This window comes from Caballeronia arationis (genome assembly GCF_001544975.2).
Taxonomy (GTDB): Bacteria; Pseudomonadota; Gammaproteobacteria; order Burkholderiales; family Burkholderiaceae; genus Caballeronia; species Caballeronia arationis.
On the sequence record NZ_FCOG02000002.1, the window covers coordinates 115,344 to 171,999 of the forward strand.

General features: G+C 63.7%; 51 protein-coding genes and 2 pseudogenes (2 of these 53 only partly in view). 25 read left to right on the forward strand and 28 right to left on the reverse strand.

Annotation, left to right across the window (positions count from 1 at the left end; genetic code table 11):
• From AWB81_RS01700 to AWB81_RS01720, 5 genes are all read right to left on the reverse strand, one after another.
• Positions 1–960, reverse strand: the 5' portion of a protein-coding gene (locus AWB81_RS01700) for a PQQ-dependent sugar dehydrogenase (protein ID WP_062632266.1). It extends 312 nt beyond the left edge of the window; 960 of the gene's 1,272 nt are visible here — the first part of the coding sequence; the start codon lies at positions 958–960; its stop codon lies beyond the left edge, outside the window.
• Positions 961–1,066: 106 nt separating this feature from the next.
• The gene (locus tag AWB81_RS01705; RefSeq protein ID WP_062632168.1) at positions 1,067–1,852 is read right to left on the reverse strand and encodes a hypothetical protein; all 786 of its coding nucleotides are present in this window, start codon (positions 1,850–1,852) and stop codon (positions 1,067–1,069) included.
• A gap of 463 nt (positions 1,853–2,315) precedes the next feature.
• On the reverse strand, positions 2,316–3,515 hold the full coding sequence (locus tag AWB81_RS01710) for a T6SS phospholipase effector Tle1-like catalytic domain-containing protein (protein WP_062632169.1): 1,200 nt from the start codon (positions 3,513–3,515) through the stop codon (positions 2,316–2,318).
• Between the two features lie 212 nt (positions 3,516–3,727).
• Complete coding sequence (locus AWB81_RS01715) at positions 3,728–4,093, reverse strand: hypothetical protein (protein ID WP_062632267.1); 366 nt, start codon at positions 4,091–4,093, stop codon at positions 3,728–3,730.
• A 144-nt stretch (positions 4,094–4,237) separates the two neighbouring features.
• Positions 4,238–4,459 carry a hypothetical protein gene (locus AWB81_RS01720; RefSeq protein WP_062632170.1) on the reverse strand — a complete coding sequence of 74 codons (222 nt, stop codon included), beginning with the start codon at positions 4,457–4,459 and terminating at the stop codon, positions 4,238–4,240.
• Positions 4,460–4,568: 109 nt separating this feature from the next.
• On the opposite strand from AWB81_RS01720, the gene AWB81_RS01725 reads away from it, so the two are divergent.
• Complete coding sequence (locus tag AWB81_RS01725) at positions 4,569–5,804, forward strand: polysaccharide pyruvyl transferase family protein (protein ID WP_062632171.1); 1,236 nt, start codon at positions 4,569–4,571, stop codon at positions 5,802–5,804.
• Here the strand turns inward: AWB81_RS01725 and AWB81_RS01730 are convergent.
• The 3 genes from AWB81_RS01730 to AWB81_RS01740 all read right to left on the reverse strand — a co-directional run bounded on the left by AWB81_RS01730 (position 5,780) and on the right by AWB81_RS01740 (position 8,655).
• Positions 5,780–6,202, reverse strand: a complete 423-nt coding sequence (locus AWB81_RS01730; RefSeq protein ID WP_062632172.1) for a hypothetical protein — start codon at positions 6,200–6,202, stop codon at positions 5,780–5,782. The genes AWB81_RS01725 and AWB81_RS01730 overlap by 25 nt on opposite strands.
• Positions 6,203–6,275: 73 nt before the next feature.
• Entirely contained in the window at positions 6,276–7,403 is a 1,128-nt protein-coding gene (locus tag AWB81_RS01735) for an HAD family hydrolase (RefSeq protein WP_062632173.1), read from the reverse strand.
• Between the two features lie 172 nt (positions 7,404–7,575).
• A complete protein-coding gene (locus tag AWB81_RS01740) occupies positions 7,576–8,655 on the reverse strand; it encodes a formylglycine-generating enzyme family protein (RefSeq protein ID WP_087134760.1) in 1,080 nt (359 codons plus the stop codon).
• 500 nt (positions 8,656–9,155) lie between these two features.
• Here AWB81_RS01740 and AWB81_RS01745 point away from each other — a divergent pair.
• From AWB81_RS01745 to AWB81_RS01770, 6 genes and pseudogenes are all read left to right on the forward strand, one after another.
• Positions 9,156–10,104 (forward strand): annotated as a pseudogene (locus AWB81_RS01745) (AAA family ATPase).
• Between the two features lie 26 nt (positions 10,105–10,130).
• A complete protein-coding gene (locus AWB81_RS01750; protein WP_062632174.1) occupies positions 10,131–11,126 on the forward strand; it encodes a DUF58 domain-containing protein in 996 nt (331 codons plus the stop codon).
• A complete protein-coding gene (locus AWB81_RS01755; RefSeq protein WP_062632175.1) occupies positions 11,123–11,659 on the forward strand; it encodes a DUF4381 domain-containing protein in 537 nt (178 codons plus the stop codon). The genes AWB81_RS01750 and AWB81_RS01755 overlap by 4 nt, the downstream gene beginning before the upstream one ends.
• A complete protein-coding gene (locus tag AWB81_RS01760) occupies positions 11,646–12,674 on the forward strand; it encodes a vWA domain-containing protein (protein WP_062632176.1) in 1,029 nt (342 codons plus the stop codon). Before AWB81_RS01755 ends, AWB81_RS01760 begins: the two co-directional genes overlap by 14 nt.
• Positions 12,664–14,241: a vWA domain-containing protein gene (locus AWB81_RS01765; RefSeq protein ID WP_062632177.1), complete on the forward strand. Its 1,578-nt coding sequence runs from the start codon at positions 12,664–12,666 to the stop codon at positions 14,239–14,241. Before AWB81_RS01760 ends, AWB81_RS01765 begins: the two co-directional genes overlap by 11 nt.
• Complete coding sequence (locus tag AWB81_RS01770; protein ID WP_062632178.1) at positions 14,238–15,590, forward strand: BatD family protein; 1,353 nt, start codon at positions 14,238–14,240, stop codon at positions 15,588–15,590. Before AWB81_RS01765 ends, AWB81_RS01770 begins: the two co-directional genes overlap by 4 nt.
• Positions 15,591–15,596: 6 nt before the next feature.
• Here the strand turns inward: AWB81_RS01770 and AWB81_RS01775 are convergent, their stop codons facing one another.
• Positions 15,597–16,469, reverse strand: a complete 873-nt coding sequence (locus AWB81_RS01775) for an endonuclease/exonuclease/phosphatase family protein (RefSeq protein ID WP_062632179.1) — start codon at positions 16,467–16,469, stop codon at positions 15,597–15,599.
• A 175-nt stretch (positions 16,470–16,644) separates the two neighbouring features.
• Here AWB81_RS01775 and AWB81_RS01780 point away from each other — a divergent pair, with 175 nt between their 5' ends.
• Positions 16,645–17,634 (forward strand): sulfonate ABC transporter substrate-binding protein, encoded by a 990-nt coding sequence (locus AWB81_RS01780; protein WP_062632180.1) that lies wholly within the window; start codon positions 16,645–16,647, stop codon positions 17,632–17,634.
• A 75-nt stretch (positions 17,635–17,709) separates the two neighbouring features.
• Complete coding sequence (xth, locus tag AWB81_RS01785; RefSeq protein ID WP_062632181.1) at positions 17,710–18,612, forward strand: exodeoxyribonuclease III; 903 nt, start codon at positions 17,710–17,712, stop codon at positions 18,610–18,612.
• A gap of 6 nt (positions 18,613–18,618) precedes the next feature.
• Here the strand turns inward: xth and AWB81_RS01790 are convergent, their stop codons facing one another.
• From AWB81_RS01790 to AWB81_RS01800, 3 genes and pseudogenes are all read right to left on the reverse strand, one after another.
• Entirely contained in the window at positions 18,619–18,927 is a 309-nt protein-coding gene (locus tag AWB81_RS01790) for a high-potential iron-sulfur protein (protein WP_062632269.1), read from the reverse strand.
• Positions 18,928–19,400: 473 nt separating this feature from the next.
• On the reverse strand, positions 19,401–19,535 hold the full coding sequence (locus tag AWB81_RS01795; protein ID WP_062632182.1) for an MFS transporter small subunit: 135 nt from the start codon (positions 19,533–19,535) through the stop codon (positions 19,401–19,403).
• A gap of 14 nt (positions 19,536–19,549) precedes the next feature.
• Positions 19,550–20,947 (reverse strand): annotated as a pseudogene (locus AWB81_RS01800) (L-lactate MFS transporter).
• Positions 20,948–21,285: 338 nt separating this feature from the next.
• Between AWB81_RS01800 and cls the strand changes: the two are divergent.
• The gene (gene cls, locus AWB81_RS01805; RefSeq protein WP_062632183.1) at positions 21,286–22,563 is read left to right on the forward strand and encodes a cardiolipin synthase; all 1,278 of its coding nucleotides are present in this window, start codon (positions 21,286–21,288) and stop codon (positions 22,561–22,563) included.
• Positions 22,564–22,666: 103 nt separating this feature from the next.
• Positions 22,667–24,034 carry an Nramp family divalent metal transporter gene (locus AWB81_RS01810; protein WP_062632184.1) on the forward strand — a complete coding sequence of 456 codons (1,368 nt, stop codon included), beginning with the start codon at positions 22,667–22,669 and terminating at the stop codon, positions 24,032–24,034.
• A gap of 114 nt (positions 24,035–24,148) precedes the next feature.
• Here the strand turns inward: AWB81_RS01810 and AWB81_RS01815 are convergent, their stop codons facing one another.
• From AWB81_RS01815 to AWB81_RS01825, 3 genes are all read right to left on the reverse strand, one after another.
• On the reverse strand, positions 24,149–27,811 hold the full coding sequence (locus AWB81_RS01815) for a WD40 repeat domain-containing protein (RefSeq protein WP_062632185.1): 3,663 nt from the start codon (positions 27,809–27,811) through the stop codon (positions 24,149–24,151).
• Positions 27,808–29,205, reverse strand: coding sequence for a toll/interleukin-1 receptor domain-containing protein (locus AWB81_RS01820; RefSeq protein ID WP_062632186.1), 1,398 nt, complete (start codon positions 29,203–29,205; stop codon positions 27,808–27,810). Before AWB81_RS01820 ends, AWB81_RS01815 begins: the two co-directional genes overlap by 4 nt.
• A 382-nt stretch (positions 29,206–29,587) precedes the next feature.
• Positions 29,588–30,553 carry a GlxA family transcriptional regulator gene (locus AWB81_RS01825; RefSeq protein ID WP_062632270.1) on the reverse strand — a complete coding sequence of 322 codons (966 nt, stop codon included), beginning with the start codon at positions 30,551–30,553 and terminating at the stop codon, positions 29,588–29,590.
• A 110-nt stretch (positions 30,554–30,663) separates the two neighbouring features.
• Between AWB81_RS01825 and AWB81_RS01830 the strand changes: the two genes are divergently transcribed.
• Positions 30,664–30,960, forward strand: coding sequence for a muconolactone Delta-isomerase family protein (locus AWB81_RS01830; RefSeq protein ID WP_062632187.1), 297 nt, complete (start codon positions 30,664–30,666; stop codon positions 30,958–30,960).
• Positions 30,961–31,012: 52 nt separating this feature from the next.
• Here the strand turns inward: AWB81_RS01830 and AWB81_RS01835 are convergent, their stop codons facing one another.
• A complete protein-coding gene (locus tag AWB81_RS01835; RefSeq protein ID WP_062632188.1) occupies positions 31,013–31,195 on the reverse strand; it encodes a hypothetical protein in 183 nt (60 codons plus the stop codon).
• A gap of 316 nt (positions 31,196–31,511) precedes the next feature.
• On the opposite strand from AWB81_RS01835, the gene AWB81_RS01840 reads away from it, so the two are divergent.
• Positions 31,512–32,636, forward strand: coding sequence for a porin (locus tag AWB81_RS01840; protein WP_062632189.1), 1,125 nt, complete (start codon positions 31,512–31,514; stop codon positions 32,634–32,636).
• 90 nt (positions 32,637–32,726) lie between these two features.
• Positions 32,727–34,022 carry an MFS transporter gene (locus tag AWB81_RS01845; protein ID WP_374730466.1) on the forward strand — a complete coding sequence of 432 codons (1,296 nt, stop codon included), beginning with the start codon at positions 32,727–32,729 and terminating at the stop codon, positions 34,020–34,022.
• A gap of 291 nt (positions 34,023–34,313) precedes the next feature.
• Here the strand turns inward: AWB81_RS01845 and lhgD are convergent, their stop codons facing one another.
• Complete coding sequence (lhgD, locus tag AWB81_RS01850; RefSeq protein WP_062632191.1) at positions 34,314–35,594, reverse strand: L-2-hydroxyglutarate dehydrogenase; 1,281 nt, start codon at positions 35,592–35,594, stop codon at positions 34,314–34,316.
• Positions 35,591–36,526 carry a glutarate dioxygenase GlaH gene (gene glaH, locus AWB81_RS01855; RefSeq protein WP_062632192.1) on the reverse strand — a complete coding sequence of 312 codons (936 nt, stop codon included), beginning with the start codon at positions 36,524–36,526 and terminating at the stop codon, positions 35,591–35,593. The genes lhgD and glaH overlap by 4 nt, the downstream gene beginning before the upstream one ends.
• A gap of 99 nt (positions 36,527–36,625) precedes the next feature.
• On the opposite strand from glaH, the gene AWB81_RS01860 reads away from it, so the two are divergent.
• Positions 36,626–37,546: a LysR substrate-binding domain-containing protein gene (locus AWB81_RS01860; RefSeq protein WP_062632193.1), complete on the forward strand. Its 921-nt coding sequence runs from the start codon at positions 36,626–36,628 to the stop codon at positions 37,544–37,546.
• A gap of 226 nt (positions 37,547–37,772) precedes the next feature.
• Complete coding sequence (locus AWB81_RS01865; RefSeq protein ID WP_235025694.1) at positions 37,773–38,501, forward strand: GntR family transcriptional regulator; 729 nt, start codon at positions 37,773–37,775, stop codon at positions 38,499–38,501.
• A 62-nt stretch (positions 38,502–38,563) separates the two neighbouring features.
• Here the strand turns inward: AWB81_RS01865 and AWB81_RS01870 are convergent, their stop codons facing one another.
• Positions 38,564–39,607: an AraC family transcriptional regulator gene (locus AWB81_RS01870; protein ID WP_062632195.1), complete on the reverse strand. Its 1,044-nt coding sequence runs from the start codon at positions 39,605–39,607 to the stop codon at positions 38,564–38,566.
• Between the two features lie 236 nt (positions 39,608–39,843).
• Here AWB81_RS01870 and AWB81_RS01875 point away from each other — a divergent pair, with 236 nt between their 5' ends.
• The 7 genes from AWB81_RS01875 to AWB81_RS01905 all read left to right on the forward strand — a co-directional run bounded on the left by AWB81_RS01875 (position 39,844) and on the right by AWB81_RS01905 (position 47,171).
• A complete protein-coding gene (locus tag AWB81_RS01875; RefSeq protein WP_062632196.1) occupies positions 39,844–40,755 on the forward strand; it encodes a TauD/TfdA dioxygenase family protein in 912 nt (303 codons plus the stop codon).
• A 9-nt stretch (positions 40,756–40,764) separates the two neighbouring features.
• Complete coding sequence (locus tag AWB81_RS01880) at positions 40,765–41,367, forward strand: RBBP9/YdeN family alpha/beta hydrolase (protein WP_062632271.1); 603 nt, start codon at positions 40,765–40,767, stop codon at positions 41,365–41,367.
• 465 nt (positions 41,368–41,832) lie between these two features.
• Positions 41,833–42,885 (forward strand): beta-keto acid cleavage family enzyme, encoded by a 1,053-nt coding sequence (locus AWB81_RS01885; RefSeq protein WP_062632197.1) that lies wholly within the window; start codon positions 41,833–41,835, stop codon positions 42,883–42,885.
• Between the two features lie 225 nt (positions 42,886–43,110).
• The gene (locus tag AWB81_RS01890; RefSeq protein WP_062632198.1) at positions 43,111–44,091 is read left to right on the forward strand and encodes a quinone oxidoreductase family protein; all 981 of its coding nucleotides are present in this window, start codon (positions 43,111–43,113) and stop codon (positions 44,089–44,091) included.
• Between the two features lie 281 nt (positions 44,092–44,372).
• Complete coding sequence (locus tag AWB81_RS01895; protein ID WP_062632199.1) at positions 44,373–45,179, forward strand: FkbM family methyltransferase; 807 nt, start codon at positions 44,373–44,375, stop codon at positions 45,177–45,179.
• Positions 45,180–45,451: 272 nt separating this feature from the next.
• Entirely contained in the window at positions 45,452–45,748 is a 297-nt protein-coding gene (locus AWB81_RS01900) for a DUF4148 domain-containing protein (RefSeq protein ID WP_062632200.1), read from the forward strand.
• Positions 45,749–46,346: 598 nt separating this feature from the next.
• Complete coding sequence (locus AWB81_RS01905) at positions 46,347–47,171, forward strand: undecaprenyl-diphosphate phosphatase (RefSeq protein WP_062632201.1); 825 nt, start codon at positions 46,347–46,349, stop codon at positions 47,169–47,171.
• A gap of 303 nt (positions 47,172–47,474) precedes the next feature.
• On the opposite strand, the gene hpaC is transcribed toward AWB81_RS01905, so the two are convergent.
• The 6 genes from hpaC to AWB81_RS01935 form a co-directional block, all read right to left on the reverse strand.
• Positions 47,475–48,014 carry a 4-hydroxyphenylacetate 3-monooxygenase, reductase component gene (hpaC, locus tag AWB81_RS01910; RefSeq protein ID WP_062632202.1) on the reverse strand — a complete coding sequence of 180 codons (540 nt, stop codon included), beginning with the start codon at positions 48,012–48,014 and terminating at the stop codon, positions 47,475–47,477.
• Between the two features lie 98 nt (positions 48,015–48,112).
• Positions 48,113–48,856 carry an SDR family NAD(P)-dependent oxidoreductase gene (locus AWB81_RS01915; protein ID WP_062632203.1) on the reverse strand — a complete coding sequence of 248 codons (744 nt, stop codon included), beginning with the start codon at positions 48,854–48,856 and terminating at the stop codon, positions 48,113–48,115.
• Positions 48,857–48,874: 18 nt separating this feature from the next.
• On the reverse strand, positions 48,875–50,023 hold the full coding sequence (locus AWB81_RS01920; protein WP_062632204.1) for an amidase: 1,149 nt from the start codon (positions 50,021–50,023) through the stop codon (positions 48,875–48,877).
• Complete coding sequence (locus AWB81_RS01925) at positions 50,020–50,538, reverse strand: nuclear transport factor 2 family protein (protein WP_062632205.1); 519 nt, start codon at positions 50,536–50,538, stop codon at positions 50,020–50,022. Before AWB81_RS01925 ends, AWB81_RS01920 begins: the two co-directional genes overlap by 4 nt.
• 4 nt (positions 50,539–50,542) lie before the next feature.
• Positions 50,543–50,920, reverse strand: coding sequence for a hypothetical protein (locus AWB81_RS01930; RefSeq protein WP_062632206.1), 378 nt, complete (start codon positions 50,918–50,920; stop codon positions 50,543–50,545).
• A gap of 38 nt (positions 50,921–50,958) precedes the next feature.
• Positions 50,959–52,128, reverse strand: a complete 1,170-nt coding sequence (locus tag AWB81_RS01935; RefSeq protein ID WP_062632207.1) for an acyl-CoA dehydrogenase family protein — start codon at positions 52,126–52,128, stop codon at positions 50,959–50,961.
• Between the two features lie 236 nt (positions 52,129–52,364).
• On the opposite strand from AWB81_RS01935, the gene AWB81_RS01940 reads away from it, so the two are divergent.
• Positions 52,365–53,840 carry a PAS domain-containing sensor histidine kinase gene (locus AWB81_RS01940; RefSeq protein ID WP_062632208.1) on the forward strand — a complete coding sequence of 492 codons (1,476 nt, stop codon included), beginning with the start codon at positions 52,365–52,367 and terminating at the stop codon, positions 53,838–53,840.
• A 13-nt stretch (positions 53,841–53,853) separates the two neighbouring features.
• On the opposite strand, the gene AWB81_RS01945 is transcribed toward AWB81_RS01940, so the two are convergent.
• The 3 genes from AWB81_RS01945 to AWB81_RS01955 all read right to left on the reverse strand — a co-directional run bounded on the left by AWB81_RS01945 (position 53,854) and on the right by AWB81_RS01955 (position 56,072).
• Complete coding sequence (locus AWB81_RS01945) at positions 53,854–54,228, reverse strand: tautomerase family protein (RefSeq protein ID WP_062632209.1); 375 nt, start codon at positions 54,226–54,228, stop codon at positions 53,854–53,856.
• 63 nt (positions 54,229–54,291) lie between these two features.
• Positions 54,292–54,792, reverse strand: a complete 501-nt coding sequence (locus AWB81_RS01950; protein ID WP_062632210.1) for an aromatic-ring-hydroxylating dioxygenase subunit beta — start codon at positions 54,790–54,792, stop codon at positions 54,292–54,294.
• Positions 54,789–56,072 (reverse strand): aromatic ring-hydroxylating oxygenase subunit alpha, encoded by a 1,284-nt coding sequence (locus tag AWB81_RS01955; protein WP_062632272.1) that lies wholly within the window; start codon positions 56,070–56,072, stop codon positions 54,789–54,791. The genes AWB81_RS01950 and AWB81_RS01955 overlap by 4 nt, the downstream gene beginning before the upstream one ends.
• 158 nt (positions 56,073–56,230) lie before the next feature.
• Between AWB81_RS01955 and AWB81_RS01960 the strand changes: the two genes are divergently transcribed.
• Positions 56,231–56,656, forward strand: partial view of a LysR family transcriptional regulator gene (locus tag AWB81_RS01960; RefSeq protein ID WP_062632211.1) — the beginning only. Its footprint extends 495 nt past the window's final position; the window shows 426 of its 921 coding nt (coding positions 1–426); it begins with the start codon at positions 56,231–56,233; its stop codon lies beyond the right edge, outside the window.

A 56,656-nucleotide genomic window follows, 5' to 3' on the forward strand; every position in this document is an offset into this window, starting at 1 on the left:
CGGCGCCATTTCGACCTGCGGGAACACGACACCCGCCGGCGGCGTGGCATCCTTGTAGTCGGCCGTGCGTACCTTGCCCCCGCCGTACCACGGGAAACCGAAGTTCTCGCCCGCTTTGGTCGCGCGGTTGAGTTCGCCGGGGGGAGTGTCGTCGCCCATGCCGTCGACCTGGTTGTCGGTGAACCAGAGCGTCTTGTCCTTCGGATTGAAGTCGAGCCCGACCGAATTGCGCACGCCGTGCGCATACACCTCGCGGTTCTTGCCGTCCTGATCCAGCCGGATGATCCCGGCGAGGCCGTTCTTGTCGAGCTCGGCGAGCTTGTCCTTCGGCGGCACGTTCCACGGCTGGCCGAGCGCGATGTAGAGCTTCTTGTCCGGCCCGATGCGGCACGCGCGCGCGCCGTGGTTGAAGCTTTCGAACTGCGTCGGAATCAGCTTGCCCTGTGGCACGACGACTGCCGCCGCGACGTCCGAACCGCCTTCGCCGAAGAACTGCGCTGCGGGAAAGCCGAGCACGCGGTTCTGCTCGACCACGTAAAGCACGCCGTCGGGGGAGAAGCAAACGCCATTTGGCACCTTGAATGCCACCGACGACGCGAACTGCACGACATCGCTCGCAACCCGCTGATGGGTGCGATCGGTGACCTGCCACACGCGGTTCTTGCGCGTGCCGACAAACACCACGCCGGTCGACGGTTCGATCGCCATGTGGCGCGCCTCCGGCACCACGGCATACAACTCGATCTTGAAGCCCGGCGGCAGCTTGATCTGCTTGAGATTGTTGCGCAGGGCCTCGGCATTCTGGCCGGCTTGCGGAATGGTCTCGGCGGGCACGTTGTTGCCCGTCTGCTTGAAGTTGGACAGCGTGCCCACGTTGTCCTGCGCCGCGTAGGCGCAGGAGAGCGCGGCGAGCATCACGCTCCCGGCGGCGAGCGGTACGGCCCTGAGCGCTGCATTCATCTTCGCTTTCATCTGTTTCGTCTCCTTGGATACGTCGTTTTTGAAGACTGCAACTGCGGATAAAGCCTGAAGTGCGACGGCCATTTACGGCCGTCACTTGCTGAGATTATTTGCTGCCGTCGAATACGAACGCGTCCGAGCGGTCGGCGCTCGGCAGCACGGCCAGAAGGCGCGCGCCGTCGAGGACCGCGTTGCCCGGGACGGTCGTGCCCGCCTGCGGACACGGCGCGGGTCCGAACGTGATCGAAACGTCGTAGGCGTTCACGCCGGTATGCGGCGCGACCGTGCCTTTGAATACACAGCCGATGCCCGTCGTGCCAGCGAGAAAGCCGTCGTCGGTGATGGTGAGCCTGGCGGACGTGTTGCCGCGCATCGAGCCGCCGCGGCCGCTGTAGAGGCCTGCGACGGTCGCGCGCGCCGGTCCCGCGCCGAGCATCTGGTCGGACGCGCCGGAGAATGTGAGGGTCGCGGCGCCATAGCCCTTGTCGGCGACGCTGCCCGTCACGGCCGGCGCACGCGCGAAGTCGGCATCGAACGTGACGGGCGATGTCGTGCGCGTGCGCAGGCTGTAGTTTTGGGCGCTGAGGCTGGTGAACTGTCCGCTTGCGGACTGCGAACCATTGTTCGCGACGACCACGCCGCCCAGTCCGCCTTTGCCTGCGGACGCGGGCGCGTCGCCGTAGAACAGATAGGCGGTGCCGTCGAACAGCATCAGGAGGATGGCGTCACCGCGGGCGGACACGCTGCCCTTGTAGACGCCGCCGGACGGCAGTGTCGTGGTGCCTGCGGCGGTGGCCGGCTGAAGCGGATGGCTGGCGGTGCAGGAAGCGAGAAGGAGACAGCATACGAACGAAGCGAACAGCGCGCTGCACGACGTAGCGGTCTTTTTCATTGCGGCCTCGCGGTGCGTTCGATTCCTGTGGCTTGGCAGTCCGGATCTCTTTTTCAAACGCCGGCCGTCGCGCGAGGTTTCAGCATTCGAAGCCGCGCGCCCGGGCCGCGTGCAGTTCCGAAGGAATAGCACGAGTGTCTGGTATAGACGGTCGAGCGGGGCAGGTCAAGGGTACGCTTAACTAACTGGCCAATCGGGGAAGGTCAGCGGGGCAATTCGTGCGGGGCGAGCCGCACTTCGTCGATCACGGATTGCCATCGTCCGAGTTCTTGCCGACGGAAATGGCGCATCGAGGGATACCAGGGACCGTCGGGTCGGTCGGGCATCCAGCGCGAGTCGCTGCAGGTCGGCACGAGCGCCCAGACCGGGCAGCGTCGATCGTGATAACGAGATCGAGCGCCGGGAAAATCGCGAGCGTATCGGATTCCAGATATACGAGTAGTCCGAAAGCCCCCGCGCCCGCTCAACTGACCCAGACCGTGTTGGTCCCGAGCTGCTCCGCGAGGGCTGTCGGCAGATACTTCAGCGACACCGCGACGGTCTGTCCGCTGGCGGGATCGATCCCCATCCGGTGCGCGATCGAAATGTGCGCGCCGACGTCCTGCGGAAACGGAATCGGCGTGCGCGGTCCCTTCGGCAGCAGGGAAAACGGCGGCATCGCCCACGGTTCGTGCGACGCGCCGAAGAAGTCGGGTTTGAACGGCCACGGCTCCGGTTTCAGATGCAGTCCGACGGCGGGATCGGAGAGCCGCCGCAGCATCCAGTCGCAGGCGATGTCCGAAAGCCCCGATTCCGCGATCGGATAGCCGCCGCCGACATCCGAATGCGCGCCGACGAAGAGCGCCTGCGTGATGCCGTCGCGCTTGTTCCAGAAGGTCGGCGTGAAGTCGGCGCGCTGCTCGTCGAGGCTGATCGCGTGGATACCGAACTGCACCTTGTTGTTGAGCGCGGTATCGGCGAAACGGAACACGTCGATGTCCGAACCGTTCGCGCCGAGATAGATCGGGATGCCGAGCGAGCCGACCGTGTCCCACACGCCGATTGCCCGGATCATGTCGACGGGGAGCGTTTCGTTCGGCTGGGGCGGATCGGATGCGAAAAGCGGCAGGTGCCTCACCAGACTGCTGAAGAGACCCGCGAGACCGCCCGCGTTCTGGCGCGCCGCGATGCGCGTCTCGCGATGCCTGCGCCACTGCTTGATGCCGAGTTCGTAAGCCTGCTCCTTGTTGTCGGGATCGTAGTTTGCCCGGTTGAGCACGCCGACGTCGGCGATCATGCCGCCGAGCGCGCGCGCAGTGTACGCGCCGCGCGAAAAGCCGATCAGGAAGATCGCGTCGCCCGGTTCATAGTTGCGCGAGATGTACGTGTAGCCGCGGACGATGCGCGCGATCAGCCCGTCGCCGAAGACGCCACCGAGCAGCTTGATCGCGATGTTGCGCGAATCGCCGACGCCATGCAGGTATTTCGCCACCTGGCCGTTTGGACCGGGCTCCTCGATTTCCTGCTCCGACGCGAGCAGCACGGAATCCTGCTTCGGATTGCCGGCGAGCGTGCAGAAGAGCTTCCAGACGTTGGTCGTGTCGGGAATGCCGTCGTTGTCGTCGTCCTTGGAATTCGGGCCGTTCCAGGTGCCGTCCGCGCAGAAAACGATGTTCTTGGCCATGTCGTCTCCACCGTTGCGATGTGGTTTCGCCGCGGCGCCCGGCGGAGTGCGTACCGATTCTGCGGCAGGGTGCCGGCGCCAAATGTCTTATCTATCGTAGACGCTGCGGGCGCGGCGGGCACCGCAATGCGTGCGCTCGCGTACACACGCGAGCTCAATTCGCGGGCGTTGGCACGACTGACTATCGATTCGGAACGAAGCGGGAGGGCCGCTCAGTCGGCGAGCCGCTTGTCGGCCAGCGCACGCCGGCAGTCGTCGAACACGCGCACGACGAGCGCCGATTCGTAGTTGAGGTCGTCGCTTTCGAGAATTTCTTCGACGGCGTCGAGGGCCCAGTCGGCGTTGACGTATCCGACGTTCTGCATCGCGAGGCGCTGGGCGATGGCCGTGAGCCTGGCAACGGTGAGCCAGTCGGCCTGGCGTTTGTGGCGGTCGAGCCACTTGCGCGACGCCTGCACGAAGAACACGGGTGCGGGCCACGACTCGTTCAGGTAGTAATTGCCGAGGCTGCCGCAAGTGAGCCAGCAGAGCAATTCAACGCGGTCGCGCGGGCTGAGTTGGTGACGTACATCATTCATGGCGGCGCTCACGAAGACGATTGACGTTGCCGATAACATCGTTTCCCCTCGGGAAAACAATATCAGATCATTTTGCATCGCGGTATATGCAATTGCGTCAAAACGTACGGGCGCACGCGGTGCAACGCGTTGGCTCGCGTGGAACTACGCCGCTGCTTCGTCGCACCATTCGATCGCCCATGCGCGCGCGCAATGGAGCGCGTCGGATTCATCGGCGAAGGCGTCGAGTTCGCCCGAGTGGTGCGTCTCGCCATGCGCGCTGCGCTCGTCGGGCCCGCGCGTGATCGTGGCGTGGGCGTAGAACTGGCCGTCTTCGTCATGCCGCGCGCGGCAGTGGATGTGATAGGCCTTGTAGTCGAATCGCATGTCGGGTGTCTCCGTGGATCAGCAAAAATCCTAGCACGCGATGGCGAATGCCGACGCGGCCTGAACCCGCTAACCTTCGACAAGCACACGCAATCCACGGACGCTTCCAGTGACCGACGAACCGACCACGATCATCTTCGGCGCCTTTGACCGCCACAATTTCGGCGATCTCCTGTTTGCGCACATCGTCGCGCGGATGTCGAGCCATGAGGACGCGCTGTTTGCGGGCGTCGCCGGGCGCGACTTGCGGATGTACGGCGGGCATCGGGTGCGGGCGCCGACGGAGCTCGCGCAAAACCTGGGCGGGCGCGCGGTGAATCTGATCCACGCAGGTGGAGAGATCCTGACCTGCAGCGCGTGGGAAGCCGCAGCAATGACGCTGTCCGGCGACGAATGGCACCAGACCGTCGCACACCTCGACAAGAGGCCGCTGGATCGAACGGTATGGGCGCAGTCCGTGCTGCAAACGCGCGCGCTCGCGCCCTACGCGGCTTCGCGCGAGATGTTTCCTCATGAGGCCTGGGTATCGTTCAACGCGGTCGGAGGTGTCGATCTCGATACGGTCGACGCGCGCTTGCGTGCCGAAGTCCTGCTGAACGTCGCCGCCGCCGATGACATCAGCGTGCGCGACGCGCACACGCAAACGCTGCTCGCCGCAGCCGGAGTGAAAGCGCGGCTGATCCCCGACCCGGCCGTGATGGTGGCGCAGCTTTACGGCGCGCGCATCGACGAACGCGCGCAACAGGGCGAACTCGCGCGTACGCTCGCTGCGTTCCCGAACGGCTACATCGCGGTGCAGTTCAGCGCCGATTTCGGCGATGACGCCACGCTCGCGCGGATCGCCGGGCAACTGGAGCGCGTAGCGAATGCGAGCGGTCACGGCCTGGTGTTCTTTCGTGCCGGCGCGGCGCCGTGGCACGACGACGCGGCATGCTACGAACGCACGGCGGCGCGCATGCGGACGAAGCCGCTGGCGGTATTCCGCTCGCTTGACGTATGGGATATCTGCGCGCTGATCGCCCGCAGCCGCGGCTTTATCGGCAGCAGCCTGCATGGGCGGATCGTCGCGACGGCGTTCGCCTTGCCGCGCGTGAGCGTGCGCCATCCGGCGTTCGGGCTTCGCGTCACGAAGCAGGCCGCGTTCGCCGCCACATGGGACGACACGGACACCACGGCGTCAGTCGAAATCGACGAGATCGCGCGCGCCACCATCGATGCGCTCGCCACAGACCCCGCACGGCGCGTACGCAAGGCACGGGAACTCGAAGAGGCGTATCGCGCAGGATTCGAGCCGGTCGCGCGCCGCTTGAGCCGCGGCGTTCACTCGCCGATCACCCAGCGGTAGTACGGATTGTCGGGATCAGCGTCCATCACGCGCCGGAGATTCGCCGCCCAAGCATCGCGATCGCCCCGATAGGCGTCGAGCCCAGCGCCGTAGAACGCATGCAGCGTGTCGCGCTCGGCGCGCAACTGGGCGCGAAAGGCATCGTCGGCGCGGATGAGCGGCGGCTCCGTCTGCAACGCGAGAAGCCGCGCCAGCACCGCCGGAAACGCGGCGCGCCGCACCCAGGGCGCGTATTCGATGCGCGGCGCGTCGTCGGTGACGGGCGGCGTATCGGCGACGTAATAGGCAAGTCCCGCGCGGTCGGTCACCCAGGTCGCCAGCAGCGCAGCCGGCGACGCGATGCCCACTTCCCGCAGCGCGTGCGTTAAATGCTTCTGCCCGATGCGCCTCGCGGGCACAACGGACTTCCTCGGGCGGACGCGGTTGCCCGGCCCGCCTTTACCTCTTGACCGTCGTTCCGGCTTGCAGCCCCTAGCGCGCCGGCCCCGGAAAGATCGTGTTCCAGTCGTTTTTCATGCTGACGACGACCCAGCCGTCCGTGACGGCCTCGTCCCACGCCTTGTCGAGCCGGCCGATCTTCGATTGCCGGTCGTAGGCGAACTCGCGCTCGGCGTCGTCGTGATGCACGAGGAGCGCGAGGTGCGGGTCGGTGTTCGCCGCGGTGTACTGGAGCATTTGCTGGTCGCCGTCCGAATTGCCGAACGCGAGGATCGGACGCCGCCCGATATAGCGATAGATGCCGACGGGCTTGCCCGGTCCGTCGTCGACGAAATCGAGCTTGGGCTGACGCGTGAGCGTCGGTTTGCCGTCGCGCAGTTCGTACTTGACGAGCTGACTGGAGCCGATCACCTGCTCCGGCGGAACGCCATAGGCCTTCTCGACCCACGGCCGCATGAACTCGATCGTCCCGCCCGACACGATGTAGGTCTTGAAGCCGTTCGCGCGCAGATACGCGAGCAGTTCGACCTGCGGCTGATAGACGAGCTCGGTGTAAGGCCGGTTGAACTTCGGATGGCGGGCCTTCGCGAGCCACGCGCGGATCGTCTGGTCGTAGGCATCGACGCTCATGCCGCTGTTCGCAACTGCGACGAGCTGCATCAGCTGTTTCTGCTGCGCGGCGAGCGCCGCCTGGTCGCGAGCCATCAGTGCCTTGAAGGCGGGATTGCTCTTCCACTCGGGATGGGCCGGCGCGGCCGCCTTCACCTGATCGAGCAGGAAGGCGAACTGGACGTAGATCGGCTGCTCGGTCCAGAGCGTGCCGTCGTTGTCGAATACGGCGATGCGCTGCGCCGGTTCCACGTAGGTCATCGTGCCTTCGCGCGTCACATCGCCGACGAATTTCACGATCGCGCGCTTCGCGGGGCCGTCGCGCCATGAGGGCAGCGCGGTTTCCGCGCTGCGGGCGCTTTCGGGCGAAGCGTCGGGCGACGCGGCATTGCGGTTCTGCCCGGCGCATCCGGCAAGCGTCAGCGCGAACAGCGCCGCAACGATGCAAGCCGAGACGCGACTCACGGCGTTGCCGAACGAGCGATCCGGTCGTGAGCCGGAGGCGTTGACGGACACGTATCCCGGCGCGGTGCGGCGGCTCAAGCTCTGCATCCGATTCTCCTCGTCGACCAGCGTTAGCGCTTTGGCGCTTCCTCTGGTCCCATTCAAGTTGCGGTCGACAGCCCTTACTCTGGTCCCGTGCAAGATGGTTGCCCTGGTCGTCGAGGTTCGATGGCCAGCAGCGGGAGAAGCAAGTGAAGCGAAATCACGTGAATCGAAGGTGCTAGCGAGCTGGCACATCTACGCGGGCGAGCTGCGAGCGGCCATGCGACTTGTCCCAGCTGTCCTTGTCCATCACGAGCCGGAAGCCGAGATGCGACATGCTGTTGTACGGATCGGTGCCGCGCCGTGCGCTTGGCCGGTAGCTGAGGCAATAGTCCTCGTTACAGAGGAACGAGCCGCCGCGCGTCACGCGCTTGGGCGCCGCGACCGGGACGCCGGGGTCGGCCGGGTCCCACGCATCCGACGGGCCGGCCGGGTTGTTGATCACGCTCGTTGTCGATGCCTCGCGCCGGAACTGGTCCGCGCGATACCAGTCGGCGACCCACTGCCACGCGTTGCCGGTCATGTCGGAGAGGCCGTAGGCGTTGGCGGGAAAGCTGCCGACGCGGCTCGTGCCCACCGCGCCGCCCGCCTTGGCGCTCATCACCGGGAATGGGTGCGCTTGCTGGCCTTGCCAGACGTTCGCCATCTGCTTGCCGTCCGGCACGAACTTGTCGCCCCACGCGTAGGTGGCTTGCGTGAGCCCGCCGCGCGCGGCGAACTCCCATTCGGCCTCGGTCGGCAGGCGCTTGCCGGCCCATTTCGCGTAGGCTTCTGCGTCCTCGTACGACACCTGCACGACCGGATGATCGTCCTTGCCGGCGATGCTGCTGCGCGGCCCCGTCGGATGCCGCCAGTCCGCGCCCGGCACATAGCGCCACCAGCGCGAGTAGTCTTCGAGCGACACCGGCTGGTCAGTGCCGACGAACACCATCGCGCCCGCGACCATCGCGCTCTCTGGCGGACGCGGCGTGCCCGGCGGCAATTGCACCTTGAGCGTTTCCCAGTCGGGCTTCTTCTCAGCCGTCGTGACGTAGCCGGTCGCTTCGACGAACTTGCGGAACTCGGCGTTCGTCACGTGATGCTCGTCCATCCAGAAGCCGTGCACGCGCACCTTGTGCGCGGGGCGCTCGTTGGCTTGTGCCATCTTCGCGTCGCTGCCCATCAGGAACTCGCCGCCCGGCACCCAGGCCATGCCTTGCGGCCCGCGCACGCCGTCGCCGAGAACGGCCTGCACTGCGGGTTTTGCGCGCGCGTTCATCGCCCCGCTCACCGCGAAGCCGATCAGGGCCGGACACGCGAAAAGCAGCGTCGCCCAGAGGAGCAGCCTGCGCGAGCGGCCCAGATGGCCGACGGGGCCGCTCGCCGCGCTGCTTGCGCGGGGCGCGGCGGTCGTCGCGGGCTTGCGTTTCGCCATGCTCGTTCTCCGTCTGCGTCGACGTGCATATCGCGCGCCGACTTCGAAAAAGCCTTCTGTTTCAGCAGCGTCAATCAATCGCTTGTGCCTACCAATATCTGAAGCGCTCGATGAATTCAATCTCTTTCGTGCAGGCCGCGCGCAACAAGTGGACAAAATTGCGTCGATTCCACGCGAGCGGATTCGAAAAATCCTGTCGCGACTTTCATCGTGATATTTAAAAAGCACTTCGATACTTTGACGAATCGATTTCCCTCCAGTACCTTTTGCGGGATTGCGATTCGACATCCGGCATCGGAACACGAAATCGAAACCGAAGCTGAAACCATCCGGCGGGCGAGACCATGCGCGATACCATCCTGCGCTTCGAGGCGAGCATCGGCGAAGCGGTCGTGGGGCAAGAAGCGGTCGTGCGGCAGATCCTCATCGCGTTGCTCGCGGACGGGCACGTCCTGCTGGAAAGCCTGCCGGGGCTGGCCAAGACGCGCACGGTGAAGGCCATCGCGACGCGCCTCGCCGCGACCATGAAGCGCATCCAGTTCACTCCCGACCTGCTGCCGTCCGACATCACCGGCGGCGAGACGCTGCTGCAATCCGGCACCGAGCGCTCGCTCGTTTTCCAGCCGGGTCCGATATTCGGCAATCTGATTCTCGCCGACGAAATCAATCGCGCGCCCGCGAAAGTGCAATCGGCATTACTGGAAGCGATGGAAGAGCGGCAGATATCGGTGGCTGGAGAAACGCATGCGATGCCCGATCTTTTTCTGGTGATGGCGACACAAAATCCGATCGAGCAGGAAGGGACTTATCCGCTTCCCGAAGCGCAAATGGACCGGTTTTTGTTCAAAGTGCTGATCGGTTATCCGTCGCCGGAAAGCGAGCGCGAAATGTTGCGCATGTTGAGGCGTGAAAGCGTCGGCGAGCACGCGGACGTAACTGCCGACACGCTCTCGCAGGACGATATTTTCGCCGTGCGGCGCGAAGTGGAACGCGTCGAAGTCGCGCCCGCGATCGACGAGTACATCGTCTCGCTCGTGAACGCGACGCGCCACGGCGGCGATCTGGACGCGGATCTCGGCAAGTGGATCGAGATCGGCGCGAGCCCGCGCGGCGCGATCGGCCTCGACCGTGCGAGCCGTGTCGAAGCGTGGCTTCACGCCTGACGACGTGCGCGCGGTGATCCATCCGGTGTTGAGGCACCGGCTGATTCTTTCCTACGATGCCAATGCCGATGGCATCGGCGCGGACCAGGTGATCGACCGGCTGATCGAAAAGGTGGCGGTGCCGGCCTGATCTTCCGAAGCGACGGGAGCTTTCCGATGGCAAACGAAGCGACGGGCAACCCTGCGGACAACCCGGACAACCCGGACAACCCGATAGGCAGCGTCTACGTCGATGCTGCGCATCTCGCGAAACTCGAGTTCCGCGCGCGCGGCCTTTCGTTCGTCGCGCCGCATCCTTTGACGAGCATCCTGTCGGGCAAGCACGCGTCGCGGCTGCGCGGCCGGGGCCTGAACTTCGAGGAAATCCGCGGCTACCTGCCCGGCGACGACATCCGCCACCTCGACTGGAAAGTGTCGATGCGCCTCGGCAAGCCGCACGTGCGCGTCTACACGGAGGAGCGCGACCGGCCGCTCCTTGTCGTCGTCGATCAGCGCATGAGCATGTTCTTCGGCTCGCGCCGCGCGTTCAAGTCGGTCGTCGCCGCCGAAGCGGCCGCGCTTGCGGTGTGGATGGCGTTCGGCGCGGGCGACCGCGTCGGCGGCGTGATCTTCGACGACCGTTCCGTCGTGCGTGTCGCGCCGCTGCGCAGCCGCAGCCGGGTCCGGTTGCTGTTCGGCGCGATCGCGCGGATGAACGCCGCGCTCGACGCCGAAAGCGATGTGCGCACCGACTACGGCCAGCTGAACGCGGCGCTCGAAGGCGTGCTGCAACTGGCGGCGCACGATTACCTGATCTTCGTCGTCAGCGACTTCGCCGGTGCGAACGAGCGCACGCGGCAGCTCCTGCGCGAAATGTCGACGCATAACGACGTGGTTGCGTCGATGGTCTTCGATCCGCTCTGGCAGCAGATGCCCGAGCATCGCGCGCTCGTCGTGAGCGAGGGGCGCCTGCAGGTCGAATTGCGCATTGAGCATGAGCGCGTGCGCGCGCCGCTCGCGAGCCTTTTCCGTGGCAGGACCGCCGAAGTGGCCGAGCTGCTGCGCGCGAGCGGCGTGCCGCTGATGGCGCTGTCCACAGCCGAGCCGACCGTCGACCAGGTCCGCCGGCTGTTCGGCGAGCGTCCGCGCGCGGGCACGGAGAGCGGACTGTGAGCACAAACGCGGCCACGACTCGCGCGACGCCAGCGGCCGCCGGCACGCCCGCCGAACTCGCGACGCTGCACGAGTTGCCGCCGCCGCCGGCGGTCTCGTACGCGCCGCAGACGGCCGGCTGGGCCGTGCTCGCAATCGTGCTCGCCGCGTGTGCGCTGTGGGGCGCATGGGCCGGGTGGCGTCGGCATCGGAAGGAGCGATACCGGCGCGTCGCGCTCGCGGAACTGGAGCGCATCGAGGCGCGGCTCGCGCAAGCCGACCAGCGCGGCGCCGCGCTAACCGCGATTGCGCCGCTTCTCAAGCGCACGGCGCTCGCGGTTGCGCCGCGCGAGCGCGTGGCGTCGCTCACGGGCGACGCGTGGCTCGCGTTCCTGCGCGAGACGCACGGCCGCTTCGGCGCCCAGAGCGGCGCGCTCCTCGCCGTGGTGAGCTACGCCCCGGCGGAGCGGATCGCCGCGATTTCGCGCGAAGAAGCCGCAGCACTCGTCGACGAGGCGCGCGACTGGATCGCGCATCATCATGTGGAAGTTTGATTTCCCGTGGATGTTCCTGCTTCTGCCGCTGCCCGCGCTCGTGTGGTGGCTCGCTCCCGGCTACCGCACGACGTCGAAGGCGGTGCGCATGCCGTTCTTCCAGGAAATGGCCGACGCAGCCGGCGAAAAGCCCGCGCCTGGTGGCGTGCGCCTGCGCCGCAACGGGCTGCAGCGCATCCTGATGCCGCTCCTGTGGGCGCTCCTCGTGGCCGCGGCGGCGAAGCCGGTCTACGTGGAAGCGCCGATCACGCGCGAGGAACCCGCACGCGACCTGATGCTCGCGATCGACCTGTCGCAATCGATGAGCGCGCGCGATTTCGTCAGCGCCGCGACCGGCGAGCGCATGGACCGGCTGACGGCGGTCAGGCGCGTGGTGGCGGATTTCATCGCGAAACGCAAGAGCGACCGCATCGGCCTGATCGTGTTCGGCGATGCCGCGTATCCGCAGGCGCCTCTCACGCTCGATCACGACAGCGTCCTGATCCTGCTCGACCAGATGCAGATCGGCATGGCGGGGCCGCGCACGGCGATCGGCGATGCGGTCGGTCTCTCGGTCAAGCTGATGGACAAGACGCCCGCGCCCGAAAAAGTGCTGATCCTGCTCACCGACGGCAACGACACGGCAAGCGCGATTCCGCCGCAACGCGCCGCCGAGATCGCGAAGGATCACCGGATCGTCGTGCATACCATCGGCATCGGCGATCCGGAGACGACCGGCGAGGACAAGGTCGATCTGGATGCGCTCAAGCGCATCTCGGATGCGACGGGCGGCCGGTCGTTCCACGCGCTCGGGCGGCAGGAAGACCTCGCCGCCGTCTACACGACGCTCGACCGGATCACGCCCGACAAGGTGAAGCGCGAGGTCTACCGGCCGCAGCGCGACTACTTCTGGATACCGCTCGCGCTGGCACTGTCGCTCCTGACTGCGTATCACGTCGTCGCGTGGCTCATTGCGATGCTGCGCGCGCCACGTCGCGGGCGGGCGAACTTCGGCGAGGCCACGCATGGAAATTGACCTCACCGCGTTTCATTTCCTGCGTCCCGCGTGGCTGTGGCTGTTGCTTGCGGCGGTGCTGCTGCCGTTCGTCTGGCTGCGCCGAAACGACGTCCGCGCGCACTGGCGCAACCTCATTGCGCCGCATCTGCTCGACCATCTGATCGTCGGCGACAAGGCGCGGCGCAGCCTTCAGCCCATCCACACGCTTGCGCTGCTGATCGCGCTCGGCGCCGTCGCCGCCGCCGGCCCGACGTGGCAGCAGGAGCGGCCGCCGTTCGATCAGGACAAGGCGCCGCTCGTCGTCGTACTGGAGCTCGCGCGCTCGATGGACGCGACCGATGTCGCGCCCACGCGCATCGAGCGTGCGAAGCAGAAGGTGCTCGACCTCGCGGCCGCGCGCAAGGGCGCCCGCACGGGACTCGTCGTGTTCGCTTCGAGCGCGCATCTCGTTGTGCCGCCCACCGAGGATCCCGCGATGCTCGACCTCTACGTGCCGGCGCTCGCGCCGTCGCTGATGCCGCGCGATGGAAGGAACGCAGCGGCCGGACTGGGAATCGCCGAGCGCGTGCTTGCCAACGACCCGGCCGGCACGATCGTCTTCATGAGCGACGGCTTCGACGAGAGCCAGTCGGATGCGTTCGTTCGCCGCGCGAAGCAGTCGCGCCACCAGCTTTTGTGGCTCGCGGTCGGGACCGAGGACGGCGGCCCGATTCGCGGTGCGGACGGCGCTATCGCGATGGATGCCGAAGGCCATCCGCTGACCGGCAGCTTCGATGCGGCCGCGATCCGCAAGATCACGGGCGCGGCGGGCATCCCGCTCGCCAGCATGCGCGCGGACGACGACGATGTGACCTGGGTCACGCGGCGCGCGCAGACGTTCCTCGCGCACGCCGAGGATTCGAAGATCGTGCCGCGCTGGAAGGAAGCCGGGTACTGGCTCGTATGGCCGCTCGTCGCGATTGCGTTGTGGTGTTTCCGGCGCGGATGGACGGTCAAATGGCTGCCGCTGCTGCTGATCTCGCTTGCATTGAGCGCCGCGCCGGGCGAAGCGCGGGCGGCGTCGTGGAACTGGATCGACCTCTTCGCCACGCACGATCAGCAGGGCCGCTGGAGTTTCGAGCACGGCGACTACAAGTCGGCGGCGCAGCGTTTCGACGACCCGGTGTGGAAGGGCCGCGCGCAGTATCTCGCGGGCGATTACCGGGCCGCGCTGGAGAGCTTCTCGCGGCTCAGGACGCCAGAGGCGTATTTCTACATCGGCAATACGCTCGCGCATCTGAAGGACTATGCGGGCGCGGTGCTCGCCTACGACAACGCGCTCAGGGAACAGCCCGCATTTGCCGACGCCGCGTCGAACCGCGATCTGATGAAGCAGTTGCTCGCGCGGGAAAAAACGCAGCCCGAGGACGACGAAGACGCGCAACAGCCCGACCGGACCAAAACCGGCAAGAAGAGCGACAAAGGGCAGAGGGTGATGGTCCATGAGGCGCGACCGGCCGAGGACGTCTGGATGCGCAACCTCAACACCTCGCCGGCCGCATTCCTGCATCAGCGGTTCCAGCAGGAAGCGGGAGGCACGCCATGACGTCGCGCTGGTTCGCACGCGTATTCCTCGTCACGATACTGCTCGTCTCGCGGCACGCGTTCGCCGCCGATGTGCCGCAGACGATGGTCCGCGCGCATCTCGAACCGTCCGGACCGGTGGTAGCAGGGACGGAGGTCAGGCTCGTCGTCGATGCATTGACGACGACATGGTTCACCGCTGCGCCCGACTGGCCGCTGTTCACCGTGCCCGATGCAATCGTCGCGCTGCCGGACGAGCAGGCGGTGAACCTCTCGGAGACGATCGGCGGAGTGAGGTGGTTCGGCGTGAGCCGCGCGTACCGGATCGTGCCGCGTGCGGCGAAGACGTTCGACATCGCGCCGTTCGAACTGACGGTTTTTCCCGGCGGCGGGGCGGACGTTCCCGTCAAGTTGAAGACGCCGTCGTTGAAGCTGACCGCCACCTTGCCGCCGGGCGCCGAGGGCATGTCGTCGTTTTTCCCGCTGACCAAGCTCACGGCGACGCAAAAGATCGAGCCTGCGCAAACACGCTTCAAAGTGGGCGATACGATCACCCGCACGATGACGCAGACCGCGAGCGGCACCGAGTCGATGCTGATTCCGCCCGTTGGATTCGCGGATATCGAAGGGCTGCGTCGCTACCCGAAGACGCCACAGACACGCAATATCGTGCAGGATCGGGCGGGGCTGCTCGCGGGCGAGCGGACCGATTCGACTGCTTACGTGGTCAATCGAAGCGGGCATTACAGGCTGCCGCCCGTCACGATCGAATGGTGGAATACAGCAACGAACAAACGCGAAACCATCGTGCTGCCGGCGGTGAGCCTGTCGGCCACGCCCGCGAAGGAGAAGCCGCTCTTCGAGATTCCCGTCGATGCGATGTCGAAGGCCGCGAGCCATATGGTGATTTACATCGACGGCGCGCGGGTCGCATATGGCGTCGCGTTGATCGCGGGCGTGTTCGCACTCGTCTGGGGTTATCCGCGGCTCGCGCGAGTGGGCGCCGCGGTGCGCGGGCGCATCCGTGAAGCGCGGCGCCGCCATGCGCAAGGCGACGCGCCCGCGTGGCGCGCATTGCGCGCGGCTGGCCGCACGGGCGCCGTGCGCCGCATCGTCCCGGCGCTCTACCGATGGCTCGACAAGCGCCCGGAATTCGGCCGGCCGGCTCGCGTGCAGAACATCGCAAACGCGAACGCAAGCACGCACGATACGGCGCTTGCGCGACTCGCCGCGAGCGTCGCTGACGACTACGCCGGCAAGTCCGATGCGACGCTCGAATGGAGCGAAGTCGAGCGCGAACTGAAGCGGGCAGCGAAACGCACGCGACAACGCGACGCAAAACCGGCGCTTGCGCCGCTCAACGAGCGCTGAGCGCGTTCAGTGCAATTCGAGCCACATCGGCTGATGATCGGATGACTGGCTCGCCTGATCGACCTCGCAAGCCGCGACGCGCGCGCTCAGATCCTCCGTTACGAACACGAAATCGCAGGCGAACGGGCCGTCGGGCCATTGCTCGCGGTCGTACAGGCCCACCGTCGCGGCGCGCGGCGTGTCCGGATGCGCGATGCCCCACGCATCGACGAACGCTGGGGCATCGCCGAACGGCTCGATCATCCGCCGATACGCCGGCGACTCGAACGCGCTGTTGAAGTCGCCGCACAGGATCGCGCTCATCGGCCGGCCGGTGTCAGCGAACGGGCTGTTCAGGCTTTCCGATTTCGCCGGGCGGCGCGCGTGACCGCAGGCCTCGCCGTGCAGGCCGCGCAGGCGCTCGACCTGCGCGAGCCGCTGCATCTCCGAGTAGAACTCCAGATGCGTGCTGATGACGCGCAACGGTCCGACATCCGTTTCGACGACCGCTTCGAGCGCGACGCGCAGCATCGACGGCTTCGCGGGATCGGCGGGCCACGGCAGCGAATGGCGCAGCACCTGCCGCACCGGCAGGCGGCTCACGATCGCGTTGCCGAACTGCCGCCGTCCGAGCCCGGCGCCGCTCGGCGGCAGGTCGGAGCCGAGCGCATCGAGGACGTTCGCGCCGGGCAGCAGTCCGGCCAGTTCGGCGAACTGATCGGCGCCTGGGCCGCCCGGAAGGCCACCCGACATCTCGCCCTGATCGAAACCGCGCGTGACTTCCTGCAGGCACAGGACATCGAAGTCGCACAGCGCTTTTGCCTCGCTGACGATGCGCGCGAGATCGACGCGGCCATCCACGCCGCGCCCCCACTGAATGTTCCAGTCGACGAGTCGCATGACGTTCTCCTCTGACCCATGCACGCGACGAGTTTAGCGCCGCCGCCAGAGACGCGCCGACGGTCGCGCCAAATCGCGCATCGCCAGAAGCAAAGCTGAAAAACTTGGTTCCTGAAGCGGGCATTGCGTTCATAGAATCTGACGTCTTTGCATCGCAATGTTATCGGGAACGCTCATGCCTCAGCAGAATTCGAAAGACGATCGACACGACGCCGTAGACGCACATCGCCGGTCGCTCCTGAAAAGTGCCGCGACGGCGGCCGCGCTTCTCGCCGTGCGCCCGGCGTTCGCGCAGGGCGATGCGAAAACCCTGCGCATCGGCTATCAGAAGTACGGCAACTTCGTCGTGCTCAAGGCGCGCGGCACGCTCGAAAAGCGGCTCGCTTCGCAGGGCGTGAACGTGCAGTGGCTCGAATTTCCAGCCGGTCCGCAGTTGCTCGAAGGCCTCAACGCAGGCGCCGTCGATGTCGGCACGGTCGGCGAAACGCCGCCGATCTTCGCGCAGGCTGCGGGCGTCGATTTCGTCTATATCGCGAACGAGCCGCCCGCGCCGCGCGGCGAAGCGATCGTCGTGCCGGCCGCCTCGCCGATCAGGACCGTGGCCGACCTGCGCGGCAAGAAGGTCGCGCTGAACAAGGGATCGAACGTCCACTTCCTGCTCGTGAAGGCGCTGCAGAATGCGAAGCTCGCCTACAGCGACATCCAGCCGGTCTATCTCGCGCCCGCCGACGCGCGCGCTGCGTTCGTGCAAGGCAGTGTCGATGCCTGGGTGATCTGGGACCCGTATCTCGCGGCGATCGAAAAGCAGGCGAATGCGCGCGTCGTCACGAACGGCGAAGGTCTCGTGCACAACACGCAGTACTACCTCGCGACGCGCAAGTTCGCGACCGCAGAGCCGCAACTGGTGCATGCGCTGCTCGCCGAACTCGACGCCGTCGACAAGTACGGCCGCGACAACATCCCGGAGGTCGCGCGCCTCCTTTCGCCGCTCGTCGGCCTCGATGCGGCGACGCTTCAGGTGGCGCTCGAACGCACCGCCTACGGCGTGCAGCCAGTGACCGCCGAGACGCTCGCGTACCAGCAGCAGATCGCCGATACGTTCAACGACCTGCGGCTGATTCCGAAGAAGCTCGTCGTCAGCGACGCGCGGTGGAAGACGGCTTAGGGCAGCGCCTGACGAGTGTCGTGGAATCCGGTACTGTGCTTGCTCAGTATCGCGACACACACGACACTCGAAGCCATGCTCAAGATCGCCACGTTCAATATCAACGGCGTCCGTTCGCGCCTGCCCGCGCTGCTTGAATGGCTCGACCGCGAAGCGCCGGATATCGCCTGCCTGCAGGAACTGAAGGCGCCGGACGCGGCGTTTCCCATCGACGAAATCCGCGCGGCCGGTTATGGCGCGATCTGGCACGGACAGGTGTCGTGGAACGGCGTCGCGATCCTGGCCAAAGGGATGGAGCCTATCGAGAGCCGGCGCGGCCTGCCGGGCGATACGGGCGACACCCACAGCCGCTATATCGAAGCGGCGGCGCATGGCGTCCTGGTCGGCTGCCTCTACTTGCCGAACGGCAATCCGCAGCCCGGTCCCAAATTCGACTACAAGCTCGCGTGGTTCGAACGCCTGATCGACTACGCGGCGCGTCTTCATGACAGCGGGCATCCGGTGGTGCTCGCGGGCGACTTCAACGTCGTGCCCACCGACGAGGATATCTACAACCCGAAGTCGTGGCTCAAGGACGCGCTGCTTCAGCCCGAAAGCCGCGAATGCTACCGGCGCCTGCTCGATCAGGGATGGCTCGATTCCCTGCGCGCGCGGCATCCGGCCGAGCGCATCTACACGTTCTGGGATTACTTCCGGCAGCACTGGCAGAAGAACTCGGGACTGCGCATCGACCATCTGCTGCTCAATCCGCAGATGGCACCGCATCTGAAGGACGCAGGCGTCGATCGCTGGGTGCGCGACCGGCCCCATGCAAGCGATCACGCGCCCACGTGGATCTCGGTCGATCTGAAGGTCCAGAAGCAGCCGGCGACGCAGAAGGCCGCCGCCGACAAGCCAGCAGCGAAAAAGGCCGCCGCGAAAAAAACCGCCGCCAAAACGCCCGCGGCGCGCCCGCGGCGCGCGAAACCCGCGGGCTGAAATCGCTCACATGTTCGTGTACGAGCTGCACCAGCCGTGCGCAGCGACCTGCTTGTCGCCGAAGAGCGTGCAGCCGCCCCATGCGTCCGTCGACTTGCCCTGGAACAGCGAGCAATTGCTGCAATCCTGCCCGGCGGCGTAGTTCGGGAATTTCGCCTTGTCGACCTTCGCGACGTCTTCCCGGTAGCCGACGGCGACCGCGGCCGGGTCCGTTTCGCTCAGTTTCGGGCCGGCGGCGAGCGCGGCGCGCGAGAGCAGCAGCGACGACCCTGCGCCGATGCTGTAAATCATGAAACTGCGACGGGATGGATTCATGGCGGGGATGTGCATTGTCTTGTCGTGGGGACCGGCGGACGGCAAAGGCCGAAGCGCGCGCCGCCGCCTACCCGAACGATACGCCACCCGCGCGCCCCGCGCGCGCTGGTACGGTCGTTCGCTTTTTCGTGGCGCTTGCGTCCCGTCTGTTCGGCAGCGCACGGACTCAAGCTTTTAATCCCGGTGCCGTAAATGAGGTCAGTAACCGACGACACGTCCGCGCATCAACGGCGCGGCGCTTTTTTCACCAGGGAGAACGAACGTGGCAGAAATGGATTGGCTGATGGCAGGAATGGATCTGGTTGCACTCGTTGGCGCGACGCTTTTCATGAGCGTTCTGTCGCGGCGAAGCCTGGCGACGTCGGCAGTGGACGGCCGCTGAAACAACCGGTTCGATGTTGAATCCGTTGTAGCAGGAAACCGGCGAGAGGGCGGCGCGAACGAACCGCCACCCCTCGCCGTGAAAGCGAATTTCAGTGGAACAGTTTCATCGCCTGCGTGAGCGTGTTCGTAATGCCCCACGCGAGCGGAACGAGCACGTAGATCCAGAAGACCGCGAGCAGCGCCTTGTTGGTCGGATGTGCATGGAGATCGTGGTTGGCGTTCATTTGATGGTTCCTGTTCAGTTGATCGCCGGTGCCGACGCGTTCATGTGATGTTTTTCGTGCACGCGCGTCACGAGCAGGTTGCACAGGAATCCCACGACGAGCAGCCCCGCCATGATGTGCAGCGTCGTCGTGTACGCTTCCGCCTTTGCCACGCCGTGCTCGACTTCATAAGCGCGGATGTAGTTCACGAGTACCGGCCCCGCGACGCCCGCCGCGGCCCACGCGGTCAAAAGCCGTCCATGGATGCCGCCGACGAACGCCGTGCCGAACATGTCGGCGAGATAGGCGGGGACCGTCGCGAAGCCGCCGCCGTACATCGACAGGATCACGCCGTACGCGAGCACGAAGAGCGCGATATTGCCCGACGCCGCGAACTGCGGCACCAGAAAATACAGCACCGCACCGAGCGCGAAGAACACGAAGTAGGTGTTCTTGCGGCCGATTCAGTCCGAAGTCGACGGCCACGCGAAGCGGCCGCCCATGTTGAAGAGCGACAACAGGCCGACGAAGCCCGCGGCCGCGCCCGCCGTGATCGACGCCTTGAAGCTTTCCTGAATCATCAGCGACGCCTGCCCGAGCACGCCGATGCCCGCCGTCACGTTCAAGAACAGCACGAGCCACAGCAGATAGAACTGCGGCGTCCTCAATGCCTGATCGATATGCTCGTGGTTGCGCGTGATCATCTTGTTCGCCTTGACGGGCGGGGTCCAGCCGGCCGGCGCCCAGTTTGCCGGCGGGATGCGGATCGCGAGCGCGCCAACCGTCATCGAGATGAAGTACACGACGCCGAGCACCACGAAGGTCTCGGCCACGCCGATGCTCGTCGCGCTCTTGAAGTGGTTCATCAGCGCGACCGAGGCCGGCGCCGCGATCATCGCGCCGCCGCCGAAGCCCATGATCGCCATGCCCGTCGCCATGCCGCGCCGATCGGGGAACCAGCGGATGAGCGTCGATACCGGCGACACATAACCGAGCCCCAGTCCGATCCCGCCGATCACCCCATAGCCGAGATACAAGAGTCAGATCTGATGCAGCTGCACGCCGAGCGCGGAGACGAGAAAGCCGCCGCCGAAGCAGCAGGCCGCGGTGAACATCGTGCGGCGCGGGCCGACCTTTTCGAGCCATTTGCCGGCGAAAGCCGCCGATAGCCCGAGAAACACGATCGCGAGCGAGAAGATCCAGCCGAGCGTCGTGATCGACCAGTCGTCCGGCGCGGACTGCGTGATGCCGATCACCTTCGTGAGCGGCGCGTTGAAGACGGAAAACGCATACGCTTGCCCGATGCACAGGTGCACAGCGAGCGCGGCGGGCGGGACCATCCAGCGCGAGAAGCCGGGTTGGGCGACAGTCGCGGATTTGGAGAAAAAACCGCGTGGGGCGGCGGCGGGACGATCGTCGATCGTGCTGTTCATTGTCGGTCTCCGGGAACGCATCGTCATGCAGTGCGTTCGCATATAGTTTTATGTCGGGCGAGTCGTCTGCATCCGGTACTGCGCGCCATGCCGGATTGGACGACCCTGCCATTGCCCTTCACGTCCGCTCAGATCGGTTCGATTCATGATTCGCGGATGTGAATGCGGTCGAACATAGACAAGAGCCGCGCCCTTGGCAATATGAACGGTCGTGCCATAAGTGTTTGCCCGAAGTTGACGGGTAGCTTGCGGTCGGTGGCGCAGAATATGCTGCCCGGCCCCATGCAGCCGCTTTTTACAGCATCACCCTCGAACATTCATAAGACATCGGGTAAAGCATGCTGACCACCATCCTCAGCACCGCCGCGGTCGTCGCGTGCGCGACGCTGGTCGTCGTGCTGGTCGTCGCCAATCTCACGAGCGGTGAGAAGAAGATCGAGCACACGATCGAGCGCCGCTATGCCAGCGACGACCCGCAGTTCCCGCGTTCGATGAGCCTGCTGCTCGGCCCGCCCGTCGAAGACGGCAACCGCTTCGACGTGCTCGTGAACGGCGACGAGATTTTCCCTTCGATGCTCGCGGGCATCCGCTCGGCGCAGAAGACCATCACGTTCGAAACGTTCATCTACTGGTCGGGCGAGATCGGCGAGGAGTTCGCCGCAGCCCTCTCCGACAAGGCGCGCGCGGGCGTCGCGGTGCATGTGCTGCTCGACTGGGTCGGGTCGTCGAAGATGGACAAGCGTTATCTGCGCATGCTGCGGGACTCGGGCGCCGAAGTGATCCAGTATCACAAGCCGCACTGGACCGGCCTTGGCCGCATGAACGACCGCACGCACCGCAAGCTGCTCGTGATCGACGGGCATGTCGGTTTCACGGGCGGCGTCGGCATCGCGGAGGAATGGACCGGGCACGCACAGGACGAGAAGCACTGGCGCGATACGCATTTTCGGGTCGAAGGGCCGGTGGCGGGCCACATGCAGGCCGTCTTCATGGACAACTGGATCAAGGCGTCCGGCAACGTCCTGCACGGCCCCGAGTACTTCCCGGAGATCGCGCCGGCGGGCGAGGGCATCGCGCACATGTTCAGCAGTTCGCCCTCGGGCGGCAGCGACGACATGCAGCTCATGTACCTGATGGCGATCACCGCCGCGACGCACACGATCCATCTCGCGAGCGCGTACTTCGTGCCCGACAAGCTGACGATCAACGCGATCGTCGAGGCGACGCGGCGCGGCGTGAAGGTGCAGATCGTGACGCCGGGCAAGCACATCGACACCCACACGGTCCGCGAGGCGTCGCGAGCGGGATGGGGCGATCTGCTGAAGGCGGGCGTCGAGATCTACGAATACCAGCCGACGATGTTTCACTGCAAGCTTCTGATCGTCGACGAATATCTGGTGTCCGTGGGCTCGACCAATTTCGACAGCCGCTCGTTCAAGCTCAACGACGAGGCGAATCTCAACATCTACGACCGCGACTTCGCGAAACTGCAGACGTCGATTCTCGCCGACGACATCGCAAAGTCGCAGCGCGTCACGCTCGACGACTGGAACCGGCGCCCGCTCACGGAGAAGCTCATCGAGCGCGTTGTGGCGCTACTCGACCCGCAGCTCTAGACGAAACGCCCGCCGGTCGCGTATGAAGAATCCCGCTTGAATCTTCCGCACGCCCGGCGCATATTGCGTGGCAGACCCGCCGACAGCGCTGGAGCGCGCATCGATGCCCGACGTCCGAGACTCTGCCGTACCGCCTTCCGAGCCGCCCGCGTGGAAGCACGCCCGGCCCGAGGAAGCCTTCCGGCACAGCCTGCCGGAGGTGTATTCGTCGATCGCCGTACCGTCGGGCGGCCTGTGGCTGCGGCGTTTCCTGGCGTTCGCCGGACCCGGCTACATGATCTCCGTCGGCTACATGGACCCGGGCAACTGGGCCACCGATCTCGCCGGCGGCTCGCGTTTCGGCTACACGCTGCTCGCGGTCATCCTGCTGTCGAACCTGATGGCAATCCTGTTGCAGGCGCTGGCGGTGCGCCTCGGCATCGCGACCGGGCGCGACCTCGCGCAGGCCTGCCGCGACCATTATTCGAAGCCGGTCAACTTCGCGCTGTGGCTCGCGTGCGAGGCGGCGATCATCGCGTGCGACCTTGCCGAAGTGATCGGCACGGCGATCGCGCTGCAACTGCTGTTCGGCATTCCGCTGATCGCGGGCGCGCTCATCACCGCGCTAGACGCCTTCCTGCTGCTGCTCCTGATGAACCGCGGCTTTCGCTTCCTCGAAGCGTTCGTGATCGCGCTGCTCGTCGTGATAGCGGTGTGCTTCGCGGTGCAGATCGTCGCCGCGGCGCCGCCCGTCGCCGCCGTGCTGCGCGGCTTCGTGCCCACGACCGTCATCGTGACGAATCCCGAGATGCTTTATGTGGCGATCGGCATCATCGGGGCGACCGTGATGCCGCACAACCTGTATCTGCATTCGTCGGTCGTGCAGACGCGCGCATACGAGCCGAACGACACCGGTCGCCGCGACGCGATCCGCTGGGCCACCGCCGACAGCACCATCGCGCTGATGCTCGCGCTCTTCATCAACGCGGCGATCCTGATCGTCGCGGCGACGGTGTTTCATGCAACAGGACACACGGAAGTGGCCGAAATCGGCGACGCATTCCGGCTGCTGTCGCCGCTCCTCGGTCTTTCGATCGCGTCGACGCTCTTCGCGCTCGCGCTGCTCGCTTCCGGCCTGAATTCGACGGTCACCGCGACGCTCGCCGGTCAGATCGTGATGGAAGGTTTTCTCCGTTTGCGCATTCCCAATTGGGCGCGGCGGCTGATCACGCGCGGCATCGCGATCGTGCCGGTGGTCGTGGTCACGGCGCTCTACGGCGAGAAGGGCACGGCGCAACTGCTCGTGCTGAGCCAGGTGATCCTTTCGATGCAGCTTCCGTTCGCCATCGTCCCGCTCGTGCGCTTCGTCTCCGACAAGCGGAAGATGGGCGCCTTCGTCGTGCCGGGCTGGGTCGCGCTGCTCGCGTGGCTCGTTGCGGGCGTCATCGTGGTGCTGAACGTCAAATTGCTCGTCGATACGCTGATGGGCTGAGGTCGCGGATCATGATCGAACGAGGCCCGGCCGCTTTCATGCGAGCGACGCACTCGGGGTGCTGGTTTCGTCGAGCTTCGTGCCGGTGTTGAACGCACCGAGGCATGCCGGAAGCTACTGCGCGGTGGCCTCGGACGCCTTGGCAGGCTTGCCGGACGTGGCCTGCTGCGTCGGGCCGCGTGTTCGCGAGATCGCTACCTGCTCCCGGCAATTCGTGTCGCCAAGCCCGTAGGCGCACTTCTCCTGTGCGCTCAGTCCGCGCTTGGTCAGCGAGCGGGCGAAGCGCTCCATCATTGCGCGTTCGAGCGGAACCAGCATGGTTCCTGAGTTGAGCTCGACCGCCAGAATGGTGTTGCGCGGGTTGAACTTGACCCCCTCGACATTCGCGAAATCGAGACTGAAGGCCGTGTCGCCTGATGCCAGGTCGAGCACGCTAACGCCCTTCGTGTTCCAGTAGGCCAGCCATCGGTCGTCGGTGCTGAACTTCGAGCGCGAGTCGCCGAGGCGCTTGATCAGGGCGCCGCCCGAACGCCGCACGACCTCGAAGCCGCGCGTCCGGTCATGACCACCGGAAGGAGAGTTCTGGATCTCGAATCGCCCGAGCGGACTGACGCGCGTTTCGTCGTCCTCCTTGGGCGCCGGATGCGACTTCGCCAGATCCTTCACGCTCGTCGGCGCCGAAGCCGACAGCGGCCAGACACTGGGGGGATCACCGGTCGTGTGGAACCTCACGATCACCGACTGGCCGTCGTCGTCGATTTTCACGGTTGCGCGGGGAGGCAGGTCCACGATTTGCCCCGTCGGCACGAGTTGTTCGTCGCGAACCGCATAGACGGCGATCTCCGCGTGCGCGGGGCCGGCCGCGGACCTGCGAAAAACGCCCAGCGCGGTGCCCGACGGCGAGGCAATGAACGAAGACCGAACGCCTCCGGGTTGCTCCTTCCAGGGCGTCACGACCGCACCGTCGCGGGTTCTGATCACTTTGGCTGGCCCGGGCTCCTGACCTGTGATCAACAGCAGTTCGCCGTCGCGGCCGAGGATACTTGCACCACCCGCAACCGGCGCAAACCGATATGCGCCGGTTGCCGGGTCGAGCACGTAGGTCGTATCGCGCTTCTCCTTTGTGACGACGGCGACGACGCTGTCGCGCGCGAAGCGCAGCTCCCTGGGCTCGTCGGGCAACTGGATCCGCGTCTGCCTGGCCCGCTTGCCGTCGGCGGCCGGCACCTCGATCACATCGATCCAGGCTTTGCCCCGACGCGAGAGCACGACCCACCGGCCGTCGGGCGAAGCGTCGAAGTACCTTGGGTCGCCGAGTATCGCGAGCAGCAGCTTGCTCGTCGAGTAGATATGGACAACGCCGTCCTGATCGACGAGCGCGACCCGGGCAGTATCGTCCGTGACCGAGAGCAGCCCTGCGTTGTTACCGGCAGTCCTCGGCTCCGCGCCCTTGATGCGGATCTCTCCGTGCACCGCGTTCGGTCTTCCTTCCGCGACGACGATATCTCCCGAATCGAGGTACTCGACGAATGCTCCGCCTCCGGGACTCCAGACCACGTCATTGATCTGGCGGTCGTCGCCCGTGCCCGCATTGAGAGGCTCGTTCCCTTGCGCCACGGTGTACTCGCAAGTGGTTGCCCTGAAGTTGGCGGAAGAGGTTTTCGCGCCCGGCGACACGGATTTCGGCTGCAGGCAGCGAGTGAAGTCGATCGGCGTGGAGACCCAGTTGCCGTCCTGCTGTCGTTCAATCCGCTGCGCGAACAAGTGCTCCTTGAAGCCGGCGCCGACGATGGTCTTGCCGTCCTGAGAAAGACCGATCGCGAGCAGTCCCTCTGCCCCGACTTTCATGACGTCCGCGCTTGGATCGCGGTAGTCCCACACCCAGATGTGATCGTCCTTCTGGATCGACGCGAGCCATCTCCCGTCCGGGCTGAACACGAGGAGCGCGCGATCGCGAATCGCGGACTGTGGCAGAGAACCCGACAGCGTACCGCTGCGCGAGTCGAACAGGTCGACCGATCCGGCGCGCGCGACCGCCAGCTTGGTCTGATCCGGACTGAACGCGATGAACATGGCATCGTTGAGATCGGGCTTCGAGGACCAGAGCCTTCGCGGCTCCGGAACGTTCAGGTCCCATACGGTCAGGGTGGAGTTTCCCGCGAGGACGGCCAGCAGATCGCCATCCGGGTTGAGCGCAACGACTTTTGCCTCGCCGCCGAGCTGGTCCGGACCCAGCTTTTCCGAGGGCCAGAGATATTGCCCGGAAGCAAGCAACGCCGAGCGCGCCTCGCTCGTGTCGGCGCGCTTCAGTCCCTCCAGCGCGAGCAGGACGCCGACTTCCGGATCCTGGGCCGTGCCGGCGAGCGCCGCCAGCTCCCTGGACTGCGCGCGGCTGCGCTCGGCTTGCGCGTCCGTTTTAGCCCAATACGCGGAAAGCGCAAGGCCGGAGAACGCCGCGATCGCCAGTCCGCTCACTGCGATAACGCGCCGCAGCTTGCTCTTTTGTCGCCGCTCGGCGAGCACGCGCTCGTCCGCACGGCGGCGGTCGCGCTCTTCCAGCGCGGCCTTGGTGAGAATGTCATGGGTGAGCTCGACCCGGTTCGTTCCGTGTTGCTGCTCCTGACGAAGCAGCCGCCCGTCTACCAGCGCGGCGATCTCCTCGGCAGTGACAAAGCCATTGACGATCGCGTCGTCCACCGAATAGCTGTTCCGGTAGCCATGTTCCGTAATGAGCTTTTCTTCGACGAAGTGCCGGACCCGATCGGGATAGACCTGCAGGCTTCGGCGGTAGAACCCGGTAACGATGGTGTCCTTCTCGCCCTCGAACATCGCCTCGGTGATGCGCTCCGCGCCAGCCAGCTTGCGATGCTCGTTGACGCCGCGGCAAAACAGGCTGAGGAGCGCGGGCTCGACCGTGCGCGGGGCGCCCGGGTCGGCCGTGGCGCCGGCCTCGTCCGCTGCGCCCAGCGACAAAAAGGCGACGATTCTGTGCGCGAGCAGTTCGTCGACCAGATGGTCCGTGCGTTCGTTGTAGACCGCCTGCAGCGCCTGCTCGGTGCCCATCGGCAAGAGGCGCATTCGGTTGCGGCGCAGCGAAGGCATGATCGGGCGCCAGCCTTCGAGATCGGCGAGAAAGTCCTCGCGCAGCGACAAGACGATCTTGTACGGCATCGCCTCCTTGTCAATTTCCTCGTCGCTTACGGCACGCTCTTTCAGGCGCCGTGCGAGTTCGGCCGGGATCCGGTTTTCGGCAAGGTCCGCAAGCGCCTCGCGAAAAGTCGTGACCTCGGCCGGCATGGAGCGCCCGAGCGTGAACAGTTCTTCGAACTGATCGAGCACGAATACCGGGCGCGCCATCCGGTTGAGCTTCGTCCAGAATTCGAGCCCGGGCGCGTGCAGGTAAGCCCACAGCGACTGTCCGGCCGCTGGCGGCTCATGAGCCACTTCCTGAGCTCGCAACGTCTCGAAGAACGCGAGACACAGTTGCTCGACGAGTGGTGCGGCGCCGGGTCGGACCTGCAGCCGGACGAACACGGGCAGATAACCCTTGTCGCGCAACCGCGGAAAGACGCCGGCCTTGAGGAGCGACGATTTGCCGAGCCCCGACTTGCCGAACAGCACCGTGACTGACTCGTCGACGATGCGGCGCAGAAGCTCGTCCGATTCCGCCCGGCGACCGCTGAAGAACTCCTGCGAGGATTCGTCGTAGGACGCAAGGCCCGGCCACGGGTTCTGCGGGTCGAGTTGCGGCGAAGGAGAGCCGCCCGGCGTGCTCATCTCGCGTCTTCGCGTCGCATGGCGCGAATCTCTTCGACAAGGGACATCTCCAGCGCCGCGTCTGGCTTGCCGCCGGGCGCGTGTCCCGGCTGCACCTCCTGCAGATCGGGAAAGACATCGTAGAGTGCCTGGTAGCGCTTCAAGTCGCCGGTGTAATCAGCGTCGATCACCACCGGCATGATGAATTTGCGTCCCGGCATCCGCCGCTTGCGTTTGAATGCCTCGCTCCACTCCTGGAAGACGTAGCCCTCCGACGTTCGCACGCGGTTCGTGGTGCGCTCGGAAATCACTGGCAGGAAGAGCCGCACGTCGCGCTGGATCTGCGGAAGAATCTTGCGCTCCCAGTAATCCCCCGGCTCCAGTTCGACTTTGTCGAACCATACGTCGCCGCCGAGCGCCGAGATGCATGCGTGCAGCCGTTCCACCTCGTTCAGATTCTCGCGCCCATAGCTGATGAAAATGCTGCCGCCACGCGAATCCGCATCGGGTCGGCTCGTCTCCGTTCGAGACGTTTCGGGATTGCGCTCCAGCCAGCGTTCGAGCAGTTCCGCGACGAATGCCGCGGCTGTCCCGGCGTAGATGTTGATTTCGGTTTCCCGTCCGAAGCGTCGCAGAAACTCGGGGAGAGCGGAATCCGAGGGGGCTGCTTCTCCGGCGCTGAAATACGCGCGCTGTGCGACGCGCAGGCGGTCGCGCGTCGCTGCGCGCAGGATGAAGCGTCCGAGCCAGTCTGGGAAGTGGGCACCGAGCAGCAGCAGGTGGCTGTTACGCAGCTCTGAGAGCAGCCATTCGGGCGGCGGCACGTCGCCGCTCACGAAACGGTGGATGAACTCGAGCTGGTCCTCGTCGTGGATCGCGAAATCGGATTTGCCGCCGGCACGGCCGAACAGGCTGAAGACGACCGGTGCCGCGCTCGAGCGCGGCAGCAATGCTTCTGTCTGGGCCGCCGTGGACTGGTTGAGCGAGAACTCGATTTCGCGCGTCACGGGCTGGCCGCCGTACCGGACCTGATCCAGTGCGCGCGCCATCAGGGAATCGAAGGTGAGGCTTACGAACAGTTCCAGTCGCCGGATTTGCGCGAGCTGTTTCAACGCGGGTGGTACGGGAAACGGCGGCGACAGGCCCTTCAACAGGCTTCCCACGCGATCGTAAAGTCCCGCGAGTCTTGTCTGGGGCTTTTCGAGATAAGCGCCGACTGCGTCGTTGAGTTCGAAGTAGGGCGTCCATGTGACCGCGAGCTTTTCGCGCTCCGCGAGGCGCTCGGCGATCAGCCGCTGCAGGGAAACCTGGCGCCCCTGGTAGTCCGCTTGCACGAGTTCCTGGCCAAGTATCGGCACGACCTTGCCGTCCTCGATGTATTCGAGCAGATAGTCCCACGGGAAGTCTTCGTTCACCGCTAGCTCCCTCTCACCTCAAGGATGGAAGATCCGTTGGCATACGAACGCGCGTCGGCTTGGATCAGAGTCCATCGCAGGCACCTCGTGGATCAGTACAGGGAGAGCCTCGTCCGATGATCTGCGACACGATCGCCGTGTCCCGCGGACTTCTCCCCTTGCGATGTTTCAGTTCAAAACATCGGTATTTTCCCTGATCGAGGATGAACTAAGTTTAGGTTTCCGGAAGCGATTTGATAGCTCGATATGTCATGAGAATCCGCCATGCATGAGTCGTATCCCGCCTGCGCGAGCCCAATGAATTCAGCCGTGTCGCAGGCGGCGCGCGCGAACCTCGGCCGTACCGGACGCTGGTGAAGATCAGCCCACGGTCAGCCCGCGGTCAGCGAAGGTCGGCGCGCAGTTCGCGCACACCGCGTCCCAGGCGTTGGCGCAAGAGGGTTCGCAAGGTGGCTCCGTCGACGTAACCGACCTCGGCTGCGATGGCGTCGATGTCCAGGCCGCTGCCATGGAGAAGAGACTGCGCGCGTTCGACACGAAGATCCTGGAAATAGGCCAGGGGCGATTTGCCGAGCACCTCCTGACATCGGCGTTGCAAGGAGCGCGGGCTCGTCGCCAATGCGTTGGCGGCCTCCTGCAACGAGAACCCGGACTTGAGATGTTGTCGCGACCATTGTTCGAAGCGCTGGGTGAGCGGATCCGCCTGCGCCAGATGATTGGGGATGATGTAGGGCGCCTGTGAACTGCGGATATCCGCGAGCAGATAGCGTGAAACGACGGTCGCCAGATCCGGGCTGGCTTTGCGTATTAACCAGAGAGCGAGATCGAGATGTCCCATCGCTGCGCCGGCCGTGACGCCGACCTCCGTTGCCACAAGCATGCGCGATTCATCGAGCAGGACATTCGGGTAGCGCTGACGAAACAGCGGGGCGAGCGACCAGGTCGTCGTCGCCTCTCGATGATCGAGCAGGCCGGCTTCTGCCAGAACGAAAGTCCCGATACACGAAGCGGCGATGAATGCGCCCCCGGCACGCCACCTGACTAACTGAGCCATGGCCTGGACGACATCCGATCGCCCGAGAGCGGGGACCAACTGGTCCGGAGTCGTGGTGCTCAGCGCTGGGACGATGACCCAATCGGGCTTCAGATCCGGCGTTATCGCTTGTACCGGGATCGTAAATCCCTGGCCTGAGCTGACCTTCCTGCGGACCCCGACGATCGACACATCAAAGCGAGGCGATCCGCCCATGGTCCGGGCCGAAAGGCTATTCGCGGCTCGCAGGGCATCGAGCGTAACGGCGAGTCCGGTGTCGAACACCCCTTCGAGGGCGAGTACAGATATGCGCATGGCGTAAATGACCACAAAGTTGTCATTTACGACGATACCGTCTTTCTGGGTTGATCGCTAGAGTGATCACCGTTGCACGTCGCAACAGAGCTTGAACAAGGAGATCACTCATGAAAGTTTTTGCTGTCGGAACGATCATCAACCCGCTCACGCCGGAACAACAGCAGCAGATCATGCCCAAAGAGGTTCCGGACACCCTGCAGCTTTACCTCGACGGAAAAATCGAGCAGTTCTGGTTTCGCCAGGACCGCCCCGGCGTGATCTTTCTCATGAACGTGGCGTCCGTCGATGAAGCCAAGACGGCGGTGTCCGAGCTTCCCCTGTCAGAAGGCGGCTTCATGACGTTCGAACTGACGCCGGTCGGCCCGCTTGCGCCACTAGCTCGCCTGATCCAGAAGCAGGCGTAGGAGGAGGTTCGCCGGCGCTGCGGGGCAACCGATCGTGTTGCCTCGCAGCGCTTCACGCTTCCTTCGGCGCGGCGTCATGGTGAATCGTCGTCACGATGCCGAGCATGCAGCTGTAGCAAAGCGCTTCATGGATCATCGGAGTGGTATTGCCTCCCTGGGAGAACTCTGACGCAAACTGCCCGACAGCCAGGGCTTTGCGCATCAGAATCGTCACACGCGACAGTGTCGACAGCATTTGAGTCCCTCCGTTCCTTGACATCGCATCGGCGCGACGTGCGAGACCATCGTCGCTTCAGTCTAGACGGTTCTAATATTAATGTCGACATGAATATGTGCGCAGGAATTTTCCGTCGCGACCCCTATACGATTCCTGCTCCCAGGTCGACTAAGTATAAATATTAATGTCGACATAAATAATTTTGGCGGATGATTGCGTTATCGGTGTTCGGCAACGCAATACGCGCCGTTGCAGACGCGCGCTCGATTCGTCGGGCGGCCTGCAAGTCACACATCGCGTCCAAATCAAGTGACAGGCGTGTCAAGGAGACACTATGAAGCGGGAAATCGTCGGTATCGGACTGCTGTCGCTATTGAGCGGCAGTGCTCATGCGCAGTCGTCCGTTACCCTCTATGGGGCTATCGACGCCGGCATCCTCTACCAAAGTTCGGCTGCGGCATCCTTCAGTCCCACGGCTCCCAACACCGGAAAGATCGTTCGCTACAAGGACGCGGGCATGCATTCGAGCATCTGGGGAATGCAGGGCTCCGAGGATCTCGGCGGCGGATATCGGGCGAACTTCCGCCTGCAAGGCGTGTTCGACAGCGGCTCGGGAAAGTTCGGTCTCAGCGATACGACGGGTGTCGGTGCCGCGTTCAACCAGATCGCGACTGTCGGTATTTCGGGTCCGTTCGGGGCGGTCACGATCGGCAGGCAGTTCGCGCCAATCATCAACGCGATGTCGACGACCGATGCGCGCGAAGGCCATTACTTCGGCAGCATCCTTACCGCGTGGATCAGCATAAGCGCGGTGTCGGGATGGTCTGGCACCAACACCAATGTGCCGATCGGGGCGCTCTATGACAGCAACGCAATCGTCTATCGCAGCCCGAAATTCGCAGGCATGACACTGGCGCTGGAGTATGCGCCCGGGGGGGTGGCAGGCCAGTTCCAGGGTGGCACACGCGAGTCCGCGGTGCTGCAATACGCGTATGGCGGCCTGAACCTCTCGGCCGGCTACTACTTCGGGCACGACACCAACCTCGCGCCCGGCGTCGCACCGACGGGGCTTGACAACAACCGGCTGCTTTATCTGGGCGCCCTCTACCGATTCAATGGCTTCACGGTATCCGGCTCCTTTAGCAGCGGGAAGAACCCATCCAATACCGGACAGACCGACCTGCAGTTGTACTCGGCCGGATTTGGCTATCGCTTCTTCCCTGCCTTTCAGGTGACGAGCGGTTTTTACTACATGAAGGACATGAACGACTCGGCCAATCATTCGGCCTTGTACGTCATCGGCGGGGACTATTCCTTGTCGAAACAGACGCAGTTGTACGGGCAAGTGGGCGAGGTCATCAACAGGGGGCGCATGAATCAGATGATTGCTTACGGGCAGATCGTTGCGCCGGGTGTGTCGACGACGGCAGCCATGGTCGGCATCCGGCACAGCTTCTGATTGTCTGGGGCGCTGCCCAAAACACACCGGCAGACGATGCCAGATCACACTATTCGATATGATTTTCGTGATTCACTGGAGGAGACGGAATTGAACCTGCATACGAGTAACGCAATGCCGGCCGAGTCGGCTGCGGCTACGAGAGGTGCCCGAACCTACGCGTGGGTGGTATTCGCGTTGATGTTCGGCCTGTTGCTGTCGGACTACATGTCGCGACAGGCGATCAATGCCCTGTTCCCGATTTTGAAAGTGCAGTGGCAGATGTCCGACACGCAGTTGGGTTCGATCAGCAGCGTGGTGCCGCTGGCGGTGGGCGTGCTGACGCTGCCGTTTTCCATCATGGCCGACCGCTGGGGACGTGTCAGAAGCATTGCGCTGATGGCTGCGCTGTGGAGTTTTGCCACGCTCGGATGTGCCATCGCCAGCAACTACAACGAGATGTTCGTCGCGCGGATCTTCGTGGGTGTCGGCGAGGCCGCCTACGGGAGCGTGGGTATCGCGATGCTCATGAGTGTGTTTCCGAAGCGTCTGCGCTCTACCATTGCCGGTGGATTTACATCTGCCGCCGCGTTTGGGTCGGTGCTCGGTGTTTCGCTTTCCGGCATCATCGCGACGCACTTTGGCTGGCGCTGGTCGATGGGCCTGATGGCAATCTTCGGCTTTGTCCTTGTGAGCATCTATTGTGTCGTCGTCACGGAACGCAGGCTTTCGCGGGCGCGGCCCGACGACGCGAGCGGAAAGCCGGTGTACGGACAAGTGAGGCTGACCCCGCGCGCGCTGTTCTCGGGCCTCTTTCCGTCCCGTTCCGTTTTTTGCGCGTACCTCGGCTCCGCCTTGCAAGTCTTCATTCAGGGCACGCTTTTTGTGTGGCTCCCCAGCTATCTGTATCGATACTGGGGCATGCCTGTCAGCAAAGCGGCCGTCGTGGCGGCAGGGCTCGTCCTCGTCAGCGGCCTGGGCCAACTCATGTGCGGCGTGATAACCGACCGCATCAGCGGGGAGTCGGTGCTCAAGCGGTGGAACATGGCCGTGGGCTATTGCCTCGCGCTAGGCGTCCTGTCGGCGGTCGCGTTCCGCTTGCCACCGGGCGATATGCAACTCGTGCTTCTTGCACTCGCTGTGTTCTTCCTTGCCAGTTCGTTCGGCACATGCAGCGCGATCATTGCGGGGGCCACACGGCCGGCCATCCACGGCTCGGCATTTGCCACGCTGACGTTGTTCAACAATATATTGGGTCTCGCAGCGGGGCCGTTTTTTACCGGCGTGGTAGCGGATGCGATTGGTCTTCAGGCCGCCTTGCGCTGGCTTCCGCTCGCAGCGATCCTGCCGCTCGCGGTGTACCTCATTGGCAGGTGGCGGCACGTCGTGGAAGCGCGACGCATCTGAGCATGCTGCCGGTCTGGCGGAACTCGCTGACCGGACTCGTCGACGTCCGTGTTCAGCGTCGTCGGCCTGATGGTCCGGCGGAAGGTTTATGCCGGGCCACCTTGGTCTATGACGTAGTGATGCCCTATCTGCAGGCTCAAAAAAATGCTCCGAAGGGAGCATTTTTTACTTGAGGGCCCGTTTCCGCGGGCTGTTGTCACGGCCGTCTCTCGCTACGCGAAAGTGGCGCTGACGGAAGACCGAACTGCGTTATTTCGATCTCCCGATGCATGACACCACCCGGCCGTGAACCTAACCGGCCGCCAGATCGTAGACATGTGCCGCCGAACGTACTTGAGTGGCCGGGGCAATATTGAAGCGCTTGTCGAAGGCTTCGACGAGATATGCGCCGATCGGCAGCGCAGAGGTCGCCGCCGGAGAGGGCGCGTTGCACACGTGCAGGCTGCGCTGCGATGAACGAATCAGGAAGTCATGCACCATGCTGCCGTCCGCCATCACGGCCTGCGCGCGTACGCCGGACGGGTAGGGATCGAGGTCTGCCAGTGTGAGTTCCGGGCAGTATCGGCGGCACAGTTCCAGATAGCCCCGTTTCCAAAGCGAGTTGCGCATCTCGCTCAGCCCCGACGCTCCATGCTTTCCAAGCATCTTCCAGAATCCCGGGAACGCCGCCATGCCGGCGAGATCCTTGAGATTTGCATCGCGCCAGCGATAGCCCTCGCGTGCCAGCGCCAGCACGGCATTCGGACCCACGGTGACATATCCGCCGATCATGCGCGTCAGATGCACGCCCAGAAAAGGGAGAGCGGGATCGGGCACCGGATAGACCAGATGCTTTACGATGTCGTTCTTCGTCGCCGGCAACCGGTAGTATTCACCGCGAAACGGCACGATACGAAAGTCCAGATCGACCTTGCACATGTTCGCAAGGCGATCCGCCATCAGACCCGCGCAGATGATGGCGTGCCTTGCCCGGAAGCGGCCGCCCGATGTCTCCGCGGTGATGCCGTTCTCGTCTTCGTGGAGGGCGTCTACACGCTGGTTCAGCAGAATCTGCGCGCCTCGCTCCTGCGCGAGCCGGGCCATCGTCGCGGTCATGGCCGGATAGTCCGCGATGCCGCTCGTCGCCACGCGAATCGCTGCCCGCCCCGCGATGCGCGGTTCGAGTTCCCTCAGCGCCGACTCCCCGAGCATCTGCGGGTCGAGCCGGTTCTGCTGGCAACGCGCATAGAGCGCATTCAGTCTTTCGACCTCGACCTCTTCGGTCGCAACAATCAGCTTGCCGCATCGCTCTACCGGCACCCCATGGCGTCGGGCGAACTCATAGGTCGCGTCGGCGCCTCGCCTGCAGAACTCGGCCTTGAGGCTTCCCGGCGTGTAATACACGCCGGCATGAATCACTCCGCTGTTGTGTCCGGACTGATGAGCAGCGAGCGACGCCTCCTTTTCGAGCAGAAGCACGCTCAGTCCCGGATGACGCTCGATCAGTTGCATGGCCGTCGAGACGCCGACAATGCCACCGCCCACGACAAGGACGTCCGCGTCATATCCGCGGTGATGCTGGATGGTCGTCATTGTGCGAACACTCCGCGTTGGCGCATCAATTCGCGGTGAAGGTCCGGATGCTTCTGGAAAGGCGCCCGGCCGTGCAACCAGAAATAGTTGTTGAGGACCACGAGGTCGCCCACGGGAAGCGGCACTTCGCGCGTCGCGGGCGCCGCTTCCATCGATGCGGACAAGTTGTGCAGATAGATCGCTTCGGCCGTTGAACGCGGTTGCACGAATTGATCGATGAACGACATCGAGAGACCGTGCTCGCTCTGGAAGAACACGTGGCGTTCGACCTGCGCCTCGACGTTCTTCGAACCGGGCGCCTTGTACAGAAAAGGCCGTGTGCCGAACGGGTCGTCGAGGAAAGCGTCGCGCTCGGCCCAGTCGTCGATATGCAGGAAGCGCGACTCGCCGCCCACAGCGTTTTCTTCCGCGAACTTCATCATGAGCAGCCACTCGGTTGGCTCGTCGACGAAGGTTCCGTCCGTGTGCAGCGTGAACAGACGGTACGCCTGACGCAGATAGGAGTCGCTGTCGTCGGTGTCCTTCACGAAGAAGCGCGCGTAGTAGGTGCCCGACATGGCGTCATGATTCGCCGGTCCGAGCAGGTAGCCGACTGCGGTTCCGAACCGGACGAAATCGCGATCGTCGGCGGTCGCATCCTGAACGCCCAGCGTGAATCCGCCGGTGGACCGGTCCCGGACGAGTTGCCGAAGCGCGCAAGCGAAACCGTCGCCGACTGCGCGCTCGAGCGCGTCCGCGAGCATGAAACGCATGAACGGCACGTATTCGAGGTTCTGCGGCTCGATGTGTTTGACTGAAGCCAAGAAGGTCTGCACCGCATCGCGTCGCACCGTGACATGACGCAGGCGTTCGTGATGTGGGTGACGCCCGATCGAAAACCTGGGTTGCGAATCGACCGGTGCCGCTATCGGCAATGCTGTTACGGAACTCATGAACGTTATCCTCGGGAATGGGTTTGGCTATTTGACTCCTCATCTGTAATTCGATAAACACGGATAGACTACGTTTTTATTCGCGAATCGAGATTAAAGATGATCGATAGTCGGCAACTCAAATTGTTCGTCGCACTGGCGGAAGACCTGCATTTCGCCCGCGCGGCCGACCGGCTCGATATCGCGCAATCGGTTCTCAGCCAGCAGATCAAGAGGCTCGAAACCGATCTTGGCGTTCGGCTGCTCAACCGCAACAAGCGAGCGGCGATCACCCTGACCGATGCCGGCGACGTTTTTCTGGTGGAAGCCAAGGTGGCGCTGCGGCAACTTGAGCGCGCGGACCGCATCGGGCGTCTGGCAGCAAGGGGAGAAGCAGGTCACGTTGCTCTCGGCTATATCGGCTCGGCCGTGACGACCGGGCTGCTCCCCGATACGCTCAAGGCATACAGGTTGACGAGCCCGGATGTCCGCATGCATATCGTGGCAATGGAAACGCCGACGCAGCTGGAGCGCCTGTCGGACGGAGCCATCGATGTCGGTTTCATCCGGCCGCGTGCGCACTATCCCGATGGAGTCACGGCCAGAGTCGTTCAAAGCGAACCCCTGCTGATTGCGCTGCCGGTGGACAGCCCGCTGTCGCGTGCGAAAGCGGTGAAGGCTTCGCAGTTGCGGGGGATGTCATTCATCGCGCCGCAGTTCAACGAGGCGGCAGGCTTTGCGGAGGATCTCGCCAGGCTCGGCCGGGTCGGCGGGTTCGACGCGCAGCCCGAGTATCGAGTCAACGATTTCCTCACGGCGGTGAGCATGGCGTCGGCGGGCTACGGCGTAGCCCTCGTGCCTCAATCCATCAGGGGGTTCGCCCAGCCTGGCGTGGTGTTCAAACCCCTCAGTGACTTCAAGGATCAGGTCGAACTCGCGGTGGCATATCGCGTTCGCGAGCATTCGCCTTGCGTGCAAGGGTTCATCGATACAGCCCTGTCATACGGCGGTGCCGGGAAGCGTCCGGGGCGAACCGCATGATGCGCCAGCGAGCCTCGTCTGACGCGCCGCACCCGACACGGACGATGCATGAATAATCCGTTTATCTCATGTCGACATTAATATTATCGACTACCGCAGCTGATATACTGGCAGTGCGCCAGGAGGCGTAATCGCAATGGTCCCGACGAGGTAGTTCGATATGGCGCGACAAAAAACCCAGGAGCTTCCCGACCTCAGCGTCCTGCTGGCGCCAAAGGATCAGCTTATGCTGGCGGTCGAGGACGCCGTGCTGCGCGGGCAGGAATGGACGCGCACCTCGATGCCGGTCGCGGCGCAGCTCGCGGCACGCATCGCCGGGGCGATCACGCTTAATCACATCGAGGCGGGTAAGCGTCTGCTGGAAACCGAGATCGGTGAAGTCCTGCACGTGAGCCGCGCGCCCGTACGCGAGGCGTTGCGCATTCTCGAGCGCGACGGGCTGGTGGAATTCGAGGCGCGACGTGGCGCAATCGTCACGCAGCCAGACGCGCGCGAGTTGCGCGACATCTTCGCCGTGCGCACCGTGCTGTATACCGCCTTGCTCAAGGAGTTGATGGAAGAGCGGCCGGCGGAACTCGGCAAACTGTTCGACGTGCACGTCAAAGCGCTCGAACGCAAGATGGACGAGTCGATCGACGCCTATCTCCTCGAAAGCTTCATTCTGAACTTCGCAGTGTTCGACCTGAGCGGCAATCACTTGCTCACGGACATGCTGAAATCGATTTCCCTTCGCGTATTGCGTTACAACCGCATGGCGTTCTCGGCATTCCCCGAGACGATCGGACAGTCGATCAAGGGATGGCGGGAACTGCGTCGCGCGATCGCGGCGCAGGACCACCCAAGAGTGCTCAAATGGGCCGAGGTGCGAATGAGTGCGTCACGCGACAATGCGATCCGGGCTATCGGCGGCGCGGCTCCGGAAGCGAAGGGCAAGCGCAAGACGGTCGCTGCGTAAGCAGGATGACGCGCCCCGTGGCGGCGCGTCATTGCAGTTCACACGCATGGCCTCGCAACGGGTTACGTTCGTCCTTCCCCCGGGAGTACGGCCAGCCGGCGCATTTTGCCGCGCGCGGCCCGGCTCTCCTTGGCGCTGCAACCGAACTGCGAGTGATACCAGCGCGAGAAGGCGCTCGGCGCGGAAAATCCGAGCAGGGTCGCCACCTCGGTCAACGGACGATCACTCTCGATCACATGACGCGTAGCGAGTTCCTTGCGAACGTCGTTTACGATCGTCGAGAAGCTCTGCTGCTGTTCTGCCAACCGGCGCTGGACGGTGCGGCACACGAGGCCCAAATGCTCGGCGACCTGTTCGACGCCGCAGCGCCCGCTCGGCAACAGCAGCAGGATGGTGCGCCGGACGTCTTCGAGCATCGTCGCCTGATGGGACATCGCGGACCCGTCCAGCAACTGCTGCGCGTAGCGCACCATTGCAGGATCGGCTGACGGGTTGCGTGCATCGAGATCGGCCTTCGCGCAGATGATGCAGTTGAAGTCATAGTTGAACTCGACGCTACGACCGAAAAGACGCCGGTGCACGCTCACATCGCGCGGTGCAGGGTGCTCGAAACATACGCGCCGCGGCTGCCAGTCGGCCCCGACGAGCTGGCGTATCAACTGCACCATGACTCCCAGCGCCAGTTCGACCCTCTGGCGCGTGGGTTGATGCGCCCTGCCAGCCACGACCGCCTCGCGAATGATGACCAGCCCGGAGTACTCCTCGATCGCCAGCGACAGCGAATCGTTGAGCAGCGCCTGGTAGCGAATCAGCATGTCGAGCGAGTCGCGCAGCGTCGCCTGATCGCGGATCAGCAAGCCTACCGCTCCGAGATTGGACAACAGGCGCGATTCGGCCATGCACAGGCCGAAACTCTCATTGCCCGACAGGGCTGCGGACGCCTGCAGCAGTTGCCCGACCCGCTCGACCGGAATCATGAGGTCCGGTTCGCTCAGCACGCTGGGACTTAACCCGGCGTCGCAGAGCATCCGCACAGGGTCCAGTCCGGCGGCGCGAGCGACCTCGTAATAGTTGGTGAGGCTCGCAGCGCGGACGAGTGGCGACATCGGAAAACCAAGTAGAAGATTGGCACCGAATGATAAGTCCGTGTCATGTAATGTCAAGCGGGGGAAACCCGCCGCATCCACACTCGAAGCATCGGTCGGCGTAATCGACAACAGCAACCATCTTGCATGGACCAGAGTCAGTGCATGGGATCAGAGGAAGCACTGAAGCGCTGACGCTTGTCGACGGCGCATGCTCTGGCCCACAGCGCCAACTCCAATCGACAGGAGACAACTTCATGATTCAAAGTCCCAACGGCGCACCGGCAGTGGTCCGCGCGACCTCTCTGGGCCACTCGATACGGGTCGAGCCAATCACTTGCACGATCGGCGCGGAGCTCGGCAATGTCAACCTGGGCGCGGCTGCGGAGGACGACGGGCTGATGGCGGAGATCCGGGCGCTGCTCCTGAAGCATCGCGTGGTGTTCTTCCGCGACCAGGACATCACGCGCGCTCAGCATGTGGCCTTCGCGCGTCGCTTCGGCGAACTGGAGGATCATCCGGTGGTGGGAAGCCATCCCGACTATCCGGGACTGGTTCAGATCTACAAGACGCCGGAGAGTCCTCCTGAACGCAATGAGAATTCGTGGCATACCGATGCCACCTGGCGCGAAAAACCACCGATGGGCTGCGTGCTGCGGTGTGTCGAATGTCCGCCCGTGGGCGGCGACACGATGTGGGTCAACATGGTCGAGGCTTACGAGCAGTTGCCCGAAGAGATCAAGGCGAAGATCGCCTCATTGCGCGCACGCCACAGCATCGAGGCGAGCTTCGGTGCCGCGATGCCGATCGAAAAACGTCTTGCGCTGAAGGCCCGTTATCCGGACGCCGAGCACCCGGTCGTGCGTATCCATCCCGAGACCGGCGAGAAGGTGCTGTTCGTCAATGGAAGCTTCACGACGCACTTCACTAACTTCAATACTGCGGCCAATGTGCGATTCGGTCAGGACAAGGCGCCAGGCTCCAGTCACTTGCTCAACTATCTGGTCAGTCAGGCCACTATCCCCGAATTCCAGGTGCGCTTTCGCTGGAAGAAGAACAGCGTGGCGTTCTGGGACAACCGTTCGACCCAGCACTACGCAGTGATGGATTACCCGCCGTGCCACCGCAAGATGGAACGCGCCGCCATCGTCGGTGACGCACCTTACTGAATGATCGAAATGAACTCTACGACACCTACCGTTCTCATCGTCCCCGGATTGCGCGAGCATGTGCCGGACCACTGGCAAACCCTGCTGGCAGGGAAGCTGCCTCGCGTGCACAGCGTCGCTCCCCTCGAACACGACAAGCTGAATTGCGCGGCCCGCGTCGACGCCATCGACCGTGCTCTGGCTGCCATCGAGGGACCGGTGATCATCGTGGCGCATAGCGCAGGCGCGATGATGGTCGCCCATTGGGCGGCCCGGGGCGCCACGCGCGAAGTCCGCGGCGCATTGCTCGCAGCGCCTGCTGACGTCGAGACGCCCATGCCGCCGGGCTACCCGACGACCGAAGCACTGGACCAGCATGGCTGGCTGCCGATACCCCGCGGCAGATTGCCGTTTCCGAGCATCGTCGCGGCAGGCAGCAACGATCCTTTGACGCGTCTCGATCGCGCTCGCGAGTTCGCGCAGGCGTGGGGTAGCCGTTTCGTCGAACTCGGCGCGGTGGGGCATCTGAATCCGGCGTCGGGGCATGGCGAGTGGCCACGGGCCGAAGAGTTCATCCGCGAGCTTTCCTCCACGAGCGATGTTCGGGCGTTTGAAAGTGCACGTGCTAGCTGAATGCGATGGCGCACACATTCGACGGCCGTGATCGGAATTCATAGCTGAAATCACGCAGCACTAGAACGTCGGCGCAAAGCCCGTCGACGCAAAAGCTCGCGTCGAACCGGCGTGAGCTTTTGTCATCTCGAACATCACTCCATCCGGCAGACCCGTCTCTGCGGCCAGCGCATGCTTGCGTCGGCGACGGGAGTGCCTGACGCACGCCGCATCACTCCTGTAGCAGTTCTTTCCCCGCGTCCCGACACACCAGCGAACAAGCCCGGTCGGCAGGCCGGGCTTGTTATTGCGACGCCGTCTGACCGTGGATTCGATTGCCGACGACTCCGTACTCCCGAGTCCGCAAACCACTGTCATGAAATGCCAAGTTCGAGGCATGCAATGTAAAGCGGGAAGTGGCGCCAGGCCAGATGATTCAGTCGTCGCCTCGGACACACAGACATCAAACCGTTGAAGGAGATAGAAATGCATTTCATGGACGACTCCCTGCTGCCTGAAAATCAGGACCCTCTGGTGATTCAAGCCGCGCCGTACGGACCGCAATGGCTGCCAGGCGATTCGGACGATATTCCGGTCAAGATGGCCGATCAGGTCCAGAAGGCCGTCGACTGCTACAACGCAGGTGCGACCGTTCTGCACGTGCATGTCCGCGAAGCGGATGGCACGGGTTCGAAGCGCCTGTCGATGTTCAACGAGATGCTCGACCGCCTGCGCTCGGCCGTGCCGAAGATGGTCCTGCAAGTGGGCGGCTCGATCTCGTTTGCTCCCGAGAACGAAGGCGACACCGCGGCATGGCTCTCCGACGACACGCGTCACGGCCTGGCCGAACTGAATCCCCGTCCCGATCAGGTGACCGTCGCGATCAACACCAACCAGATGAACACGGCGGAGATGAAGGTGCCGTCCGACGTTGCAGGCACGTCGTGGGAAGATCTGGAGAACAGCGCGTACCGGGAAATGGTGATTCCCGCCGGTCCCGCTTTCGTCGAGGAGCACATCCGGCGACTGGTGGCGAACGGCATTCAGCCGCACTTCCAGCTGGGCGACCTCGCGCAGTTCGAAACCCTTGGGCGCATGATCCGCAAAGGCAAATATATGGGGCCCGTCGTATTGAACTGGGTATCCATCGGGGGCGGTATGGATGGTCCCAACCCGCGCAGCATGATGGAGTTCATCAACCACGTTCCGGATGGTGCCGTGCTCACGATCGAGGGAACCGCGCGCCAGACATGGCCGTTGACGACAATGGGCATCTGTCTGGGAATGCACGTTCGATGCGGCATCGAGGACACGCTCAATGACAACCTGAACGAACGCATCACGTCGGTGAAGCAGGTCGAGAAGCTCGCGCGCATTTCCCGTGAACTCCATCGCGAGGTCGCAACCGGTGAAGACGCCAGGCGCATCTACAAGATCGGCGAGTTCTATAGCAGCGTCGAGGAGACCCTGGCCAAAAATGGCTTTCCTCCGACACGGCGTCCGGGTCAGCGCGGATTCACGCAATACCTTGGCGCATAACTGAATCTTCCAGAGATGGCTTTTGAATCGGCCGCGAAACGGACGCTGGGCATCGGTCCTCATCGACGTGATTCGGGCGGCTTCTCGTGCTCCATGAATCGCGTCGTGCCGGTGCCGAAGCATAGGCAACCTGCGTGGCCGGCGTCGTCGTGGCAATCCGACCGCTGGCACGGACTGCCGCGAGGCATTTGGAACTTTGATAGTTGATACGTAACAGGAGACGATATGGCGAAAGTGGTTAAGTTTTACGCAACGGGCGGCCCCGAGGTTCTTCGGTTCGAAGACGTCGAGGTAGGAGAGCCGGGTCCGGGAGAGGTTCGCGTCCGGCACGCGGCCGTGGGTCTCAACTTTGCCGACACCTACTTTCGCGGGGGCACCTATACGGTTCCGCTGCCCTCCGGAATCGGCAACGAGGCAGCGGGCGTGGTCGAGGCGATCGGTGCCGGCGTGACTGATCTGGCCGTCGGGGACCGTGTGACCTACACGGGTTTCATCAACACGCTGGGCGCATACAGCACTGAGCGGCTGATATCTGCCGCATTGCTCATCAAGCTGCCGGAGGCCATCGCTTGCGAGACGGCTGCGGCGATGACGATGCGAGGCCTGTCCGCCGCTTACCTCGTGCGGCGGATCTACCCTTTCAAGGCCGGCGAAACCGTGCTGCTTCATGCCGCAGCAGGCGGAGTCGGCATGATCGTTTCGCAGTGGGCGAAGTTGCTCGGGCTCACGGTGATCGGAACGGTTTCGACCGACGCGAAGGCCGAAGTGGCGCGCGCCCACGGCTGCGATCACACGATCAACTACAGCCATGAAGACGTGGCAAAGCGGGTGCGCGAACTGACGAATGGAGTGGGCGTGTCCGTGGTCTTCGACAGCGTGGGCAAGGTCACCTTCATGTCCTCGCTGGACTCGCTCAAGCGTCGCGGCCTGATGGTTTGCGTCGGCACGGCTTCGGGCACGATCCCGCCGTTCGATCCGCAAATACTGGCCCGCAAGGGATCGCTCTACCTGACGCGCCCTGGCCTCGCCGACTACATTGCCGATCCGGCCGAAAAGGCGGAACTGGTCGATGAACTGTTTGGCCACGTGGCGGCGGGCCGTATCCGCATCGAGATCAATCAACGGTATGACTTGCAGGACGCCGTTCAGGCCCATCGGGACCTGGAGTCCAGAAAGACCACGGGCTCATCCATCTTCGTGATTTGAGGATCCCGTCGCACTGAAAAGCCATCGGTCTATCGCTTTGGTTGCGCCCACCATGCCGAGGAGCGCATTGCTACGTCGGTCGCATTACTCGTGTAGCGTGTCGTAACGTTAGGCCAACGGACGAGTAAAATCTCGATGGGGCGTGAGCTTTTATATGGAGATATTCCCTGCCGGGAGGCGGCGAATGTAAGCTTTACACCATCGATTCGGCCTTGGCGTCACGCATCGCGCGAACATTTCGGGCGCTGACGGTTCTTTCCACTCTTATGCGGAGAACGAGGATGCATGACCTAATTAAGTCTACGCTGAAGGATATCTTGCCTCCGGCGCTCGTGCGACTTCTGAAACCCCGAAGCGAGCCAGTCGATGCGTGGGGAACCGTCAAATATGGAGTGTCCGGGTTGCGGCTTCCGGAAGGGAAGCGCTTTGAATACCGGCCTGTGGTGGCGGACCGTGAAGTATGCATGCAGATCTTCTTTCGACGCGATTACGCGACGGACAATCTCCGCCGCTCGAAAGAGATTCTCGACTTTTACCGTGCTTGCCCGGATCCGATCATCGTCGACGCCGGCGCCAATATCGGGGCGGCCGCGGTCTGGTTCTCGCTCACTTATCCCAAGGCCAGGATTCTCGCCATCGAACCGGACTCATCGAACTTCGAATTACTCCAGCGCAATTCGAAGCCCTTCCCATCGATCGTCCCAGTGAACGCGGCTATCGCAGCGACGAGGGGCACCCTTTATCTGGATGATCCGGGCGTCGGCGCATGGGGATACCGTACGCGGGAGAATCCCACCGAGCGGTCCTACGCCGTCGAGGCGCTGACGCTTGAAGACGTGATGGCCAAATCGAGCGGAACGCCGTTCATTCTGAAGATAGACATCGAAGGCGCCGAGTCGGATCTGTTTTCAAGGCACTCCGAAGAACTGAACAAGTTTCCATTGGTGATCATCGAGCTGCATGACTGGATGCTTCCGCGTGAATCGAATAGTCGCAACTTCCTGAAGTGGCAGGTTGAAATGGAACGGGATTTCGTTCATTTCGGGGAGAACATTTTCTCTATCTCCAACTCGATCCGGCCGGCGTGAGCGGCTGCGCCGGGATCGTCTCTGGCACCAGATACGCAGGCGGGCGAAATGGCATGTGCGTCGCTGCACATGCAGTCGCGTGAGAGCGCGTAGTCACGTTCCGTGCCCCAGAGCAACCTGCACATTTCATTTTGGTAATGGCAGCGTCAGCATCGCGCCAGGCGTCGCGACGCAGAATGAACCTGCCTGATCGTCATCGACGACGAGAGGGATCGAAGGCCTCGATCACAACGAACGAGGCCAGTAGAAACCTACAATCGAGGAACATCGTCATGAAAACGCTCACTTGCATCATTGCTGCACTCGCTCTTGCCGCGCCGCTCACGACCTTCGCTCAAAACACGACGCAGCCGCTGACCCGGGCCCAGGTGCGAGCCGACCTGGTCCAGCTTGAAAAAGCCGGCTATCGGCCAAGCATGAACGACCCGTACTATCCGCAGAAAATCCAGGCCGCCGAAGCGAAGGTTCAGTCGATGAATGCCTCGCAGGGTGGATACGGTGGAAGCGCGGACGGCACGGCATCCGGCAGACCGGCGATCCAGGGCGGGATCGAAGCGCACTCCATCTAATACGGTCATTGATGGCAAACGGTGTGTCGACGGATGAGGGCGGGCGGCTCGGCGATTGTGCTGTCCGTGCTCCTTCTTGCGAACCGCGCCGTCGGCCATATTTCGCACGTTTCAGCGCGCTGGATGCTCGATACCGCTGCGGACTGTCCGACACAGGACTCATCGGCGGATCTAACCCGTGCTTGACTAGCGCGATGCTGCATCCGCGCACGACGTCTTCGATATGCAGCGTCGTGCCGTCCATGCCGGCCACGGCATTAACGAGACTGAGTCCGAGTCCGCTTCCCGGAGGATGCCGATGCCATTCACGTCGCGGAAGAGTTCGAGATGAACGTGTCCGCCGGCGGGAGCGAACTTGATGGCGTTCTCCGTGAGATTGGCGATCGCCTCGAATAGCAGACTGGCGTCGCCAGGGGTGCACCCTGCGCTTCAGGCCAATCATGATGACGGCGCTTGCCGCCTTGTGGTTCGACAGGCTCTCGCACTGGCTCGCCGCGCGGCGTTCCGGCCGCCCAGTCGCCGAACGAGCGGCGATGCACTGATATGTCATCGCGAACGTGGTAGGTTCGCCATCTCAACTTAACCTGTCGAGGAACTCGTGGATCTCGTGTTATTAACCAAGGCCGCCATCATGGGCATCGTGGAAGGGCTGACCGAATTTCTGCCCATTTCATCGACTGGTCACCTGATTCTGGCTGGCTCGCTTCTCGGGTTCACCAGCGAGAAGGCGAAAGTGTTCGACATCGCGATACAGACAGGCGCGATCTTTGCCATCATCCTGTATTACTGGCGCCGTCTCATGGATGCCGCCGCCGGCCTTGCGGGCGACGGACGGTCCCGGCGCTTCGTCGCGAACGTGCTGATCGCGTTCATTCCCGCGGTGATCCTCGGGCTTCTGTTCGGCAAGGCCGTCAAGGCGCATCTCTTTACGCCGACTGTCGTGGCGACCTCTTTCATTGTCGGCGCGTTCGTCATTCTCTGGGCCGAGCGTCGGCCGGCGAGCACGGCGCGCATTCATTCCGTTGACGACATGTCGCCGGTCGATGCGTTCAAGGTCGGATTGATCCAGTGTCTTGCGCTCATACCGGGGGTGAGCCGCTCCGGTTCGACCATCATCGGTGGCATGCTGATCGGCCTCTCCCGCAGCACGGCGACGGAGTTCAGCTTCTTCCTCGCGATTCCCACGCTGATCGGCGCCGGCGCGTACAGCCTTTACAAGGAACGTGCGTTGCTGACCATCGCGGACGCGCCGCTTTTCGCGGTCGGACTCGCGTTTTCCTTTATCAGCGCATGGCTCTGCATTCGCTGGCTCCTGCGCTATGTGGCGACGCATAACTTCGTGCCTTTCGCGTGGTATCGGATCGCGTTCGGCATCGCGGTGCTGATTACCGCGCACATGGGTCTCGTCAACTGGGCAGACTGAAGAGGCCAGGGCGGCCTGCTTCGTTACTGGCGAGGCCGCCCGTCAGCACGCACGCTTGCTTTCGCGGCGACATGCAAGCTGATGGCTCTAGCTTCGCGCCAGAACCCTCAAGGACGTCTTCGAGAAGCGTGCTCACTGATCGCGGCACGCTCGATGGCAATGGCCCGTCGATCATGCGATCAAGGCGCACGGCCGAATCGACTTGATGCATGAACACCGCGGGTTCAATGGCAATCTCACTGCTTGAGCGTCTCCATGTTGACGAGTGAGACCGGTTGGCGGCCACATCATCAACGTTTCATGTCAGTTGCTGCGATGGCCGCTCCGCGGAACTCGATGAAAATTGCGATCGAAGTAGACCAGACTATCCCCATCGTTACGTACCCTGATCTCGGTCGTTTCGACGAACATGACGGCGTGCGAACCGACCTCCTTCGCTTCGACGATCGTGCCTTGCAGACTCGCCAGCGCTCCGCGCAGCACCGGGGCACCGTTCTCACCATCGTCCCACACGGGCAGCTGAAAGCGCTCTTCCATGGAGAGCCCGGTCAGGCCGGCGAAGTGTCGGGCGATGCCTTCCAGGCTAGCGGGAAGGACGTTGATGCACACCTTTCGATTGCCGTCGAACACTGCGTGCATCGCGCTCGACCGGTTCAGGCACACGAGGAGCGTCGGCGGCGCATCCGTCACCGAGCAGACCGCGCTTGCCGTTATGCCGCACCGGCCGTGCGGACCCGCCGTGGTGATGACGTTGACCGCGGCACCGAGATGGGCCATCGCCTGGCGAAACTGCTGCCGGGCATGATCGAGTTCGACGGGAGCGTGCACTGGATTGGCGGACATGAATTGGTCTCCTGTTTGGCTTTCAATCGAAAAAATGAGCAGACGGATGTTTGCTACGGCCGCCTGAGCAGCGCGGTCGTTCGCCCGGGCACGACTTTTCAGCGCATGAACAGGCCGCCGTTCACATCCCAGCACGCTCCGTTTGCGAAGTAGGCGTCGGCGGAAGCGAGCAGCACGGCGACATCCGCAATATAAGTTGCGGAACCCAGCCTTCCCACGGGAATGCCCGCGATCACCTTCTGCAACTTGTCTGCGGGAACGCTCTCGTGAACGACAGGCAGGTCCAGCGGTCCCGGTGATATGGCGTTGACCGTGACGCCATAGGGAGCGAGATCGCGCGCAAAGACTTTCGTCAGCGTGATGGCGCCGCCTTTCGCAGCGGCATAATGGGCGCCCGTGGCGGAGCCGCCATTTTGTCCCGCGAGAGACGCGATATTGACGATGCGCCCCGCGCCCCGATCAGCGAAATGCTGTCCGAACACCTGGCAGCCGAACAGGACGCTTCGCAGATTCACGTCGATGACCTGATCGAACTGCTCGGCCGTGATCTCCATCACCGGAATGACCTTCGATGCGCCGGCGTTGTTGACGAGCACATCGATCGAGCCCCAGCGTTCGAGCAGCGCTTCGCGCGCGGCTTCGAAGTCTCTCTTGGACGTCACATCGATGCGGATCGCACACGCGCTCGATCCATCCTGGCTCAGTTCGCGCGCAAGTGCCTGCGCCGGCTCGATGGCGATATCGGCCAGCGCGACCCTGTAGCCCGCTTCATGAAAGCGCCGGGCGACGACTGCACCCAATCCGCGCGCCGCGCCCGTAACGACGACTGTTCGGTTCGACATAGTGCTGATTCCTCGGTTCTAGTTTGGCGATCGACCGGCGAGCGCGGCCTCGATATGCGCGGCAACGGCACATACCGCTTCATCCTCGCCTTTGCGACCGACGATCTGAAGACCCGCTTTGAGCGTCGAGTGTTCGATCGGAACGGGAATGGTGAGCGCGGGATGTCCGCTTAGATTGAATGGCCGAATGAGCGATGACATGCCAATGACCGACGTTCCCGCGCGCGCGGATTCAATCGTGATGGGCAGTGCGGGCATCGTGGGGAGCACGAGTACGTCGCACGCGTCGAGTGCGCGGTCCACTTCGTTCGTGAACGTCCGTCTCACTTGTTCAGCGGCACTCAGTTCATCCGCGGTCGTATTGGCGGCGGCGCGCAAGCGCGAGTCGATATCGGTCCCGAGCTTGCCGCAGCTTGCGAGATGACCGAACGCACGCCACGTTTCCGCGTTGATGACCGTGAGGCCTGCAGCGAACGCGCCGGTCATCAACTCAAGTTGCATGCTGCGGCTGTCGAAGCCAGCGCGTCGAATCGCCTCGGCGACCGCGCGGGCAATGTCTTCATCCGCATCCACGCCGAGAATGCCTACGCGCGTCTTCGACGCATCGCGACGGGCCTTGTCCGCCTGAAACGATGGATCGATGGCCAGCATCACGTCGGTGATCGTGTTCATGTCGCGCGCGAACGGTCCCACACAATCCAGTGTTGTCAGGTTCGGCGCAACCCCGTCCCGCGACACGCGTCCGAAAGTCGGCTTCAATCCGATGACGCCGCAACATGCGGCGGGCCCGCGAATCGAGCCGCCCGTATCGGTTCCGAGCGCGGCGTCGACGAGCTTCAGTCCCACGGCTGAAGCCGAGCCGCTCGACGAGCCGCCGGGAATGCGCCTTGCGTCCTGCGGGTTTTGCGGCGTGCCGCAGAAGTCGTTGATGCCCGTCATGCCAAACGCGAGTTCGTGCATGTTCGTCTTGCCGGTGATTCGCCAGCCCGCATCGAGCAGGCGCTGCACGACCTCTGCATGGCGCGGCGCAGGCGGTGCGTCGGCGAGTGCGCGGCTTGCCGCGGTCGTCGGATATCCGGCGATATCGATGCTGTCCTTGATGGCGATCGTCGGCGCGTCTGCGCGGTCATGTGCGCCGAGATCGAACTTCTTCAGAAACGCGCTCATGCCGGAACTCCTCTAGCCGGATTGACTTGCCACGGTGCATCGAAAAGGCGCTCGGTGCGGAAATGGCGAATCAACCAGGTGCCGTCTCGATCGTCGTGCGCAGGCACGAAGTCGACTTCGAGTCGGGCTGCGATCAGCTCCGCTTTGCCATCGACATAACCGGATGCCTGCAACATGATCCAGCGACCCTTGGCCCCGTCCCCTTCGATGTCAATGTGCTCTGAGGTGAGAAAGTGCACATTGGTGGCGAAATGGGGCGAGGGAGGCAGATAGCGCTTGAGCATGGCGACGATCTGCTCCCCGCCCAGCAAGCGCCCGAACTTGTCCGCATACTGCGGGCCGATGCCTTCCCACACGGCGTCATCACTGAACAGCCCGGCGAGCGACTCGCCTTCGAGCACCAATGCGGGCACATCGCACAGCGCCATGTATCGCGAGATGGTCCGACGCACTGCGTTATGCGCTTCCAGAGCGCTGACGCGCGCTTGCAACGCTTCGACGGTCGATTGATTCATGACGTCACGCGTTGTTGGCGGCAACGGGCGGAACGCTCAGCGCGCGACCCACGCGTGCTTCGATCTTGCCATAGCGCCACAGGTTGTAGTCGCCCACGGGCGTCGTGCGATACAGATTGCAGACGGCGACGGCAGTATCTAAGTCGGCCACATCGGCCATGATGTAAAACGTCCATGGCGCACCATCGGCGTTTCCTACGACGAGCCGGTCATCGTCCATCACGCCGAGCACGCGCACGTTCTCCATGGCTTCGATCGCACTGAGCATCTTGCCGTACGCTTGCCACACGCCGCCAATCTGCTCGCGCGGCAAGTCGAAGAAATTCTGCGAGACGCCACAGCAGAACAGCACGCGGAGGGGCAGGTTTCGAGTATCGGTCATGAGTGTTTCGTTCCTTTTGTTCGATGGATGGAAGGGGCTTACAGATAGCCCGGGATCGGCTGAACCCCGACGAACACGGCGCCCGCTCCGTCATAGTTGCCTTCACCCAGGAAGGCGTGCTGCGTGACGACCATGGCGTCGCGCACGAGGCGCTGCAGCGGATGGTTTCGATAGATCGCCATCGTTCCACCGAGACGATAGGCGCGGCTCACCACGTCTGCGCCTTCTCGCGCGATCTGCGTGGCCGACAGGCGCAGCAGGCTGACCTGTTCGGGCGTGACGTCGTTGCCCGCGAGGATCGATTGCCAGACTTCATCGGTCGATTCGTAGAAGAACGCGCGCGCAGAGCGCAGTTGCGCTTCCGCCTTCGCCAGTTCGATGCGGTAGTAGGCGCGGTCGGCGAGTTGCGGCGCGCCGGTCGTCGTCTTGCGGCCGCCTGCCATGTTGTTGGCGACGTCGAGCGCCGCGCGCGCGAGGCCGAGGTTCACCACCGCGAGGACTTGCGCCGCATAGGCAATGGTCGGATAGCGATAGAGAGGTTCATCGACCGTTGGCGTTCCGCCACGCACGAAGGTCCAGTCTTCGGCGACGAACTGGTTCGTGACGCGCAGATCGTGGCTGCCCGTGCCTTGCATGCCGACCACGTTCCAGTTCTCGACGATCTCTACTTGCTCCGGCTTGAACACAGCCGTGCGCGGCTTGCCGAGTGCTTCACCGGGCTTGCCCGTACCAATTCCGACGCCGAGCCAGTCCGCGCCCTTGCAGCCGCTTGCGAACTTCCACGTTCCGTTGACCCGGTAGCCGCCCGACTCGGGCGTCGCGTTCTGCACGGGGAAGAGGCCGCCCGCGAACACCTGATCGGGACCATCCGCGTAGATCGCAGCTTGCGTCGCGAGCGGCAATGCGGCGAGATAAAGGTTCGCGGAGCCGAAGCTCGCGACCCACGCGGCGGAACCGTCTGCGGTCGCGATGCGCTCGATCAGGTTGAGAAATTCGCCGGGCGCGCGTGCATCGCCGCCAAAACGCTTCGGAGTGGCTGCGCGATAGATGCCCGCACGCTTGAGCTTGTCGATGACATCGCGCGGCACATGCGAAAGCCGTTCGAACTCTTCGCGTCTCTGCGCGATTTCTGCGATCACTTCGTCGAGAGTCAGTGCTTCGGTCTGAACGGCGTAGTCTTGCTTGCTGACGGCAGCGGCGAGCGACATGGGCGTCTCCGTATCTTTGGTGTTGGTGAGTAGGTGGGGAAGGGGTGCGAAGCTCAACACGTTGAACCCAGTTTAGAAACGCAAAAATGCCGGAGCAATTGGGAAGAGACCACGGCGCACAAGGCAATTCCTGACCTGGGTAAAGAAATCTTTAGCGATGCCGCGAGAAGCCGATGGTATGGTGCAAGCTGGGTCACAAGGCTCCTTCCCGAAACATGCGTAATGGGTTGCTCTCCATGACATATCCCTCCGAAGCGGACTTCAGAGTTCTCCTCGATGCGCTCACGCAATGTGTGCTGCTGCACGACGCGGAAACGAAAGCCATCGTCTGGGCGAATCGTGCCGCTTGCGTCGCGCTCGGTTTTTCGCTTGACGATCTGCTGCCGCTCAAGGCGCACGACATGACGCGCAACGACGCCAGATACCGGCGCGAAATTGCGGTGAGTGCAATGGATCGATCGGTCGAACACGGCCCTCAGGCGTACGAGTGGTGCTATCGCTCGCGCACGGGCACGGACATGCTCTCCGAGGCGATTGCTACCTACGTGCCCTTGAGCGAGCGCGCGGTCGTCATGGTGCAGTTTCGCGACATCAGCGAAGAAGAAGCGATGCGTCAGAAGCTGCGCAGCTATGAGACGCGCCTGCGCGAATACATGCAGGATCTTGGCGAGGGCGTTGCGGTGATCACGACTCGCGGCAAGGTCGCTTATCTCAGCGAGTCCGGACGGCGCGTGCTCGGCGTCGCGCCCGATGCACCGCTCGGTGCCGCGCTCGACTACTGCGCGCGCGAGGATCTTGATCGTCTGGTGGCGCAATTGCGCGGCGCGACGCGCAACCGTTCGACGCCAGCGCAGCGCTATCGCATTACACGGCGCGACGGAGCAGGACGCTGGTTGCGCATCACGTGCCGGCGCGTCGAGATCGACGATGCGCTCAACGGCGTGCTCGTGCATTTCCGCGATATCAGCGAGGAGGTCGAGCTGGAGGACGCGCGTCGAACTGAAGCGCGAATGCTCGAATACGCAGGACGTTACAACGCGATGGGTGAAATGGCCACGGCAATCGCCCATGAACTGAGCCAGCCGCTCGCGGCGGTACGCAATTTCATCGAGGGCGCGATTCAGCGCTTGAGCCAGCCCGATGCAATCGAAAGCGCGATATGGGGTTTGCGCGCCGCCGACCGGCAGGCGGAACACGCGGCGCACATCATCAGGAGCGTGCGCGAATTCGTCGGGAAACGCGAGCCTGTAGAGACGCAAGCTGACTTGCGCGACGTGCTCGCGGACGTCGCGTACTTTATCCAGCTGCGTGCGCGCGACGAAGGCGTGAGCGTGAACATCGAACAGTGGTCCGCGCCCTTGCCGGTTCGTTGCGAGCGCGTGCTGATCGGCCAGGTAATCCTCAATCTGGCTTTCAATGCCGTCGACGCGCTGACCGAAGCGAAGCAAGCTGGACGTACCGTCACACTGGCCACATCCCGAAGCGATGATGCCGCCGAACTTCACGTGACCGACAACGGTCCGGGTGTGCCAGACGATGTGCTCGACCGCCTGTTCGACGGCTTTTCCTCGTCGAAGGCGGGCGGCAATGGCATCGGCTTGTCGTTGTGCAAGAACATCGTCTCGCGGCACGACGGGCGCATCTGGGCGCAGCGTGCGGCAACCGGCGGGCTTGACTGCCGCTTCGCGCTGCCGCTTTCGACGCATCCGTGAGTCCACTATCGAGCTAGCGGCCGAGCGCGCGAGCCGTCTGGCCGCCAATTCCGAAGTCCGTGTTCGGAATGTCCTTGATCATGACGCGCGTGGACTGCAATGGCGCATCGAGGACCGCGGCGATCGTTTCGGACAGCTGCGCGATCAGCGCTTTCTTTTGTGCGTCCGTGCGTCCTGCGATCAGTATCGCGATGATCACAGGTAACGCGGATGGCGTGAGCGTGCCGCCAAGACCGATATTCGTTGCGGGCAGTTCGGAAAGCAGGATGCGCACGGACTCGGCGGGCGCGCCGATTGCATCGACGGTCGCTTGCGTCAGTCCCTGAATGAGCGACGCCTTGCGTTCGACCGCGTGGCCTTGCGGCAGATAGACTTCGAGTGTCGGCATGATGGCGTTTCAGTTGGACGTGCGCGCATCAGCGTAAAGCGGGCGCCGATGCGCGCCTCTGCATCAAAGCAGGAAGCCGATGGCGCTGAGCGCTTCGGTGGAATCGATCAGACGGATGACCTTCTCGACGAGACGCGGCTCGCCGCTCGCCATGCTGATCTTGTGCGTGAGATCGGCGGCGAAGATCGTCGACACCCCGCGCTTGTACGCAACAATGACCTGTGACGATTTCACTTCGACTCCGTCCGCGCTATCGCTCGACAGCGTGAAGCGCGACACGGTGCGCACGGTGCGCGCCGCATCCGACGCGGAAGCCGAATAACCGGACGTCATGCGTTCTACGCGTTTTTCGCGCATGTCGTGATCGTCGTAGGCGTAGTTCAGCGTCGACGCGTAATCGGTCGTGTCGGGATCGATCGGCACCACGTAAAAGCCCTTGGGCTCCCACAATTCGAGCCACGCGGCATAGTCGCGACGATCGAGCAATTCGGCTTCGCGCCAGATGAACTCGATCGCACGCGCGAAGGTCTGATGGGAAAAGAGTACGTTGCGGTCGTCCATCATGCCTGCTCCATCATTGCGCGCCATTGCTTGTAGGCTTCGCGCATGCCGGTCTCATCCGTGGCGTGCGCGGTCTTCTCCCCGTTCGATGCAGTCGTTTCGCGGTTGAGGCCTCGGTTGACGAGGATCGGCACGTCAGGGCCCGCGTGCGAGCCGCGCTGCACCCGTTCCCATGCTTCCGCGTCGTCAGGGCTGCCGAAACCGAACGGACCCTGGAAATGTTCGTGAATGCGCAGACGCACGCGATTGGCTTCCTCGGGGCCGCCATCCATCGCGAGCGCGACGTGACGGATTTCCGTTTCCTCAGCGGAGATCGGCCGCAAGACGCGGAAGAAGGCCATCGACAGCGCGAGGTTCGGAAAGAGATTCAGATTGAAGCCGACGCCCATCAGCGAGCGCACGATGCGGCGCACTTCGTCCGGCGTGTGCTTTTCCGAGAGTTTCGCAGCGAGTTCACTGAAGCGCTCCGGCAGCGGCGCGCCATCGTCCTGGTCGAGATCGACGATCTCGGGAACCAGCAGCGCAAGGCTGTGGCCGTTGCCAAGCGCGCGGCAGAACGCCTGATCGCTCGTCATGAAGCTCGTGATGACGGCGGCGGTTTCGTCGTCGATGGATTTCATCCACGACTTGTGAACGACAGGGAAGTGGTAGAGGTCCGTCGTGTTCTCGAGCTGAATCTTCCAGTTGCCCTTGAACTTGAACTTGTGCTCGCCGTTGGCCTTGATCGGGTAGCCCGCGCCTTGCTTCATGAACAGATCGATCCAGGGCTTCGCGCCGCCGAGAAAGTCTTCGAGCGGTTCGATCGCTTCGTTGAAGCTCGCGAAAACAAGTCCTTGATAAATCCCGACGCACAGTTTCTTCAGCGGCAGATCGCCTTTCTCGCAGACGCCTTCATAGCCGTCGCCGTAGGGCAGGGCGCGCAGCGCCCCATCGAGCGCGTAGGACCAACTGTGATACGGGCACGTGAAGCCCTTTGCGTTGCCCTTGTGTTCCTCGCACACGGTCGCGCCGCGATGGCGGCAGCGGTTCTGCAGCACGTTCACCGCGCCCGTCTTGTCGCGCACGACGATCACCGGCTGGCGGCCGATCGTCGTCGTGACAAAGTCGCCGGGCTTCGGCAGTTCGCTTTCATGCGCAACCCAGATCCACGTCTTGTAGAAGATGCGCTCGAGTTCGGCTTCGAACAGATCGGGATCGTAGTAGAGAGAAGGCGCAATGCGATCAGACTCTGCGCGCTTCGCAAGCGCGCTCGTGTCGATGGTTTGGTAGGTTGGCGTACTCATCGTGGTCGTGGGGAGAAGTTGAGTGGGCGACACGAGGATGTCGACGAACATCGGCGCATCCTCTCGTTGACATCAGTCTCGCTTTCCGAAGATCATGCGTCAAATCGATTAAAAACAGGTCGTCGAATAAGTGCGGCCGATATCTCGGAGTTCCCACAATGACTTCCATCGACCACGTCGATCTGAATCTCTTGCGCGTCTTTCAAGCCATCGTGGAAGAACGCAGCCTCACAAAGGCAGGGGAACGGCTTGCGCTTTCGCAGCCTGCGGTCAGCTATTCGCTGGGACGCTTGCGAACGCTGTTCGACGACACGCTTTTCATTCGCACGCGCGCGGGCATGCAGCCCACGCCTGTCGCGCTCGAACTCGCGGAGATCGTGGGACGCGCGCTCGATACCGTGCGCCAGGCGCTGCGCTACGCCGAACGATTCGATCCCGCAACGAGCACGCGGACGTTTCGCCTGTCTCTCTCGGATGCTGGCGAAATGGCGTATCTGCCCGCGATCTGCGCGGCGATGCAGGAAGCCGCGCCACGCGCGAAGTTGCTGGTCGAGCCGTTGCCGGTGGAAGACATAGAAGAGGCG

What these genes read in the sequence shown, in the direction of transcription:
- AWB81_RS01890 (WP_062632198.1), top strand. Translation starts at nt 43,111, where the DNA reads ATGGCGAAAGTGGTTAAGTTTTACGCAACGGGCGGCCCCGAGGTTCTT.
- AWB81_RS01770 (WP_062632178.1), top strand. Translation starts at nt 14,238, where the DNA reads ATGACGTCGCGCTGGTTCGCACGCGTATTCCTCGTCACGATACTGCTC.
- cls (WP_062632183.1), top strand. Translation starts at nt 21,286, where the DNA reads ATGCTGACCACCATCCTCAGCACCGCCGCGGTCGTCGCGTGCGCGACG.
- lhgD (WP_062632191.1), bottom strand. Translation starts at nt 35,594, where the DNA reads ATGACGACCATCCAGCATCACCGCGGATATGACGCGGACGTCCTTGTC.
- AWB81_RS01795 (WP_062632182.1), bottom strand. Translation starts at nt 19,535, where the DNA reads ATGAACGCCAACCACGATCTCCATGCACATCCGACCAACAAGGCGCTG.
- AWB81_RS01710 (WP_062632169.1), bottom strand. Translation starts at nt 3,515, where the DNA reads ATGGCCAAGAACATCGTTTTCTGCGCGGACGGCACCTGGAACGGCCCG.
- AWB81_RS01930 (WP_062632206.1), bottom strand. Translation starts at nt 50,920, where the DNA reads ATGACCGATACTCGAAACCTGCCCCTCCGCGTGCTGTTCTGCTGTGGC.
- AWB81_RS01830 (WP_062632187.1), top strand. Translation starts at nt 30,664, where the DNA reads ATGAAAGTTTTTGCTGTCGGAACGATCATCAACCCGCTCACGCCGGAA.
- AWB81_RS01735 (WP_062632173.1), bottom strand. Translation starts at nt 7,403, where the DNA reads ATGCAGAGCTTGAGCCGCCGCACCGCGCCGGGATACGTGTCCGTCAAC.
- AWB81_RS01720 (WP_062632170.1), bottom strand. Translation starts at nt 4,459, where the DNA reads ATGCGATTCGACTACAAGGCCTATCACATCCACTGCCGCGCGCGGCAT.
- AWB81_RS01900 (WP_062632200.1), top strand. Translation starts at nt 45,452, where the DNA reads ATGAAAACGCTCACTTGCATCATTGCTGCACTCGCTCTTGCCGCGCCG.
- AWB81_RS01955 (WP_062632272.1), bottom strand. Translation starts at nt 56,072, where the DNA reads ATGAGTACGCCAACCTACCAAACCATCGACACGAGCGCGCTTGCGAAG.
- AWB81_RS01940 (WP_062632208.1), top strand. Translation starts at nt 52,365, where the DNA reads ATGACATATCCCTCCGAAGCGGACTTCAGAGTTCTCCTCGATGCGCTC.
- hpaC (WP_062632202.1), bottom strand. Translation starts at nt 48,014, where the DNA reads ATGTCCGCCAATCCAGTGCACGCTCCCGTCGAACTCGATCATGCCCGG.
- AWB81_RS01860 (WP_062632193.1), top strand. Translation starts at nt 36,626, where the DNA reads ATGATCGATAGTCGGCAACTCAAATTGTTCGTCGCACTGGCGGAAGAC.
- AWB81_RS01840 (WP_062632189.1), top strand. Translation starts at nt 31,512, where the DNA reads ATGAAGCGGGAAATCGTCGGTATCGGACTGCTGTCGCTATTGAGCGGC.
- AWB81_RS01880 (WP_062632271.1), top strand. Translation starts at nt 40,765, where the DNA reads ATGAACTCTACGACACCTACCGTTCTCATCGTCCCCGGATTGCGCGAG.
- AWB81_RS01815 (WP_062632185.1), bottom strand. Translation starts at nt 27,811, where the DNA reads ATGAGCACGCCGGGCGGCTCTCCTTCGCCGCAACTCGACCCGCAGAAC.
- AWB81_RS01935 (WP_062632207.1), bottom strand. Translation starts at nt 52,128, where the DNA reads ATGTCGCTCGCCGCTGCCGTCAGCAAGCAAGACTACGCCGTTCAGACC.
- AWB81_RS01790 (WP_062632269.1), bottom strand. Translation starts at nt 18,927, where the DNA reads ATGAATCCATCCCGTCGCAGTTTCATGATTTACAGCATCGGCGCAGGG.
- glaH (WP_062632192.1), bottom strand. Translation starts at nt 36,526, where the DNA reads ATGAGTTCCGTAACAGCATTGCCGATAGCGGCACCGGTCGATTCGCAA.
- AWB81_RS01740 (WP_087134760.1), bottom strand. Translation starts at nt 8,655, where the DNA reads ATGAACGCGCGCGCAAAACCCGCAGTGCAGGCCGTTCTCGGCGACGGC.
- AWB81_RS01775 (WP_062632179.1), bottom strand. Translation starts at nt 16,469, where the DNA reads ATGCGACTCGTCGACTGGAACATTCAGTGGGGGCGCGGCGTGGATGGC.
- AWB81_RS01760 (WP_062632176.1), top strand. Translation starts at nt 11,646, where the DNA reads ATGTGGAAGTTTGATTTCCCGTGGATGTTCCTGCTTCTGCCGCTGCCC.
- AWB81_RS01825 (WP_062632270.1), bottom strand. Translation starts at nt 30,553, where the DNA reads ATGCGCATATCTGTACTCGCCCTCGAAGGGGTGTTCGACACCGGACTC.
- AWB81_RS01875 (WP_062632196.1), top strand. Translation starts at nt 39,844, where the DNA reads ATGATTCAAAGTCCCAACGGCGCACCGGCAGTGGTCCGCGCGACCTCT.
- AWB81_RS01765 (WP_062632177.1), top strand. Translation starts at nt 12,664, where the DNA reads ATGGAAATTGACCTCACCGCGTTTCATTTCCTGCGTCCCGCGTGGCTG.
- AWB81_RS01870 (WP_062632195.1), bottom strand. Translation starts at nt 39,607, where the DNA reads ATGTCGCCACTCGTCCGCGCTGCGAGCCTCACCAACTATTACGAGGTC.
- AWB81_RS01835 (WP_062632188.1), bottom strand. Translation starts at nt 31,195, where the DNA reads ATGCTGTCGACACTGTCGCGTGTGACGATTCTGATGCGCAAAGCCCTG.
- AWB81_RS01705 (WP_062632168.1), bottom strand. Translation starts at nt 1,852, where the DNA reads ATGAAAAAGACCGCTACGTCGTGCAGCGCGCTGTTCGCTTCGTTCGTA.
- AWB81_RS01865 (WP_235025694.1), top strand. Translation starts at nt 37,773, where the DNA reads ATGCTGGCGGTCGAGGACGCCGTGCTGCGCGGGCAGGAATGGACGCGC.
- xth (WP_062632181.1), top strand. Translation starts at nt 17,710, where the DNA reads ATGCTCAAGATCGCCACGTTCAATATCAACGGCGTCCGTTCGCGCCTG.
- AWB81_RS01945 (WP_062632209.1), bottom strand. Translation starts at nt 54,228, where the DNA reads ATGCCGACACTCGAAGTCTATCTGCCGCAAGGCCACGCGGTCGAACGC.
- AWB81_RS01920 (WP_062632204.1), bottom strand. Translation starts at nt 50,023, where the DNA reads ATGAGCGCGTTTCTGAAGAAGTTCGATCTCGGCGCACATGACCGCGCA.
- AWB81_RS01895 (WP_062632199.1), top strand. Translation starts at nt 44,373, where the DNA reads ATGCATGACCTAATTAAGTCTACGCTGAAGGATATCTTGCCTCCGGCG.
- AWB81_RS01885 (WP_062632197.1), top strand. Translation starts at nt 41,833, where the DNA reads ATGCATTTCATGGACGACTCCCTGCTGCCTGAAAATCAGGACCCTCTG.
- AWB81_RS01780 (WP_062632180.1), top strand. Translation starts at nt 16,645, where the DNA reads ATGCCTCAGCAGAATTCGAAAGACGATCGACACGACGCCGTAGACGCA.
- AWB81_RS01925 (WP_062632205.1), bottom strand. Translation starts at nt 50,538, where the DNA reads ATGAATCAATCGACCGTCGAAGCGTTGCAAGCGCGCGTCAGCGCTCTG.
- AWB81_RS01915 (WP_062632203.1), bottom strand. Translation starts at nt 48,856, where the DNA reads ATGTCGAACCGAACAGTCGTCGTTACGGGCGCGGCGCGCGGATTGGGT.
- AWB81_RS01715 (WP_062632267.1), bottom strand. Translation starts at nt 4,093, where the DNA reads ATGAATGATGTACGTCACCAACTCAGCCCGCGCGACCGCGTTGAATTG.
- AWB81_RS01750 (WP_062632174.1), top strand. Translation starts at nt 10,131, where the DNA reads ATGGCAAACGAAGCGACGGGCAACCCTGCGGACAACCCGGACAACCCG.
- AWB81_RS01810 (WP_062632184.1), top strand. Translation starts at nt 22,667, where the DNA reads ATGCCCGACGTCCGAGACTCTGCCGTACCGCCTTCCGAGCCGCCCGCG.
- AWB81_RS01950 (WP_062632210.1), bottom strand. Translation starts at nt 54,792, where the DNA reads ATGATGGACGACCGCAACGTACTCTTTTCCCATCAGACCTTCGCGCGT.